The 54,559-nt window shown below is 30.9% G+C and carries 48 protein-coding genes, 6 tRNA genes and 1 pseudogene; 10 read left to right on the forward strand and 45 right to left on the reverse strand.

Annotated elements, in window-relative coordinates:
* From F7B34_RS04830 to crcB, 5 genes and pseudogenes are all read right to left on the reverse strand, one after another.
* Positions 1–151: pseudogene (locus F7B34_RS04830) on the reverse strand (H(2)-dependent methylenetetrahydromethanopterin dehydrogenase-related protein); the annotation flags it as partial.
* Between the two features lie 185 nt (positions 152–336).
* A tRNA-Ala gene (locus F7B34_RS04835) sits at positions 337–410 on the reverse strand.
* A gap of 73 nt (positions 411–483) precedes the next feature.
* The gene (purM, locus tag F7B34_RS04840; protein ID WP_292460709.1) at positions 484–1,536 is read right to left on the reverse strand and encodes a phosphoribosylformylglycinamidine cyclo-ligase; all 1,053 of its coding nucleotides are present in this window, start codon (positions 1,534–1,536) and stop codon (positions 484–486) included.
* A gap of 35 nt (positions 1,537–1,571) precedes the next feature.
* A complete protein-coding gene (locus tag F7B34_RS04845) occupies positions 1,572–2,465 on the reverse strand; it encodes a DUF89 domain-containing protein (protein WP_292460710.1) in 894 nt (297 codons plus the stop codon).
* 51 nt (positions 2,466–2,516) lie between these two features.
* On the reverse strand, positions 2,517–2,888 hold the full coding sequence (crcB, locus tag F7B34_RS04850; RefSeq protein WP_292460711.1) for a fluoride efflux transporter CrcB: 372 nt from the start codon (positions 2,886–2,888) through the stop codon (positions 2,517–2,519).
* 80 nt (positions 2,889–2,968) lie between these two features.
* Here crcB and F7B34_RS04855 point away from each other — a divergent pair.
* A tRNA-Arg gene (locus F7B34_RS04855) sits at positions 2,969–3,043 on the forward strand.
* 71 nt (positions 3,044–3,114) lie between these two features.
* Here F7B34_RS04855 and F7B34_RS04860 read toward each other — a convergent pair.
* Entirely contained in the window at positions 3,115–3,669 is a 555-nt protein-coding gene (locus tag F7B34_RS04860; RefSeq protein ID WP_292460712.1) for an AAA family ATPase, read from the reverse strand.
* Positions 3,670–3,677: 8 nt separating this feature from the next.
* Positions 3,678–3,872, reverse strand: coding sequence for a class III signal peptide-containing protein (locus tag F7B34_RS04865; RefSeq protein WP_292460713.1), 195 nt, complete (start codon positions 3,870–3,872; stop codon positions 3,678–3,680).
* A gap of 89 nt (positions 3,873–3,961) precedes the next feature.
* Here F7B34_RS04865 and F7B34_RS04870 point away from each other — a divergent pair, with 89 nt between their 5' ends.
* Positions 3,962–6,475 carry a DEAD/DEAH box helicase gene (locus F7B34_RS04870; protein ID WP_292460714.1) on the forward strand — a complete coding sequence of 838 codons (2,514 nt, stop codon included), beginning with the start codon at positions 3,962–3,964 and terminating at the stop codon, positions 6,473–6,475.
* Positions 6,476–6,738: 263 nt separating this feature from the next.
* Here F7B34_RS04870 and F7B34_RS04875 read toward each other — a convergent pair.
* From F7B34_RS04875 to F7B34_RS04925, 11 genes are all read right to left on the reverse strand, one after another.
* Positions 6,739–6,811, reverse strand: a tRNA-Gly gene (locus tag F7B34_RS04875).
* Positions 6,812–6,931: 120 nt separating this feature from the next.
* A tRNA-Gly gene (locus F7B34_RS04880) sits at positions 6,932–7,004 on the reverse strand.
* A gap of 88 nt (positions 7,005–7,092) precedes the next feature.
* On the reverse strand, positions 7,093–7,884 hold the full coding sequence (locus F7B34_RS04885) for an MJ0144 family RNA dihydrouridine synthase-like protein (RefSeq protein ID WP_292460715.1): 792 nt from the start codon (positions 7,882–7,884) through the stop codon (positions 7,093–7,095).
* Between the two features lie 70 nt (positions 7,885–7,954).
* Positions 7,955–8,761: a GTP cyclohydrolase III gene (locus F7B34_RS04890; RefSeq protein ID WP_292460716.1), complete on the reverse strand. Its 807-nt coding sequence runs from the start codon at positions 8,759–8,761 to the stop codon at positions 7,955–7,957.
* A 197-nt stretch (positions 8,762–8,958) separates the two neighbouring features.
* On the reverse strand, positions 8,959–9,921 hold the full coding sequence (cofD, locus tag F7B34_RS04895; protein ID WP_292460717.1) for a 2-phospho-L-lactate transferase: 963 nt from the start codon (positions 9,919–9,921) through the stop codon (positions 8,959–8,961).
* A gap of 164 nt (positions 9,922–10,085) precedes the next feature.
* Positions 10,086–11,216: an MJ1255/VC2487 family glycosyltransferase gene (locus F7B34_RS04900; protein ID WP_292460718.1), complete on the reverse strand. Its 1,131-nt coding sequence runs from the start codon at positions 11,214–11,216 to the stop codon at positions 10,086–10,088.
* A 64-nt stretch (positions 11,217–11,280) separates the two neighbouring features.
* Entirely contained in the window at positions 11,281–12,312 is a 1,032-nt protein-coding gene (locus F7B34_RS04905; protein ID WP_292460719.1) for a cell wall-binding repeat-containing protein, read from the reverse strand.
* On the reverse strand, positions 12,309–13,760 hold the full coding sequence (locus F7B34_RS04910; RefSeq protein ID WP_292460720.1) for a winged helix-turn-helix transcriptional regulator: 1,452 nt from the start codon (positions 13,758–13,760) through the stop codon (positions 12,309–12,311). The genes F7B34_RS04905 and F7B34_RS04910 overlap by 4 nt, the downstream gene beginning before the upstream one ends.
* A gap of 86 nt (positions 13,761–13,846) precedes the next feature.
* Positions 13,847–14,857 carry a methionine synthase gene (locus tag F7B34_RS04915; RefSeq protein WP_292460721.1) on the reverse strand — a complete coding sequence of 337 codons (1,011 nt, stop codon included), beginning with the start codon at positions 14,855–14,857 and terminating at the stop codon, positions 13,847–13,849.
* Between the two features lie 15 nt (positions 14,858–14,872).
* Positions 14,873–16,603 carry an adenine deaminase gene (ade, locus tag F7B34_RS04920; RefSeq protein ID WP_292460722.1) on the reverse strand — a complete coding sequence of 577 codons (1,731 nt, stop codon included), beginning with the start codon at positions 16,601–16,603 and terminating at the stop codon, positions 14,873–14,875.
* A gap of 284 nt (positions 16,604–16,887) precedes the next feature.
* The gene (locus tag F7B34_RS04925) at positions 16,888–17,580 is read right to left on the reverse strand and encodes an HDIG domain-containing metalloprotein (RefSeq protein ID WP_292460756.1); all 693 of its coding nucleotides are present in this window, start codon (positions 17,578–17,580) and stop codon (positions 16,888–16,890) included.
* A gap of 162 nt (positions 17,581–17,742) precedes the next feature.
* On the opposite strand from F7B34_RS04925, the gene F7B34_RS04930 reads away from it, so the two are divergent.
* Both F7B34_RS04930 and F7B34_RS04935 read left to right on the forward strand, forming a co-directional pair.
* A complete protein-coding gene (locus tag F7B34_RS04930) occupies positions 17,743–18,114 on the forward strand; it encodes a cysteine-rich small domain-containing protein (RefSeq protein WP_292460723.1) in 372 nt (123 codons plus the stop codon).
* Positions 18,115–18,162: 48 nt separating this feature from the next.
* Complete coding sequence (locus F7B34_RS04935; RefSeq protein ID WP_292460724.1) at positions 18,163–19,197, forward strand: A24 family peptidase C-terminal domain-containing protein; 1,035 nt, start codon at positions 18,163–18,165, stop codon at positions 19,195–19,197.
* 76 nt (positions 19,198–19,273) lie between these two features.
* Here the strand turns inward: F7B34_RS04935 and nuoB are convergent, their stop codons facing one another.
* The 7 genes from nuoB to F7B34_RS04970 all read right to left on the reverse strand — a co-directional run bounded on the left by nuoB (position 19,274) and on the right by F7B34_RS04970 (position 29,647).
* Complete coding sequence (gene nuoB / locus F7B34_RS04940; RefSeq protein WP_292460725.1) at positions 19,274–20,014, reverse strand: NADH-quinone oxidoreductase subunit NuoB; 741 nt, start codon at positions 20,012–20,014, stop codon at positions 19,274–19,276.
* 12 nt (positions 20,015–20,026) lie between these two features.
* Positions 20,027–21,628, reverse strand: coding sequence for a hydrogenase (locus F7B34_RS04945; RefSeq protein WP_292460726.1), 1,602 nt, complete (start codon positions 21,626–21,628; stop codon positions 20,027–20,029).
* A 10-nt stretch (positions 21,629–21,638) separates the two neighbouring features.
* Complete coding sequence (locus F7B34_RS04950; RefSeq protein WP_292460727.1) at positions 21,639–23,057, reverse strand: proton-conducting transporter membrane subunit; 1,419 nt, start codon at positions 23,055–23,057, stop codon at positions 21,639–21,641.
* Positions 23,058–23,115: 58 nt separating this feature from the next.
* The gene (locus tag F7B34_RS04955; RefSeq protein ID WP_292460728.1) at positions 23,116–23,745 is read right to left on the reverse strand and encodes a hypothetical protein; all 630 of its coding nucleotides are present in this window, start codon (positions 23,743–23,745) and stop codon (positions 23,116–23,118) included.
* On the reverse strand, positions 23,745–24,659 hold the full coding sequence (locus F7B34_RS04960) for a respiratory chain complex I subunit 1 family protein (RefSeq protein ID WP_292460729.1): 915 nt from the start codon (positions 24,657–24,659) through the stop codon (positions 23,745–23,747). The genes F7B34_RS04955 and F7B34_RS04960 overlap by 1 nt, the downstream gene beginning before the upstream one ends.
* Position 24,660: 1 nt before the next feature.
* Positions 24,661–26,769, reverse strand: coding sequence for a proton-conducting transporter membrane subunit (locus tag F7B34_RS04965; protein WP_292460730.1), 2,109 nt, complete (start codon positions 26,767–26,769; stop codon positions 24,661–24,663).
* 154 nt (positions 26,770–26,923) lie between these two features.
* Positions 26,924–29,647 carry a valine--tRNA ligase gene (locus F7B34_RS04970; RefSeq protein WP_292460731.1) on the reverse strand — a complete coding sequence of 908 codons (2,724 nt, stop codon included), beginning with the start codon at positions 29,645–29,647 and terminating at the stop codon, positions 26,924–26,926.
* A 180-nt stretch (positions 29,648–29,827) separates the two neighbouring features.
* Between F7B34_RS04970 and F7B34_RS04975 the strand changes: the two genes are divergently transcribed.
* Both F7B34_RS04975 and F7B34_RS04980 read left to right on the forward strand, forming a co-directional pair.
* Positions 29,828–29,915 (forward strand) — tRNA-Leu (locus F7B34_RS04975).
* 170 nt (positions 29,916–30,085) lie between these two features.
* Positions 30,086–30,880 carry an HAD family hydrolase gene (locus F7B34_RS04980; protein WP_292460732.1) on the forward strand — a complete coding sequence of 265 codons (795 nt, stop codon included), beginning with the start codon at positions 30,086–30,088 and terminating at the stop codon, positions 30,878–30,880.
* 28 nt (positions 30,881–30,908) lie between these two features.
* Here the strand turns inward: F7B34_RS04980 and F7B34_RS04985 are convergent, their stop codons facing one another.
* The 4 genes from F7B34_RS04985 to F7B34_RS05000 all read right to left on the reverse strand — a co-directional run bounded on the left by F7B34_RS04985 (position 30,909) and on the right by F7B34_RS05000 (position 35,283).
* On the reverse strand, positions 30,909–32,123 hold the full coding sequence (locus F7B34_RS04985) for a methionine adenosyltransferase (protein ID WP_292460733.1): 1,215 nt from the start codon (positions 32,121–32,123) through the stop codon (positions 30,909–30,911).
* Between the two features lie 224 nt (positions 32,124–32,347).
* Positions 32,348–33,649 (reverse strand): bifunctional hydroxymethylpyrimidine kinase/phosphomethylpyrimidine kinase, encoded by a 1,302-nt coding sequence (locus tag F7B34_RS04990; protein WP_292460734.1) that lies wholly within the window; start codon positions 33,647–33,649, stop codon positions 32,348–32,350.
* 95 nt (positions 33,650–33,744) lie between these two features.
* Complete coding sequence (locus tag F7B34_RS04995) at positions 33,745–34,533, reverse strand: 6-hydroxymethylpterin diphosphokinase MptE-like protein (protein ID WP_292460735.1); 789 nt, start codon at positions 34,531–34,533, stop codon at positions 33,745–33,747.
* A gap of 33 nt (positions 34,534–34,566) precedes the next feature.
* Positions 34,567–35,283 carry an anaerobic ribonucleoside-triphosphate reductase activating protein gene (locus F7B34_RS05000; protein WP_292460736.1) on the reverse strand — a complete coding sequence of 239 codons (717 nt, stop codon included), beginning with the start codon at positions 35,281–35,283 and terminating at the stop codon, positions 34,567–34,569.
* Between the two features lie 182 nt (positions 35,284–35,465).
* Here F7B34_RS05000 and F7B34_RS05005 point away from each other — a divergent pair, with 182 nt between their 5' ends.
* Together F7B34_RS05005 and F7B34_RS05010 are read left to right on the forward strand one after the other, a co-directional pair.
* Positions 35,466–36,299 (forward strand): MBL fold metallo-hydrolase, encoded by an 834-nt coding sequence (locus F7B34_RS05005; RefSeq protein ID WP_292460737.1) that lies wholly within the window; start codon positions 35,466–35,468, stop codon positions 36,297–36,299.
* 35 nt (positions 36,300–36,334) lie between these two features.
* Positions 36,335–37,576 carry an Nre family DNA repair protein gene (locus tag F7B34_RS05010; RefSeq protein ID WP_292460738.1) on the forward strand — a complete coding sequence of 414 codons (1,242 nt, stop codon included), beginning with the start codon at positions 36,335–36,337 and terminating at the stop codon, positions 37,574–37,576.
* 228 nt (positions 37,577–37,804) lie between these two features.
* Here F7B34_RS05010 and F7B34_RS05015 read toward each other — a convergent pair.
* Positions 37,805–37,889: transfer RNA gene (locus F7B34_RS05015), tRNA-Ser, on the reverse strand.
* A gap of 118 nt (positions 37,890–38,007) precedes the next feature.
* Between F7B34_RS05015 and F7B34_RS05020 the strand changes: the two genes are divergently transcribed.
* Positions 38,008–38,511 (forward strand): nicotinamide-nucleotide adenylyltransferase, encoded by a 504-nt coding sequence (locus F7B34_RS05020; RefSeq protein WP_292460739.1) that lies wholly within the window; start codon positions 38,008–38,010, stop codon positions 38,509–38,511.
* Between the two features lie 21 nt (positions 38,512–38,532).
* Here the strand turns inward: F7B34_RS05020 and F7B34_RS05025 are convergent, their stop codons facing one another.
* Positions 38,533–39,063, reverse strand: coding sequence for a helix-turn-helix domain-containing protein (locus F7B34_RS05025; RefSeq protein WP_292460740.1), 531 nt, complete (start codon positions 39,061–39,063; stop codon positions 38,533–38,535).
* Positions 39,064–39,355: 292 nt separating this feature from the next.
* On the opposite strand from F7B34_RS05025, the gene F7B34_RS05030 reads away from it, so the two are divergent.
* The gene (locus F7B34_RS05030) at positions 39,356–39,970 is read left to right on the forward strand and encodes an integrase (RefSeq protein WP_292460741.1); all 615 of its coding nucleotides are present in this window, start codon (positions 39,356–39,358) and stop codon (positions 39,968–39,970) included.
* A gap of 8 nt (positions 39,971–39,978) precedes the next feature.
* Here the strand turns inward: F7B34_RS05030 and F7B34_RS05035 are convergent, their stop codons facing one another.
* The 14 genes from F7B34_RS05035 to F7B34_RS05100 all read right to left on the reverse strand — a co-directional run.
* Positions 39,979–41,136, reverse strand: a complete 1,158-nt coding sequence (locus F7B34_RS05035; protein ID WP_292460742.1) for a TIGR04013 family B12-binding domain/radical SAM domain-containing protein — start codon at positions 41,134–41,136, stop codon at positions 39,979–39,981.
* An 84-nt stretch (positions 41,137–41,220) separates the two neighbouring features.
* Positions 41,221–42,225 (reverse strand): hydrogenase expression/formation protein HypE, encoded by a 1,005-nt coding sequence (hypE, locus tag F7B34_RS05040; protein WP_292460743.1) that lies wholly within the window; start codon positions 42,223–42,225, stop codon positions 41,221–41,223.
* 139 nt (positions 42,226–42,364) lie between these two features.
* Positions 42,365–42,874, reverse strand: a complete 510-nt coding sequence (ilvN, locus tag F7B34_RS05045; protein ID WP_292460744.1) for an acetolactate synthase small subunit — start codon at positions 42,872–42,874, stop codon at positions 42,365–42,367.
* Between the two features lie 119 nt (positions 42,875–42,993).
* Positions 42,994–44,823: an acetolactate synthase large subunit gene (locus F7B34_RS05050; protein WP_292460745.1), complete on the reverse strand. Its 1,830-nt coding sequence runs from the start codon at positions 44,821–44,823 to the stop codon at positions 42,994–42,996.
* A gap of 197 nt (positions 44,824–45,020) precedes the next feature.
* The gene (locus F7B34_RS05055) at positions 45,021–46,928 is read right to left on the reverse strand and encodes a beta-CASP ribonuclease aCPSF1 (RefSeq protein ID WP_292460746.1); all 1,908 of its coding nucleotides are present in this window, start codon (positions 46,926–46,928) and stop codon (positions 45,021–45,023) included.
* A gap of 321 nt (positions 46,929–47,249) precedes the next feature.
* Positions 47,250–47,915, reverse strand: a complete 666-nt coding sequence (psmB, locus tag F7B34_RS05060) for an archaeal proteasome endopeptidase complex subunit beta (protein ID WP_292460747.1) — start codon at positions 47,913–47,915, stop codon at positions 47,250–47,252.
* Positions 47,916–48,062: 147 nt separating this feature from the next.
* Complete coding sequence (gene hisI / locus F7B34_RS05065) at positions 48,063–48,446, reverse strand: phosphoribosyl-AMP cyclohydrolase (RefSeq protein ID WP_292460748.1); 384 nt, start codon at positions 48,444–48,446, stop codon at positions 48,063–48,065.
* A 36-nt stretch (positions 48,447–48,482) separates the two neighbouring features.
* Complete coding sequence (gene hemA, locus F7B34_RS05070; RefSeq protein ID WP_292460749.1) at positions 48,483–49,655, reverse strand: glutamyl-tRNA reductase; 1,173 nt, start codon at positions 49,653–49,655, stop codon at positions 48,483–48,485.
* A 14-nt stretch (positions 49,656–49,669) separates the two neighbouring features.
* Entirely contained in the window at positions 49,670–50,290 is a 621-nt protein-coding gene (locus F7B34_RS05075; protein WP_292460750.1) for a bifunctional precorrin-2 dehydrogenase/sirohydrochlorin ferrochelatase, read from the reverse strand.
* A 115-nt stretch (positions 50,291–50,405) separates the two neighbouring features.
* Complete coding sequence (locus tag F7B34_RS05080) at positions 50,406–51,488, reverse strand: glycosyltransferase family 4 protein (protein WP_292460751.1); 1,083 nt, start codon at positions 51,486–51,488, stop codon at positions 50,406–50,408.
* Positions 51,489–51,571: 83 nt separating this feature from the next.
* Positions 51,572–52,165 carry a DUF655 domain-containing protein gene (locus F7B34_RS05085; RefSeq protein ID WP_292460752.1) on the reverse strand — a complete coding sequence of 198 codons (594 nt, stop codon included), beginning with the start codon at positions 52,163–52,165 and terminating at the stop codon, positions 51,572–51,574.
* Between the two features lie 142 nt (positions 52,166–52,307).
* Entirely contained in the window at positions 52,308–52,631 is a 324-nt protein-coding gene (locus F7B34_RS05090; RefSeq protein ID WP_292460753.1) for an RNA polymerase Rpb4 family protein, read from the reverse strand.
* Between the two features lie 61 nt (positions 52,632–52,692).
* Positions 52,693–52,989, reverse strand: a complete 297-nt coding sequence (locus F7B34_RS05095; protein ID WP_292460754.1) for a 50S ribosomal protein L21e — start codon at positions 52,987–52,989, stop codon at positions 52,693–52,695.
* 196 nt (positions 52,990–53,185) lie between these two features.
* The coding region (locus tag F7B34_RS05100) for a tRNA pseudouridine(54/55) synthase Pus10 (RefSeq protein WP_292460755.1) at positions 53,186–54,559 on the reverse strand (1,374 nt) is incomplete at its 5' end.

Here is a 54,559-nt window from a genome sequence, read left to right on the forward strand (position 1 = left end):
GTTCTGCAAGTACAACATCATGTCCAGCTTCTGCAAACTCCATGGCAATTCTACTTCCACCATAAGGTGCCTCCCCACCATAATTTTTAGGAAGATTTAATTGATTTACATACAGGTTTTGGTTTCCTGCACCATATACTGAGATTTTCATAATATCACCATTATTATTAATGAGGTAATATATAAATAAATCTCCATATTATATAAAGTTTTAAACCTATGTTTATGTCAGTATAAATTATTATTTTTTTATAAAAATATATTTTTATATAATTATTTAATTAAAATATATATATGTATAAATGTTATAGGGGATAAAATTTTTAAATTTATATATGGACTGGGCGGGATTTGAACCCGCGGCCTCCGCATAGCCAATGCGGCGATCTCCCAGTCTGATCTACCAGCCCTATTGATAAAAATTCTAAGTTATTACTAATATATAAAATTTTTGGTTTTATAAAATAAAAAAATAAATTAAATTCATTCCATCATAATTTTTTTGTTTTTATATTCAACAACTACCTTATTATTTATTTTTTTTCCATTTACTTCAATTTCATCCTCTATTTTCCCAATAATATAAGCGGGGATATTGTGGTGATTTGCGATTTCAATGACCTTTTCAGCATCTTCTTTATCAACCACTATACAAAATCCTATGCCCATGTTGAATGTTTTAAACATTTCCTCGTCTGAAACATTTCCGATTCTCTGTATTTCTTTAAATATTGGAAGAGGCTCTGGAAGATTGTTAATTAAATAAACTACATTTTTATTTAACCTTATTAGCTTCCTAAATCCTCCTCCTGTGATATGTGCTAACCCTTTAACATCTATTTTTTTAATCATCTCTAAAACTGGTTTAACATAGATTCTTGTTGGAGTAAGAAGCTCCTCTGCAATAGTTTTTCCATGAGATAGTTCATCGTTAATATCCATTTTTCCAATGTCGAAAAATACCTTTCTTGCAAGGGACAAACCGTTGCTGTGTATCCCACTACTTCTAAGACCTATAATTACATCTCCTTTTTTTACATCATTTCCAGATATTACCTCATCCTTTTTTACAATGGCAAGCACAGTTCCGGCAATATCTATTCCCTTCACCATATCTGGAAGTGTAGCAGTTTCTCCACCGATTAAGTTTATATTGGATTCCTTTAATCCTTTGTTTAATCCTTTACCAATTTGTCTCGCTATGTCTTCATTTATATCCTCAACTGCCATATAATCCACAAGTGCCACAGGTTCTGCCCCTATACATATAGCATCATTTACATTCATAGCTATCATATCTATGGGAACAGTATCAAATTTATTTGCCATTTCTGCAACAATCATTTTACTGCCTACACCGTCGGTGCATAAAACTAAATAATAATCGCCGAATTCTATGGCTCCTGCATAGTGCCCTTTTAATTCCTCCGCTGGTTTTATGCTGTCAGTTCTTTTAAATGTTATTTGAGATACCAATGCCTTTATTATTTTGTCCTCTTTGTAGATATCTACTCCTGCGTCTTTGTACGATACCATTTTTTCACCATAACTAATTAATTTTATTATTATTTTTAATTTTTTATTTTTAATTTTTTATTTTTTAACAGTATATTATCCCCCACCTCAACTCCGACCATTTCGGCGATAGGGAGACATTTTGCTTTAAATATATAATATATTGGCTGTTCGATGTCATATTCAGTTAAACTTTCGAAGTTGCCCATGCCTTTTGCTATAATTATGTCCGCTTCTCTAAATTCTTTCAAGAATTCCTCTGATGATTCTTCTAATCTAACACCTATGGCGTCATTTCCGCTTGTAATTACTTTTGCAATCTTATCAATTCCTGCAATTCTTGCATCATCAAGTGTGGCATCATTTAGTATAGGGGCCCCTTTAACAGAAACTACAACATCGCAGTAGTTTTTTAACTCTTCAATTAGTATTTTATCAAATACCACTTCACCGGCATTATCGCAGATATACAATATTTTATTTGCATCTTTTAAATCATTCAATAACTCTTTACTATGGTCTATTTTTAGTTTCCCACTTAGTGTTTCTTCTATTTTTTTATTAATATCTATATCTGTGCTATATGGTCCAAAATCTATAACATTGCCTGCTATGGTTAATTTAACTTTACATATTATCCTGTTTAATGGATTATAGTCATTACATAGTTTTAACTCATCTTTCAATTTTTCCAAATAATTTAATGCTATTTCGTTTGCAGTATCTTTTAATCTTTTATAAGGGTCAGGATTTCCGCTTATTTTTTTTAGATATCTATGAACAGTAGTTCCCATCCATGCTGCAACTGCATCTTCTCCATAAATTTTCTCTATAACTCCCAAACAGGCTTTTATTAGATTAAACTGTTCTTTCTCATTGTTTGATATTTCTTTTGAGGCATCTACGACCTGTCTTACAATACATGTTGCACATTCTGGTTTAATCTTCAAGAAATCACCTTTTTATATTTATTACTTTTCTATAATGTAATTATATATAACCTATTTAAATAGTATCAATGAAATCAGCTTCCCAAGATAAACCATGCCAATACATCCAAAAACATTTAAAAGTATATTTATTATAAATTTTAAGATATATCCTTCGTCCAGTAGTGAAAAGGTTTCATAACTAAATGTTGAAAATGTAGTTAATGCCCCACAAAATCCAGTAATGATTAAAAGCCGGCATTCTGGTGAAATGTCCAATGTTAATGAAGAATACATAATAAAACCAATTATAAAACTCCCTATTAAATTAACAATGAGCGTACCTGTGGGTAATCCAAATTTAACTGGAATAATACCACTTATTATATATCGTAATATTGCTCCAATAAATCCTCCAACACCTATTATTAAGAGTTCTCTCACATTTTCACCAATAAATATTTATATACCATGAGGACAATGTATAACAAGGATGTAAAATAAATATATATTACCTATGATAAGGGCCCGTAGTTTAGCCTGGATAGAATACGGGGCTTCGGACCCCGTGATCGAGGGTTCAAATCCCTCCGGGCTCGTATTTTTATAATACATTTTTATAACTTATTTTAGGTTCCAACCGAAGCGAGGTTGGGCTTTTATAAAATAATTAATTATCATTTTCCATAGCCATTTTTAATATTTTTTCTAAATTATTTAAATAGGTAGCATAATCTCCCTCATTAATAACAACATAATCAGCCAAAGATATTACCCTTCCAATGGAAAACTCCAATTCTCTTAAATCCCTTTCAACAAATTTAGCCCATTCTGATGCATCATCTTCTCTTTTTCTTGATTTTAACCTGTTAAATCGGGTTTTCGGTGAAGAATGTATTGCAATAATTGTTAATGGATGGAATTTTCTAAAATATTTAACCTCATACATACTTCGTATGCCCTCTATGATAACTATTTCTTCGTTATTATAATTTTCCTCTATATATTGAAGACATGGAACTGCTACTGCCTCGTTTCCATATTTTTTCCTTAATTCTACTGCTGTATTTCCTACATTTTCGGGATTTAATTCCAATCCCTTTTTCATAGTTTCATGACGAACTACGTCCCCCATAGAAATTACTGGTATATTGTATTTTCTTGCTATTTCTATTATTGCACTTTTTCCAGAACCTGGCATTCCTGTAATACCTATCAATTTCATAATATCCCTTAATTTACAGTTTTTAATGCATTCATTGTGGCATCAGATGTTTTATTTATAATTTCTATGTTTGTATTTTTAACATTTATTGCAGATTTTAGCATATAATACCCAAGCAATGCTGCTGCGGTTATGCCTGCAAACATGAGAATAGAAAATTCTAAGCTAATCTGCCCTCTACAAGAGCATATTTTTTTTATCATAAAACCACCAAAGTTATGATAAAGTATATTTTAATTAAATATGATATATGTTATTCTTTTTATATAAATAATTTAATTTTGGTGATATCTTGATTATAATAAGAAAACTAAAAAAGAAAAAACAAAAACAAGAGCTCGAAATAATTGACCTTATATATAACATAAAATATTACGGCACTTTAAGAGGGACGAACACTAAATTAAGTATATATAAATGTAAGGAGGAAAAAGATGGGAACATAAAACCAATTCAGCCTTCAAAAGTGATGAATGTCCTAAAAACTAGTAAAAAGGTTTATTTAAATAATGACGAAGAATCATTAAAATTAGAAGATTTTTTAAAACAGAATAATATCAAATATGATTACATAGAGCTCTGCCCATTCTGTCTAATAAAAGGGAGATACAACGAAATAGATAAAAGCAACAGATACAGATTTTATAACCAATATATATGTTTTGACTGTGCAGTAGAGGAAGTTAAACATGAAGTGAATATTAACGAGGAATTTATAGAAAAACTTTTACGAAGATTTAAAGATGTAAATAAAGTAATAGATTTATTTGTTATGAAAAATCCCCTGGATAACCCTGATTTAACAAAATATGATGTTTTAACGGGTAGTGAAGAGGATAAAATAGAAAACTATAAAATAGACCAGTTGAATATTCCCTATGAATTAAAAGAAATTATAAAAAACAGAGGCATAAAGGAGCTCCTACCAGTTCAAACACTTGCCGTTAAAGGAGGCTTATTGGATGGAAAGGATTTGATAATTACCTCTGCAACATCCTCTGGAAAAACCCTTATTGGGGAATTGGCAGGTATAAAAAATTTAAAGGAAGGTAGGGGGAAATTATTATTTTTGGTTCCGCTTGTAGCATTGGCAAATCAGAAATATATTGAATTTAAAGAACGTTATGAAAAAATGGGGCTAACTGTTAGTTTAAGAGTAGGTATGGGGAGATTGTCAGAGGATAAATCAGAATTCATAAACACGGATATAAATGCCGATATTGTTGTTGGAACCTATGAGGGTATTGATTTTTTGGTTAGGTCTGGAAAATTAAGGGAGGTAGGAACTGTTGTAATTGATGAAGTTCATTCATTGAATATGGAAGAGAGGGGAGCTCGCCTTGACGGACTTATAAGCAGGTTGAGGTATTTAAAAAACATCTTAAAAAGTAATATCCAAATGATATATTTGTCCGCCACGGTGGGAAATCCAGAGGAGCTCGCAAAGAATCTCAATGCAAATGTGGTTATATATAATGGAAGACCTGTTCCCCTTGAAAGACATATTATTTTTGCTAAAAACGATTATAATAAATTAAATTTAATAAAAGAAATCGTTAAAAAAGAGTTTAACACAAAATCAAAATATGGATTTAGAGGTCAGAGCTTAATATTTACCTATTCAAGAAAAAGGGCGGAATATATTTCGAATTTCTTAAATACAAAGGGAATAAAATCGGATTACTACCATGGGGGTATGGAGTATAAAAGAAGGAGAATGGTGGAGGATAATTTTTTAAATCAAAAAATTATGTGCGTAGTTACAACAGCAGCACTTGCAGCAGGTGTGGATTTTCCAGCATCCACAGTAGTTCTTGAAAGTTTAGCCATGGGCGGAGATTGGCTTAATCCATCAGAATTCCAGCAAATGTGCGGTAGAGCAGGTAGAAAAGGCATGCATGATAGGGGAAAGGTCTATATGCTTGTGGAAATTGGTAAAAAATACCATGCTAAAATGGGAAACACCGAGGACGAAGTGGCATTTAAACTACTGAGCTCAGAAGCTGAGGATGTTGTGGTGGAATATACTGAGGATGAAGAACTGGAACAGATACTTGCCAGTGTGGGCTCTATTGAAAGATATTTAAAATCGTTTAATAGCAATACATCAGTTAATAAAAATGAATTAAATAAGGTTCCATTAATGGGGAGAAATCACGATTTAGATTATATTATTGGTAAATTAAACGACTATCATATGATAAAATCCTATAACAACAAAATAGACATTACAAAATATGGCTATACTACGGCAATATCATTCTTATATCCTAAGGATGCCGAGCTCATTCGAACTAATTTAAATAAACCAATTATGGATTTAACTGCTCTAATAAACCCCTTTGAGAATTTATACGTCCCAAATAATATAAAAAATAAGATTTCAAAAATAATTCATACCAATATTCCAACAAGGTTTATAGATGCCTTTGAGATTGTAAAGGAAAATATTTCAAAAATAACCGATAGGGATTTAAGAGATAGGATTCTACCGTGGATGATAGAATTTGAAGGTATGATTGAAGAGGATATAATAAAATATTTCTCAAAATATATATTAAATCTAAGGATAAACAAAAAAACTCCATCGCAGATTTCAAAGATTATCTATGAAAATTTCAATCTACAAACCTATTCGGGGGATATATATTCATACCTTGAAAATACAATAAAAATTCTGGATGCAGTTGAAAGGATAGGAACTATTTATAACAAAAATATATCAAACGAAGCAAGAGAGTTTAAAGAGAATATTTCGAATCCTTATAGACATAAATATATACATAAAAATGAAAAAATAAAATAAAAATTAAACACCACATAATATGCATTTTTATGTAATGTGAATTATCTTCTCTCTTATGAACGGGGTTAAACGAAACCTTTCGGTAATTTGAAAATTTAACGCTCACTTACTTCGTAAGCGAAATGAAGGAATTATAACGGTAGAGGACTTCTTACCAAAATAAGTTAAAATAGATATTTGAAGTATGCAATAAATTACTTTATTTCATTTTTTAGTATTTTTATAATTAAATTTATAAATATACTTACTTAAAATAAAAAAAATGCGCCAGTCGGGATTTGAACCCGAGTTACTGGCTTGGAAGGCCAGAGTGATACCAGGCTACACCACTGGCGCACATATGATATTTGTAAGAATGCGGCCTCCGGGATTCAAACGCAACTTTTAGAAAAAGTTGCATCAAAAATCCAACCTCGCTTCGCTCGTTTTGGAACCTAAGACCATAAGTTGTAAGAATGCGGCCTCCGGGATTTGAACCCGGGTATCGGCCGTGGCAGGGCCGTATGATACCAGGCTACATCAAGGCCGCTTTTTCATTATACGAGCAAACTATACAAAGGGAGTTATACTATATAAATATTTCGGTTGTGATATATTTTGCACATATATAAATATAATTAATATTTAATATTTAAATCATATATCCATTTAATATTTCCCTTCAAAACACATCTTGCCACAGATATAAAATCAGCGTATTTCAACATTTCCTCTGCATCTTTGATTGAATTTATGGAATTATTCCCAATGATAATTTTATCTTCAAAATTATATGTTATTTCTTTTAAATAATCTAAATCAGGATAATTTTTACCTGGATTGAAGCAATCAACATGTAATCCATTAAAATAATGCCTTACATTATTTAAATTATCAATTAATTCCTCAACAGGTATAAAGTTTGCCCTTATCTTTAAAAAAACAGGAATATTTAAGTTTAAATCGTTTATTTTTTCTAAAAAATTTTTTAGAATAATATTATTTTCTTTTTTTAGGAGATTTTGTCCAATGCCTAATTCTGTAATTTCCGGCTGTCGGCAATGGCAGTTTAATTCGATTATATCGGCGTATTTTCCAATAGTTTTTATATTACTTATAGATTTTTCAATGTCTTTGAATCTAATATTTACAGAAACCAATGCGTTGCTTTTTTTTGCCTCATTTATTTCCTTTTTTATTAAATCATCGAATTTATCTAAATTGTATATGAATTCTTTCCTTCCCCTTTTTACAATTTTTTCACTGGCAATTTGAGTGGCTTCGTCTAAATCATAGGCACCAATACTAACAATACCAAACAAATTTTTATATTTTTTGCAGAAACTTCCATCTGTAATCCCGGCCATTGGTGCAAGGGTAACTTTTTTATTTTCACATAATTTTAGTATGTTGTGATTATTAGGGGACATGTTATCAATTTTTTATTATTATTATTTCGATTATTCTAATTATTACTTTGTTAATAAAATGCCTTTTTCCTTAAATTGGACATAAGAAATTTCTTGCAGATTTTTTCTTTATATCATAGTTTTCATGGTTCAATGTGCATACTTGATATTCTGTTTTTCCATCCCTTATAAGTTCTAATCCAATATCTGCCATATTTGAAGCATATTCTGCTGTTTTTCCAATTCCAATACCTGCTTTTAATTCAACTCCTGTGGATTTTTTTATATCGTTAAATATATTTATAAAATCACCTTCGCTCATTCCATTGCATGGACACATGAAATTATCCCCTCCAATAAAAAAACACATTGCACCATATTTTTTAAGTTCCCGCATGAGTTTTAAATGAACTTCCTTAACATTTATATAAGTGTCATAGGCATTTTCTAAATCCGTCAATGTTTTTGTAATATTATTTATATCAACATGAGCTAATTGGACATAGCCATTATCAAAGACAAAATCATTTGCAACATCTAATATTTCCTTTCTATATTCATCTTGGGCACTTCCATGCTCTTGAATCTTTTTCGTTGCAAGTTTTTGGGCTTCGTATGGTGTTTTCGCAGATGCCACAGCCATACTTACTGTGAAGGGGTATCTGTTTTTAATACTGTTTTGAATTCTTTCATGAGTGGTTATATCTATACCATTTGTAATCGCTATAAGATTATCAAATCTAGTATAAAATACAAGACCTTTATGAGCTCCGAATTGTAGGTTCAAATCGCAGTAAAGTCTTGACTGCAAAGCTTGTAAATCACTTTCTCTTCGTGGATTTGGAGTAACTGTCCATGGTCCGTAATTATCAATCTGTATAACTGTAATTTGAATCATAACTATCATCATCTTTTATTATATTTTATAATCTTTTCTTTATTTTGAATATGTTTTAAACATTTCACATTAATAAATTTATTTTTTAATTTTTTTAATTTATGATTTAAATATTTTTATTATCCTAATTCGTTTTTATATATTCTCCTCATAAAGCATATATTTTTATAGAAATATATATTATTTATAAAAATTTATTATTTCTTATCTAATGACTTATAGCCCACAATTATATCCTTTGCCAATTTTATCTTATCGGTTAAACTGTTCATTATGATATTTGTGACTACAACATTGCACTTTATACCATCTATTTTATCTTTATCTGCATTGTCTATTACAAGTGTGTTGATTATGTCCTTGTAGAATTTATAAACTCCTACGGCATCCACAGAATACCCTTTTGCTCTCATCAATACGCCTGCTGGACCACTTACTGCACTATTCCCAACTATTGGAGATACTGCAAAGACCCTCTTATCCTTAATGGCTTTTTTAATGTCTTTTATACTTAATATTGGAGCTATTGATGTTATAGGATTTGAAGGTCCTATTATTACAAAATCACAATTTTCAATGGCATCCAATGCACCATCTACTGCACTTGCATAGTTGGAATTTTCATAAAATACATCCAATACATCTGCATTTCCCTTTCTATTAATCCAAAAATCATGGAATTTTAAAAGAATCTTATTTTTATGTCCCCCTTCATCATCTTCTTTTATCAATATTTTTGTTTCTACATTATCATCAGTCATGGGAAATATATTTGCCTTTATATTAAATATTTCCCTTTCCATATCTACAATTTTTGACAGTGGATAACCTTTGTTAATATAGTGGGTTTTGTGCATCTTCAGAGCTCTGTCTTTATCACCTATTCGTAAGAACTCTTTGAAATCATTGGATTCAAATTTTTTCAATGTTTCATGAGTTGTAAATGTATCTCCCTTTACACCATACCATGTTTCTTCATTTATAAGGTCTGAAAATGTATATAGAACGGTGTCTATATCTGGAGAAAGATATAAATCCCCTAACCATGTATCCTCTGCGGTATTAACAATTACAGTAATATCTTTTTCCGGCATGACTTTTTTTAGCCCTTGTATAAGTTTTGGAGTACCAGTTCCTCCTGATAAAACACATACTTTCATTACAACACCTTTTTATTTAAATTATAATGTATGTATTTTATATATTTATTTTTTTATATAATACTATAATAATACCATAATAACTATATTTTATAAAATGCATTTCTCCTTTTTTATATATTTAAATATCCAAATTAATAACTGAATAAAAATAAAGATATTAATTAAATTTTAAAATTAGAGACTGGTTTATTAAATACGCCCTTAACTGGTTTGTAGTTGTCGATTATTCTTTTTATATTGTCTCTTCCGTTATAATTTCTACATATGTTGCTTAATTTTTCAGCATTTTTAAAATAAATATCATTATCATTTATCTCGTCAATGGCATTACTTAAATCATGCTCCAACGTTTTGTGAGATAATGCTATTCCACATTTTAGGTCGTTTATCTTTCTTGCATTATTTTCCTGCTCTGGATGGTCTAAGTCAGGAATTGTAATTACAGGCTTTCCAAAACTCATAGCCTCCATGAGTGTAGAATGTCCGCCATGACAAACAATAAATGAGCAATTCTTTATCAAATTTCCCATGTTGGTAGTTAGGGGTATGACCTCAACATTTGATGATTTTATTTTGTTGAGTTTTTTTGCAACCTCATAACTGCCACAAACCATTTTCACCTTTATGTTTTTTTCTTCTGCCACATCATTTAATAATTTTAAAATCCTAAATCTGTATTCAAATCCCCCAATTACACTTAATATATAATCTCCCCTCTCATTTTCATAGTCGTCCAATTTGTATCTAATTATTGGTCCAACAAATGACAAATTGTCCAATTTTGTTAAGTTATATTCGCATATGGTATAAGGCATAGGCAAATCTGGAATAATAACTTTTTCAGCAGATTTATTTATTACATTTAACAGTTTCATAACGGGATAAACAATGAATTTCTCCCTATTGTGTATTCTTGTATAATTTTGATTTGTAATAATATAGTAAGGTTTTCTTAGAAATCTCGATGCTACCACCGTGCTGTATTTGCAATCGGATATAATTAAATCAGGGTCATATTTTCTTATTATTTCCATCTCTCTTTTTATGGCCTTTGCAGGATTGTATTTATTATTAAATATGCTTTTTTTAATGTCAAATTTGCCGTTATTTCCAGATAGTTTTATTTCAGGATAGGTTTCAAAAACATCGCAACTGTATCTTTTTATAAAATCCATGCTTTTACCGTATGCTATAAACTTTACATCATGCTCTTTTGAGAGCTCTTCTCCAATTGCCAAACACCTTGTAGTATGTCCAAATCCTTCACCACATACGGAAATTAGTATCTTCATAGTTTTCCCTTTTTCTTTTATATATTTTATTATTATATATTTTATTAGTATATTTTATTTAGGTTCAGATTTTTTTAATGTAGTTTTTCAAGTAGTCATAAGGTATATTGTATTTATCCACAGGAATATTTTTAGACCAGAGCTGTGTTTTTGCCTCATTTAATGATTGACCTAAATTTCCATTTTGTCTGTATATTTCCAATGTTTTTTTAATTACAAGAATATCAACTGCAACTGTAATACTGTTATTTACGGCATTGGAATCAAACTGAAACATAGAATTTTTGCTGTATTGGTTTGTTATATTTATTGAATTTATAGATATATTTAAGTATTTTGACAGTAACAATAAAGAAACATCGTTTTTTTTCATCAATATATAATTATAATTATCGGAGTTAATATTTATCATAGGATATCCGTATGCTTGTATATCTTTATTATAGCAATATTTTACATCAATATTTGGTTTATTTAAAACAATTATTTTATGGGGAATTTCCAATACCTCGGATTTATTGTATTCTCCAATAAATCTCTTGTTATGAATATCGTATATTTTTACAGTATTGTTTTCATAAACCCTAATAACATCATTTGGATTATAAACATTTACGGCGGTATAAACAGGAATATATTCATTAGATGCTATACCAACTACCTCGCTAAAATTATAGCCATTAACAAGAACTTTTGTATTGTTGCTATTCAGCAGTTTCAATATCTTTTCATCAGTTTCTACCCTTGTAGGTCCCCAAATTCTAATCACTTTGCCGTATTTTTTTAGTTTATTTTCAATATTCTTAGAAACCACCAATGGTCCTCCAACAATGATTATTTTTTTTGGATTTATAGATCTTATTATATTCTCCACATTAGGATTCAATTTATTTCCCTCAGTTTGGAGTATAATCCCATTTAATTTATAGGCATATTCCGTAGCGGCTATATAATCTGCCCAATTTTCATTTGTGATTATTATATTATTAACAAGGGAAGGTTTTTCTTCACCAATTTTTAAGGCATTAACACATCCAAAAAATAAAAACATAATCAAAAAAGAAAGAAATAATATATTATGGTTTTTCGTCGTCATTTTAACCACCCATTTAGTTTATCTGAAAGAGTTAATTTATTTATCCTACCAATTTTAATCTTTTTAATTATGCCTCGTCCCTCTAAATCAGACACTATTCTTGAAACCTTAGGTTTTGTTAATCCAGTGAGCTCTACAATTTCCTTTTGAGTAATCTCTTTATATTCCCTTATTAGTTTTATTATCATTTTTTCTTCTTCCGTTAATATATTCATTAATATTTCGCCTTTGGTTTTTTCATATTCATTTATAGTGTTTTTTAAATTAGATATGATTTGTTCATATTCATTTATTGTACTTTTTAGTTTAACTATGGTTTCTTCTTTTTCAGTTATTACACTTTTAGTATATTTATTCAATTCATCGATTTTTTCCATTTCTTTATTGTATAATTCATTTAATTCATTTATTTTTGAATTTAGGGAAGTTATTTCACTTTTATAATATTTTACCTTATTCAATAATTCGTCGTTCATATCCTTGAGTTTTTTAATAGTATTATCTTTATCATTTATTTCCATTTCCAATTTATTTATTTTCGAAGTTAATTCATTTATTTCATTATTTAATTCTTTATTTTTTTCCCTTAGTTTTCGAATATTTTCATCTTTAATATTTATTTCAGATTCTAAGATGTTGACTTTGTTTTTTAAATCATTTAATTTATTGTTTAATTCTTCTTTTTTAAGGCTTAATTCTTCAATGTATTTAGTTTTTGATATATTTTTTCTTTTTTCATATATAATCCCATATATGGAACCTATTGCTAATAATATGAGAATTACAATTAGTATATTGTAATACTTATCATTGGATATGGTGGTGGTTTGATTTTGATATGTGCTCGTTAATATCGTATAGGATACTGTTGCTGTAAAATATCCCTCACTTGCATTTAATTTTTTCTTCCATTTCACATATATATGTTTTCCATCAGTATCTATTACATAGTTTTGAGGCGTTATACTCAAAAGTCCCTCAGCAGGCGATACCACAGCAGCCCCCAACGGCAATACCACAGTCATACTAAAATTTGAATCCACCGCTGGAACGCTCACAGATAATAATTTTTTATACCCTTTATCCCAAACTATATCGCTGTCAAATGATATTTTTAAATAACCTTTTTCTCCTTTTTTTATCGGGTTTTTTAATTTAATAACAATTTCCGTAGAGCCCTCCTTTTGATTTTTTGAGAATGATTCTATGCCCCTGTTAGAATCTACTTTTAAATTATAGACATTTTGTGGAATTATATAAGTTATATTTTTAACATCTTCGGAGTTATTGTTATAAATATCCAAAAATACAGTTTCATGAACTTTATTGCTTTGGTCAATATTACAGGTAATGTTATAGCTTTCAAATTTGATGGCGTTAGCTGTGTTAAAAACCCCAAATAAAAGTAAAAATAATATTACGACCCCTTTAAGTCTATTGTGAATCATTTTTTCACATTTCAAATAATAATATATTAACTAATATTTTTTAGTTATATATTTTATAACTATTTCACATATATATTATTCTTTCTTTATTTTACTTCATTTTCAAACTCCTCAGATGCAATCACCATATTTTTTAATTTATTGTATGCAACATCCAGTGGAAGCAACCTCATCCCGCAGTCAGGGTCTATTATCACATGACTATTTAATTTGTTAATTATATCCCCATTTAATCCCATAAATGAATTATTATTTTTCAATATTTCCAAACCTTCATTAAGCAAATCCTTTATCCCATCAACTGATTCAACTGATTTTAATTTCGTGTTTATACATCCAAAACCAACTTTTTTATCAATGAATTCAAGAATGTCTAAATTTTTTCTATTTGAAGCGAATTCATGGTCTAAAATATCTACATTAAAGGTATTCAACTCTTCAAATATATTTGCCACATTTCCACATACATGCATGGCAACAGGAACCTTTAAATTTTCCGTGATTCTTTTAATGGCCCTTCTTGCAGTATCCAATTCATACATTCCTGTGGATAATATTGGTTCATCTATTTGTATCATAGATACATAATCTTGAATTGCTTCTGCCTCCTTTTTTAAGGCATTTGCTAAATCATATATTAATGATTCATCCTTATTATCTGAATAATAGCTTTCTACTCTTATGGATGATGCAATTGTGCATGGTCCTGTTAATATTCCTTTAATGCTTTTATAGGAATTGCTTTTATTTATTCTATTATTTTTAATTGTATTATTCTTATTATTCTTATTGTTTTTATTTAAAATGGCATTTGCAAATTTTATATCCTTTAATGTAATGGGTTTAGTATGTTCAATTTTATTCACCACTCTTTTTCCCTCAAATCCGTATAGGTTGCTTACAAATATCTCAACCATGTCTCCTCGCACCTGTCCATCACTTAATACATCTATTCCAGCATTTAATTGGTCTATCACTGCCTTTTCTATGGCATATTTGTATCTATCAAACATTCCAAGTTTGTCTTTAATTTTTTCTAAAAAGTTTTCTGGCTCTTTAATTACCACAGGGTAGCTCCCAACAACTGTTTTTATCATATTATCACCAAAATATTAAAACACTAAATCAACAACCTTGCTGTTTTTTACAAGTCCAAAATCTGTTATTTTTAATTCTGGAATTACAGAAAGGGTTAAAAATGACAGGGTTAAAAATAAATTGGTATCATACAGCACATAATTTTCTGTTTTTCTCTCAATAGATTCAATTTTTTTATAAATATACTCTCCATCACACCCCATAAGCCCAGCAATATTTAATTGAACAGATTCTAAGATTTTTCCATTTTCAACAACAACAAACCCTCCATTAATATCCTTCAAATGATTGACTGCAATGGCAATATCCTTTAAATTATTCCCAACAACTACTACATTATGACTATCATGGGCATAAGATGATGCAATTACTCCTTTTTTTAAGAAATGGATTAATCCCTTTCCTATCCTATTGGTTCCTTTATGTCTTTCTATAACATATATTCTATTTAATTCATTTTTATTTAACTTATCTATTGTTTCGGAAACATCCAATATGATTTCGTTGGTAATAATGGAGTCCTTTATTGGTTCTATTACCCTTGCCGATTTTTTTGGTTCTATATTTATATCAATCCCTTTAATTAAAAAATCCTCTTCTGATTTGTATGAGTAATTCATTGAATTATATTTAATATAATTATTATATTTAGTATATTTATTATGATTGGTATAATTGGTATGTTGTAGAGCTCCTTTTTTAAATAAATTATTTTTAAATAAATTATATTCTTCTAAAAATTTCCCTTTTATCATTACATTATTTATTTTAAAATCAGTTAAATCTTCAAAAATAATCAAATCTGCGTTATTTGATGGTTTTATTCCAATATCAAATCCAAAATAATTTGCTGGATTAATGGTTATCATCTGAATAGCTTCAACTGGTGAAACATATTTTGTGGCTTTTTTTAAGGTATTTATTAAATAACCATCTTTTAAATCCTTAATTGATATGTCATCACTTACAAGGGTCATATTTCTAATATCGTTTATATTGTTCCGTATTTTTAGTATATCTATATTTTTTGATGCAGTTCCTTCCCTTATCATTAGTTTAAGTCCCAATCGTATTTTTTCAAGGGCCTCTTCTTCGGTGGTGCATTCGTGGTCCGACATTATGCCTGTTCCAATATATTTATTTAAATCCAATCCTGTTAATTGTGGGGCATGTCCATCTATTAATTTTCCATATTTTTTGGCAATGTTTATTTTTTTTAATACTTCTTCATCCCTGTTTATGACTCCAATATAATTCATTACCTCCCCAAGTCCGAGAATCTTATTTTTATATGTTTCATTTTTAAATAAATCTTCAATATCTTTTGGTGTAATCTTTGCTCCACTGGTTTCGAGCTCTGTTGCAGGCACACAGGAAGGAACCATGCAATAAACATCAAGAATACGAGCATCATTTAACATGAATTCAATGCCTTTAATACCAAGAACATTAACTATTTCATGTGGGTCAATAACTACCTTTGACACGCCGTTTAAAAGGGCATATTTCTCAAACTCCGAAGGAATTACATGGGATGATTCTATATGTATATGAGCATCTATAAATGTTGGAGATACAAATTTTCCATTTAAATTTATTATTTTAGCATTTTTAAATTTATTTAAATCAATATCATTGTAATAATCGACAAAAACTATTTTATCATCTTTTATGCCGATATTTCCCTCTAAAATTTCCCCAGTATATACATTTATAATATTGGCGTTCTTTAATATTAAAGCCATAACTACACCCAACTAAAATATAAAAACTACACATATATTATAGCTAAAATTATATTTAAATGTATTTAAACCATTTTATAGAGGATATATAAATTTTAAATTATTTAACTTATTTCGGCGAGAAGTCCCCCCTTACGGAAGGGATGAAAGCTGAAAATTATTTATATAAATTTTCACAATATTTGTTGCTACCAAAAAGAAAAGGTAGCCTAGGGCTGGGAAGTGCAGTGACGCCTGTGGAGACTACGGGACAGGAAGGAAGCTCCGTCCGTAAGGACAGTAAATCACTCCTCTTCGCTGTTAAATATTTCATTTAATTTATTTTTCAATGCATCCTTTCCCTCTTTTTTTCGTATTTCATATATCTTTAAAGGAGTGAATAGGGAATATATTTCATTTTCGTCAATACCCATATCCCTTGCCCTTGCTTGACATATTCTAATGGCTATATCGTTTAAAGAAGCATCTATATTATCTGCATAATGCAACAACCATCCTTCTATTGAATCTGGCCTCATTGCCCCATATTCTCCATGGTGGGATGCAACTATTTTTATAAGTTCCATTGGAAATCCTTGTTTGTAGAGCTCTGCAACTGCCAAGGTGAGATGCTCCAAATGGAAGTTTTGAATATGGTCGTATTTTTTTGTTTCTTTATCTTCAATATAATTCTGCGGCTTCATAATATCATGGAGTAATCCTCCCGCTATTATCAAATCTTTGTCAATGTTCAAATCGTATATCTCTTCAAGTGCCTCAGCCATTTTTAATGCCATCTTTGTGGTAGCCAAAGTATGTTCAATCAATCCTCCCCTGTATTTATGATGCCATTTTATACTCGCCGGTGAGTCTTCAAGGGTTATTTTTGTATCTTCAATGTCCTCATGGGTTGGAAGGGGATTTTTTATAAAGTTTATTACCTTATCTCTTAAATCTTTATTTTCTATTTTTTCTGCCAAATTTATTAAATCTTTCATAGTATATAGCTTTCTTTTTAGCTTTTTCTCTGTTTTTGATTTATTTTCCATTTATCCACCTTTTATTTATTATAAACTTGTAAAATAAATTGTAAATCATACAATATATTAATATACATACTTTTATAAAATATATAAATATAAAACGCACTGGTGAGATTAATGATAGAGCTTGCAAAAAAACATCTTAAAAAAGTCCTTCGAGTTTGCGGGGCAAATAGAAACTGCCAATATTATCCATGCCATTTTGATGGGCAGGTATGTTTATGGTGTTATTGTCCATTTTATCCATGTGGGGATGAAGAACTTGGAGAAATGATTAAAAGGAAAGATGGAACAGAGATTTGGAGTTGTATGAATTGTGTATGGGTTCATAAGCCAGATGTTGCATGTGAGATATTGAAGGAAATTTTAGAGCTCACCAAAGATAAGGAAATTGAGGAAGCTATAGAGGTGCTAAATAATAGGGATATACTAATGAAAATTAAAGAAAATGTTGAAAAGAAAGTTGGAAAGAATAATAATTTAGAATAAACTAAAATATATTTTTTTATGATTTAATAACTATATTGTAGTGATAACATGATGAGTTTTGATTATTTGGCTATTGCATACATTCTTAATTTTATCCTTTTATGTATTGCAACATATACCGATATTAAAAAAAGAGAAATTCCTCATACTATAGTTATTTTGATGATTTTGATAAATTTACCTATTGGATATTATCTATTTGGTATGGAATCCATTTGGGCATTTTTTGCAACATTGGTTTTATGTTTAATACTTGGAATAGGTATGGGTGGTGGAGATATAAAACTTTTTACGGCATTAGCTCCGCTGTTTGCCTATGGTGAAAATATATTCCATATTCCAAAACCTATATTGCTATTAATTGGTATGAGTGCAGTATTTGCTGCATTATATCCAATGACCAATATATTAAGAACCTATTGGAAAGATATTATTCCGTCATCAACGGGTTTGGCTGTGGTATTTGGGTTTTTAATATATCTATTGAATTATTATAACATTCCCTATGCTTCGCTGTTTCTTTGGGGGTATATAATACTTTCGATATTTATATCTCGAAAAATACCACAATATAAAGATATTATAAAAAAAGCTGGTTATTTAGCACCGATTTATTTAATTGGAATCTATTTAATTGACAGCAGTTATTTTATAAACAACAATATTCTTCTATCATTTATCATATATGTGGGGGAGCTCACCCTTATATCCATAGTGATTTATGCTTTAACTGGTGCTGAAATATTTTCAAAAAAACCCGTCTCTGAGTTAAAAGAAGGAGATATATTAAGAGATATTATTTATATAAAAGATAAAGATGTTAAGGTAGAAAGTGCAAACATTATGAAAAGATTTAAGCAGATGGTAAATGCAGAACTGAGGAAAAATGATAGATACGATAAAATAATTATGACCGATGGGGAAGGTCTTTGTAAGGAAGATGTAGAGCTCCTACAAAAATTACATAAGGAGGGAAAAATACCTAATGAATTAAATTTAATTACAACATACCCATTTGTTCCATTTGTGCTAGTTGGATATGTGGTGGTTTTGATTCTCCATTATGTATGTAATTTATTTTAAATTTAATTTTAAAATAAGGTGAAGGTGAAAATATATTTTACTAAAATTTACCATACCATAATATTATTATACTCCATTATTTAAAAAATTTTACAAATGCATATAGATTTGTAAATGGGTGTGGAGGGCATCCTGGGATATATAAATCCACAGGTAATATTTTATCAACCCCGCCAACCACTTCCTCGTTTTCCCTAAATATTCCTCCCGATATTGCACATGTGCCAACTGCAACAACAAATTTTGGAGAAGGAGTTGCATCGTATGTTTTCATAAGTGCAAGCTCCATATTTTTTGTGATAGGTCCTGTAACTACAAGACCATCCGCATGTCTTGGTGATGCCACAAATTTAATACCAAACCTGGACAAGTCATAAACTGGTGTATTTAAAACATTTATATCGGCATCACAGGCATTACAGCCACCAGCACAAACTTCCCTCATATACACGGATTTTCCAAATAATTTTTTTATAGTTTTTAAACTGCTTGTATCTGGTTCTTTTAAGGTATCTTTTATAATCAAATCTTCCCTTTTTAAGACAAACATCCTATAATCTCTTGTAAATCTTATAAAATTCTGTTTTATGGACTGACATTTACCACAAAATAGGCATTTTCCCATATCCAAAGTTCTTTCATCTGGGTTTATTGCATCTGCTGGACATAAAGATGCCACCTTTTGCACATCTTCATCAGATGCATTAGGATTTAAAATTGGTCTTCCCCTATATGCCTCAGGGAGCTGTATATTATCGCTGGGAAATTCAACCGTTCTATACCCTTGCCTTATCCTATTGCTAAGTATGTTGTTCATATATACACCTCATTAAAGGTCAAAACCACAGTATGATAGATTAAAACTTTTGTTGCACAGTGGAAAGTCATATATCCCTTCATTTCTAACCGCTAATTCAAGTGCTGTCCAATTGTGGAATGATGGGTCTTTTATTTTATATCTTATTATATTTCCATTTTCATCGGTAATTATGCAGTGGGAGAGCTCACCCCTCCAAGCCTCCTCCATAGTTATTATAAAGCTGTTAGGTTTTAATGTAATTTCTTCTAATTTTTTACTATTGCCATTATTATTACTGCTGTTATTATTACTGTTAATTTTTAAATCTGAGACTTTAAGAAGACCCATACAAAACTCTATGGAATCGAGTGTTTCATAAAAGTATGTTTTTGCTCTGGAACTAACAGCCCCGTCTTTTCTAACCACAAGTTCTATACCGCGGTCGTAAATATTTTTAGCCTTTGAAAAACTCTTCCTTACATCATATTCGATTCCTGAAGCCCTGCCTGCTGGACCTACAAGACCTATTAACTTGGCTGTTTCTGTATCTACCATACCTGTGTAGTCAAATCTTCCAAGAACTTCTGGGTTATCGAGCATTAGGTTTCCAACATCAATAACCTCTTTTTTAAGTTTTTCAAACCTTCTAATGAGTTCTACAATATGACTATCACTGAGTTTAAACGGGACTCCAAATGGTTGAACTGAGCTCCTGCCAAATCTATTTCCACATATAAATACAAACATATTGAGGAAGTCCCCTCTGATTCTACCATAGTATGATGCAGTCGGTAGATACCCAACATCCCCTGCAAGACCTCCTAAGGTTCCAATATGGTTTGCGATTCTTTCTATTTCTAACAATAACCTTCTATAATTTAATAAAGGTTCATTCGCCACATAATCACATAACCCTTCAATAGCTTCTGAAAAACAAATACTGTTTCCTATTACAGTATCTCCTGCCACTGATTCAATTAAAGGAGGTAATATCTTTTTTTTACAGGTTATAAGCTGTTTTTCAATGCCCCTGTGCTGATATCCATGCTGTATTTCAAGATTTAAAATAGTTTCACCAATACAGTTAAATCTAAAATGTCCTGGCTCAATAATTCCAGCATGAACAGGCCCAACTGCAACCTGATGTATTTCTTCTCCTTCGACTTCATAGAATGGGTAATTTCCAGGAATTGGCATAGTGTAATCGTTTCCAAATACATCAGGATTTCCAGTATAATTTTTATGATATCTAACAGGTTTAAGCCAAGGGTGATTTTTTGGCACAATTCCAAATTGTTCTGCAATTTCTCTTTCAAACATGTGGAATTTAATATCATACTGTGAAAGGGATTCATAAGAATTACCAACTATGGTGCTTATCACATACAATCCGCCGTCATTTCTTAAAACTGTATATATTTTATAGCTAGTTTTATTTTTATTGTTATTTTCATTATTATTTTTATTGTTGGTTGTATCACCTTTAATTCCATAGCAAGGGACTGCAAAATGCTGAACAACATATCCTGTTTTTGTAAATTTCAAAATTTTATCTTTAAACTCATCAAAAGTTAATAATGGTATATCTTCAATATTTACAGCAACTCCGTTCTCAATTTTTAATAATCCCATTCTATTCACCTCAATGCAGTAAAAAATTCAAAACATATTCTTGATAGGGACTAAACATAAGGATAGTTATTATAAATGAAAGAAACAATAATATCAAACTTGGACCATATAATCCAAAGCTTTCTTTAAGGGGTTTAACAACCTTATACTCTTTAGATTTGCTATAACATATAGATATAATCTTTTTAGAAAATCCTGCAATTACCAATATTAATCCAATTATTAATAACAACCCGACTATATAATGATGTCCTGCAAATGCCCCAAATATTATCAACAACTCGCTTAGGAACAGTCCAAGGGGCGGAAATCCTGTGATACCTATGGCACCAAGTGTAAATGCAAATGCAGTTTTTGGCAATATTTTAAAGAAGTTTGTTATATTTGATATCTCCTTTGTGCCATATTGAAGGAGCATATTTCCAGTAGCTAAGAATAGGGCACATTTGATAAGTGAGTGATTTATCATGTGAAAAATTGACCCTAAAAACGCAATTCCGCCAATTCCTGCCCCCAATGTGATAATGCCCATATTCTCAATACTTGAATATGCAAGCAATCTTTTATAATCTTTCTGGACTGGCATAAATGCGGCTGCAACAAATACTGAAAATAAACCAAGAGTTATCATCATACTGTTTGTGATTTCACCCAATCCAAAATGTCCGGCAACAGTATCAAATTTGTATATTGGTAAAAATGCACAGTTCAGCAGTGCCCCCGAGAGTAGAGCCGATGCTGGACTTGGAGCCTCACCATGAGCATCTGATAACCATATATGCATTGGAGCCAGACCTACCTTTGTTCCATATCCTATAAGTATAAATACAAATCCAATTAAAAACCACATTGGATTTATGGCTCCAGTATATGCCATTAGATTAGAGAATAAAAGCCCCGAAATTTGTTCAGGTTGGCTAATTGATTGTAATATAATGAAAGAACCTAACAATGCGAGTGATATTCCAACGGAGCATGTAATTAGATATTTCCATGTAGCTACAATTGAATCTTTGGTTTTGTGTAGAAATATTAAGGGGGCACTTGAAATTGTTGTGGCTTCAATAGCTATCCATGTAAGTATTATATGGTCAGATATTGCTGTTAAACTCATTGCAGATACAAAGAACAACAACATGGAGCTGTAAATATGTTCTGATTCATAGTGAGAGTTTTTAAGATAATCTATGGAGTAATAGGATACCATTAAAAACAACAATGAAATTAAAGCTAGCACTATTTTTCCAAGGGGTGTAATAAATATATAATTTTTTAACAAAATCATCTGATTGGGTTCAATGCATATGTATGCCGTAATAATACTTTGGATTATTGCCGTTAAAAAGGGGATATATCTTGTGAAATTTCCCCTTATAAAGTATGCAATAATGCCTGCCAATGCTGGTATTATAACTACTAATTCATCCATATTATACGCCTCTATTATTTAGCCTCTATTTATTTAATATAATATATATAGCCATTTTTTATTTTCGATACTCATTTGGACTATATAGTTTGTTAATTTGGTTAATTAATATTGTCATAAGCATTACACAGATGAGAACATCCAGAAGTATTCCAAATTCAACAACATACTGCATGTTTTTCCCAATCATTAAGCCCACAATAGATATTCCATTTTCAAGCATTAAGTACGATGATACCTGAGTGATTGCCTTTTTTCTAGCCATTAAAAGGAACAGTGCGGGAATTATTAATGCCATCCCTCCAATAAACAGTAGTTTTTTTGATATATCGAAATCTAAATATCCCGACCATATATATAGTATCGAGATAACTATTAATCCGAAGAATAGAGACGCTTTATATCCTATCAATGGATTGAGTTCTCGTTTTAAATTTCCCCTTCTTGTGGTATATATAAGAAAACTTGGTATAAAGAAAGACCTTATAACTAAAGTACTTATGGCTATTATTAAACCATATGTTGTTATTTCTCCACCTCCAAGAACTATTGTTAGAGTTGATACTAAAAAACTTTGAAGGGCTATAATTTTAACCAGGGAGAATAATCTATGGGTATATAATGCAAATAATACCGTTCCAATTATAAGTGCAATAATTAATTTTTGATAATATAATATTTCAATCATTATTTCACCCCTATGGAGAATATTAAAGCAAGTGTGGCAATGGCAAATGATGATATTAGAAATGTTGTATTTCTTGGAAGTTTATATCTAACACTAATTGATTCAAGAAGTCCTAATGCAGATGCTACTATAAACAATCCAACTATGAATATTAAATAATTCAGAGCTCCTATATTGTAGTCTACTGGAAATATTAATCTTGAAAGTACCCCTCCAAAAAACAGGAATTTTAGAAATGATCCAAATTCCATCAACCCTAAATCAGGACCACTGTTATCGAGAATCATTACTTCGTGAATCATGGTTAATTCAAGGTGTGTATCTGGGTCATCTATTGGTTTTCTTGCGTTTTCCACAATTAATATCATAAATATAACGATTATGGACATTATAGCAAATATTCCTGCCTGATGCCATAAAATCTGAGCTCCAATATTTCCTAAAAATCCCATTAAACTCGGAACTCCTGTAAGTTTTACCGCCAATATAAATGTCATAAATAAAGAACCCTCTGCCAAGAATGACATAAATGCCTCTCTACTGGCACCCATTCCTTCAAATGATGAGGCTGTGTTTAGTGAGCTTAGTAATAAAAAAAACCTACTTAATGCAAATAGATATACCACTACAATAAAGTCATAGTTAAATGAAATTACTGGTTTTTCTCCTGCAATTGGAAAGAATAAAAGTGCCAGTAAGTAGGTAATTATTATAATTAGTGGTGCAAATCTGAATATCCATGTGGTGCTTTTGCTATACACCAACTCCTTTTTTAAGAATCTTATCAAGTCGTAGTATTTGATAAATAATGAAGGTCCTTTTTTACCCACAGATACTGCCTTTATTTTATCAATTACAGCTGGAAACAGCGGAGCAAGTGAAACGGTGAGAATATAGTATATTATAGATTCCATCCTACCACCTTATCAAATAAATGTATGCTAAAAGGACCGATATTAATACTATTACATAACCCATATAGTAGTTAAAGTTTCCATCTTTAAGGTATCTTAGCAACAACAATCCATATGAAATCGGTTTCACAAGTAATAATTCAAACACTGCTTCAGCCAAGTCTTTACTCTCTGAGTGATATTTGGCTTTACTTGGAAATATTCCCTCAACAGGTTTTTCATGGAGTTTTATAATTACAAATGGTTTGAAGAATTCCACTATGGGACTGGCGTAGGATGATGCAGTATATTGCATTTTTGCAGTTGGAGCACTATAACCACAATCCCATGTATATCCATCAACAGTTTTAGTTCTATATATTAAAGCTCTTATTACTACCAATATTGAAATAAGTGCTATTAATATTAAGTAAATTTCCGTTAGCTTTGGAAATACCGATAGTTGAGAACATGTTATTTCTACAAGATTTAAATTCTGTGCTATTTTTGTAATTGAATATACAAAGAATGTTGGAAGAATACCTATAATCACACAGATTAAAGCCAATATTATTTGAGGAATTCTCATGGAATATGGGGATTCTTTGGCATTGGCAGATGCCTTAGTTTTAGGTTCTCCCAAGAAAGATATTCCCAATACCTTGGTAAAACATGCCGTCGCAAGACCTCCTATAAGTGCCAGTGCAATGATGCCAAATGTGGATGCCGTTAATAGTCCAATCGAACTGTTAAGTCCGTTGAAACCACCCATATATATTAAGAGCTCACTTACAAACCCATTAAATGGAGGTATTCCAGATATTGCAAGAGAACCTATAAGGAAAGCCAAGCTTGTTGTAGGCATTCTTTTCATTAAACCTCCCATCTCTTCCAAAGAGTGTGTTCCTGTGGATTTTATCACAGCGCCAGCGCCCATAAATAGCAATGATTTAAATAGGGCGTGATTTAGAACGTGGAGGAGAGCTCCTGCAAATCCCAATAAGGCTATGGTTTCATTGTTATAATATTTTCCAATTAATCCAATACCCAATCCTATTAATATAATTCCTATGTTTTCGACACTATGGTATGCAAGTAGTCTTTTAATGTCGTGTTGGGCAAGGGCATAAACCACTCCAAGAATTCCAGATAATATGCCCAATATTAATATCAAATATCCAATGTAAATATTATTTATTCCAAGAAGCAATAAAAGCATGATAATTCCATAAATACCCATTTTAATCATGACACCAGACATTACTGCTGAAACATGACTTGGTGCCACAGGATGTGCATACGGTAACCATGAGTGAAATGGAAATACCCCAGCTTTTGATGCAAAACCTATAAATCCAAGGAGAAATACTGCCATTTTTACGATATCAGGCATACTGGAAAAATGGTCAAAACTAATAGAGCCTGTGCTCATATATGCCAAGGCAAATGATGCGAATATGAACATTCCTCCTGCATGAGTATATATCAAATAAATATAACCTGATTTTTTAACTTCCTCTTTGAATCCGTCAAACATAACTAGTAAGAATGATGAAATGGACATTAATTCCCAAAATAATAAGAAAATAATACTGTTGTTTGATATTGTAACTCCAACCATTGAAGCTACAAGAACTGCAAAGTTTAAATACTGAAATCCTATTGCCAATTTTCTTTTTTTGTCATCCATATATCCATAGCTGTAAATTGCAGCCATTATTGAAACCAATAGCACGACAGCTGAAAAAAACATTGAGATTGGATCTATTTTAAAACTCAATGGAATTAAATACCCCATTAGATATGTAAGTTCATAGGTTTTGTTATTTAATATAATAGTTATGGCGTATATACACCCCAATAGAGAACCTACTGAGATGGTTAATATAGATATTATTCTTGATAAATTAAACCATTTCGAAAATAAAACACCCAATAAACCGCCCAACATAATAATAGCCATACTTAGAATTATGGTGCTATGTGGTAGTATATCTCCATATTCAACTCCACTTGTCATGCCTATACCTGAGTTTGCCATTGCAGGAGATATAAAAATTAATACCACAGATAAACACAAAAAATACATTAATTTTTTCTTTATATCTAATTTTGCTCTATTATATATCATAACAATCACTTTTTTTAGTTATAAGTTTGAATGGATTAGATATCGTTATATTATGTAATATATAAGTGTTTTGGAAGTTAAAATATGTTTATAATATTTAAACAAAAGTTTATACGTTTAACTAAATTCAAATAATAAATAAAAATTAAAAATATTATTTGATTATGGCGATTCCATCAACTAATCCATCTATATCCATAGTTTCTACAATTTTCCCTTTATTTAACAGGGCTCTCTTAACGCTCTTAATATGTTCCTTTGTCAATAACCCAAATTCTGTTTCAAGTCCCTCATTTAGTATTTTTTCAATGGTTTCTTCATCTGCATCTTTTATGAAGTCCATGACTTTTTTGGAGTCCTTTTTGAACTCTGGACCTATTTTTGATTTGTTTGGAATAACTTCAACAATTTTCTGCTCCAATTCTGGCTTTCCGTTTATTATATTCAATTCCTTTATATTCAGAGCTCCCTTTATATCACCAACTACCTTCAATATTCCTTCGTATTCATTTTCATCTAAAACATAGATTTCAACATTTTTGAGCTCAGCATTTAAAGGCATACCTTTATTGGATTTGTATCTTCTTATGGAAGCTACGGTGTTTTTGGCAATTTCTCCAATGTATTCATTTTCTTCATTTATTAAGTTTTCATCAATTACACACCACGATGTGTGGAGATTATCTACTTTATAAATATCTCCAACAATATCTGCGAAATGTGGTGCAAATGGAGCCATAAGTTTTAGTGTATTTGTAATTACAGTGTATAGTGTATATTGTGCGTTGAATTTGCTTATTTTTGCCTCTCCTGTGTCTTCTTTATTATACAATCTATATTTTACCATTTCAATATAGTTGTCGCAGAATTCATGCCATACAAATTTTTGAATATCCGCTATTGTGTTGAATTTGTAGTTTTCCAAATCTTCGCTCACTTTTTTGATTAATTTGTTTAATTTACTTAATATCCACAAATCCACAGGGTTGTTTAGATTTACGCAGTTGCATGAATTAGGAACATCACCTTCTTCGCCACCTAAATTTAATTTCACCTTTGAATCATTTATAATATTTTTAATGGCATCAATTGTTTCATCGTCTAAATTCATCTTTGCGAATCTTGAAGCATTCCAGAACTTTCTTAAAAACCTGTATCCATAATCAACTTCCTTCCATGCAAATGGAACATCGTTTCCAAGGGTGCTGTTAGCCGCCCACAACCTTAAAGCATCTGAACCGTAGTTTTTTGTTATCTCAAATGGTTCTACAATGTTTCCCCTACTTTTACTCATTTTATATCCATCTTCACCAAACACCATTCCGTTTATAACTATTTCATCCCATGGCTTTTTATCAGTCAATGCTATGGATTTTATAATTGTGTAGAATGCCCATGTTCTTATAATATCGTGCCCCTGCGGTCTGAGTTGAACTGGGTAGTGGGATTTGAAAAACTCCTCATCATCCATCCATCCTGCTATTACCATTGGAGTGATAGATGAATCCATCCAGGTATCCAATACATCTGTTTCAGGAATTAAATTTTTATTTCCGCATTTGCAAGTGTATGGACATTCTTTTGTTGGGTCAATTGGAAGGTCTTCCTCCTTAGCCACGATTATTTCTCCACAATCTGGACAATACCATACTGGAATAGGTGTGGCAAATAACCTCTGCCTACTTATGCACCAATCCCAATCCATGTCGTCAATCCACTGCAATAATCTTGTTTTCATATGTTCAGGTATCCATTTAATTTCATTTGTTGCCTGCTTAACTTTTGGCAATAGTTTTTTAACATTTACAAACCACTGGTCGCCAACAATGATTTCAATAGGTGTTTTACATCTCCAACATACCCCTACATTCTGCTTCAATGGTTCTTGTTTTATTAAATATCCTTCGTTTTTAAGGTCTTCAATTATCTGCTTTCTTGCATCTTCTGTTTTCATACCTGCATATTTTCCACAAATTTCGGAGAGCTCACCCTTTTCATTAATGGCCTTTTTAACTTCAAGACCATGTCTATTTACCCAGACAACATCTGTCTTATCTCCGAAGGTACATACCATTACAACCCCAGTTCCAAATTCCTTTTCAACATCCTTATCAGGATATACCTTAACCTCCTGATTAAATAACGGAACTTTTACAGTTTTTCCAACAACATCCTTATACCTCTCATCCTCTGGATGCACCACAATACCAACACATGCTGCTAATAATTCTGGTCTTGATGTTGCTATTTCCAAATATTTGTTTTCATCTTCACTGTATGGGAATTTTATGTAGTTCAGTTTGGAAGTTCTTTCCTTATAATCTACCTCTGCAAAGGCAATTGCAGTTTGACATCTTGGACACCAATTTACGGGGTGTTTTCCTCTATATATTAAACCCTTTTTATACATTCTTACAAATGCAGTTTGAGATTTTTTAACATAATCTGGGTTCATTGTTATATACTCCCTATCCCAATCTATTGAAATACCAAGGGATTTAACCTGCTCTCTCATTTTTTTTATATTTTCCTCTGTGAGTTCTATACATAGTTTTCTAAATTCATGTCTATCAATGTCTGATTTTGTAATGCCGTAGATTTCTTCAACCTTAACTTCTGTTGGGAGCCCGTGGCAATCCCATCCCTGCGGAAATAACACATCGTAGTTGTTCATTCTTTTGAATCTTGCTATAATATCCATATATGTCCAGTTTAAAGCATGTCCCAAATGCATCCTTCCAGTTGGATATGGCGGTGGCGTATCTATAATGTATGGCGGTCGTTTTTCATCGTTTTTGAATTTATAAATTTTGTTTTTTTCCCATTTCTTTTGAATCTCTTTTTCTAATTCGATAGAATATTCCTTAGGCATTTCCATTTTTTCCCTCTTATATCCATACGGTGCTATAAAATAAAATATTTCAAAAAGATTATATTTTCTATATTATATAAAAATAAAATATATTTTTAACTTTATTGCTATATACTATACTAAATAATAATAATAACCGAAAAGTATATATATATGTTTTTAATATGTAATGATGCAAGTAATTGAGCAGGGGTTGCCAAGCCTGGCCAACGGCGCTGGACTTAAGATCCAGTCCCATAGGGGTTCGGGGGTTCAAATCCCCTCCCCTGCACCATTTTTATATTAGGCAATTATATTTATTAATTTATATATTATTTTTAGGTTCAAAACGGATTTTTTATTTAAGTTAATATTTATTAATTAAAATATATTAATTAATATTTTTATTAACAGAAAATTTTTAAATACAATATCTATAATATTTATTATCAATAAGGGGATATTATGAAAATAGCTTTGGTGTTTGACTGTTCGGGAACACTTGTGCGTGTTAAACGAATTATTAAGGAGGTGGATTCTCAGAAATTTTTATGCGATAATCAAACAGTGGATATTGTAGATGAAAAAAAGGGGAGAGCATTAATTATTATAAAGGAAAATATTAATTTAATGGAATTAAATCCTGAAATTCCCATAGCAGATTTACTTAGTAGAACAGAATGGGGAATATCATACTGTAATCCTCCAATAATTAAAGAAAATATTTTAAAAGACAGAAAAACTAAACTAAAAGAACTACAAGACCCAGTAAGCATATTGGATAGATTTGAGATAGGGACGGACTACGGGTATGCAGTAATTGTTGATACTATAAAAGGTAAAATAGAATATACCATAACCACGGGGGGCTGTATCTTTCCAGAAGTGCCTGAAACTATTAAAAAATTAAAGGAAATGAAAATAAAGGTTTTTGTAGCATCTGGGGATAGCAAGCATGCCGTTGAAAAGTTAAGTGAATTGATTGGAGTAAATAAAAAATATATTATGCCTGAGGCACACCAAAATCTCAAAAAGGAATTGATAGTGAATTTAAAAAAAGAAGGTTATAAAGTAATTATGGTAGGTGATGCCTCCAACGATGTTCCGGCAATGCTTGAAAGTGATTTATCTGTGATTACCCTTCAAAATGGAAATGTTTCAAAAAAGGCATTGGATGTTGCGGATATAAAGATAGAAAACATTAGGGAAATTATAAATGTAGTTGAAGAGTTCAAAAAAATAGAACAGAATAAAAAATAAAAAATAATAAAATAGAATAGTATATTAATTAGAATGTTTTTATTTCTCCTTCTATTATTTTGTCTCTAACCTCTGTAATGTTGTTCAACCATTTTTCTGCTATTTCTTTTGCTTTTGGTTCGATATCTTTTAAATCGTAGCCATCTTCTATAATAATTTCAATATCTAGAATTTTTGGCTCGTTTATTGGTTTTCCTATCTGGCTAAGTATTCTTACATAGCACTCTTTTACCCCATCGAGCTCAGCAACATCATTTGCAATTAAGTTTGCTAATATGTTGTATATCTTCCCAATATGGTTTATGGGATTCTTACCACTTGTAGCTTCCATACTCATAGGTCTAAATGGCGTAATTAATCCATTTGCCCTGTTTCCTCTTCCAACGGAACCATCATCTCCCATTTCTGCTGATGTTCCTGTTACTGTTAAGAATATACAGTCATCGGTGTCTGCTGTATTTATGCATACTTCAACTTCATAGCCATTGGCAAGTTTTTTTGCCAGTTCTTCAACTTTTGCCTTTGCCTTTTCTTTTACTTCATTGTATTCTTCAACTGAATTTACATATTTATCCACAACTGCCATGGCAATTGTTAATGTAATTTTTTTACCTTCTCTCAACCCCATAACTTTTATATCCTCTCCAACAGCAGGAAGCTCCTTCTTCAACTCATCACTGTTCAAAAGTTTTTCAGTTTCAAAAACGAGTTTTTCCGTAATACTGAATGGAGCATGACCTACCCCAAATGATGTATCGTTTGCCAGTGGGATGTCTGTTTTTTGTCTTTCAAACACCTCCACTAAATCCACGGAGCCCTGCCCGATTCTGCAATCTACAACAACATCCTTTTCTAAATTAACATTTCTCAAAACTTTTTTCAAATAATCCCTTGCTGCATTTACTGCAACGGTTCCAACTGGAAGTTTTACTGTTTCGCCTTTCTCCCTGTCAAATACTTCCATGGTAGCCCTACCTGACAAAAGAATATATATTGGGCTCACCATATGACCTCCTCCTAATTTCGGGTAGGCATAACCACCAACGAGCTCTACCTGGTCTGTATTGTGGTGAAGTATTGTTCCCATCTTTTCCTTGTACATTTTACATAATGCCGCACTTACACTTTCTGCTATACCATCACAGATACTATCTGGATGTCCCAATCCTTTTCTTTCTACAATTTCTGTTGGTCTTTCTTCTATTGGTGTAATATCCAATTTTTTAACTACTATATTTGCCAATTACATCACCTAAAATATTAATAAATTAAATTTTATATACACTACCTTAAAATTAAGCCATAAAATATAATAAAAAATATATTATTTAACTCTTGCGGGCGAGAAGTCTCCTTCCGAAAAGGAGGAGTAATTCACTAATTTCTATTATTCTATTATCCTATTAGTATATTCCTCTTTTTCTACCTTTTTTATCCTACCTATGCTTTATGTGCTCTTTATATCTGTTATATGTTTTTATTATATATTTTTATAAGCATTTCTACCTTTTTGATTACATCCACTGAATCATGACCAAGCACTCGTATCATCGGCTCCTTTCCATCTCCGCCTCTATCGTATATTATATCCGGAGCTCCTCCAAACTTTTCACATGCAAATTTTGTCCCCCATTCCATTGAAGATACATTTTCTGGTTCGTCTTTTCTGTTGAAGGATGACACGGTGAAACCGCAATCTTCATTTTCAAGGATATTGACAAGTTTTTTAGAATATCTTATATTCATACAGCTTCTTATTTTAGGGTCAAAAGAGTTTGCCGCAAGTATTATTTTTGATATATGCTCCGAAGCTCCAAACTCTATATCTCCAACAACATAAAATCTTTCAGAGCTCATGCCATTATTTGCAATTCCTCCAAGTTTGTTTTTTATAATCCTCCCGGTTAATGCCGCAATATCTTTATAGCTCTTTGGAAGAACAAGCCCTTCTGCAATATTTGAGCCAACTTCTGGGATAAAATCTTCAAAATCCATCTTTTTTAACAAATAAATGGCATAATTAAGGTTTTTTATAACTCTTTCTTTATTTATATAGGTTGGATTTGAGTTATAGCCGTATTTTGTTTTATTGGCATAAATTACAGAAGACAATACCACATTCTTTGCCTCCTTAATGGCATGGACAATATCATATCCCTTTGCCATAAAGGAAGCAATTGCGGAAGAAAAAACACATCCTGTCCCATGAACCTCTTTATTTATCTTTTTTCCTTTAAATATTCTTAATTCTTTGTTGTTATATAAAAGCCTGTCATCTGTTCCAGTGATTAATATATAACTATTGTTATTTTTTAGTTTTTCATACTCATCAAAATTCTTTATTATGCTATATTCTTCATTATTTGGTGTAATTATATGGGATTTTTCAAATAATTTGAAATATTTTGCAATTAATTCGTTATCTATAAAATCGTATCCTGTGGTAGATTTTAGAACTGGGTCACAAATAATTTTAAAATCGTATTCTTTTTGGTATTTTAGTATTAAATTTAGGGCATCATTATTCAATACGCCAGTTTTTACAATAGATACTTCAAAATCTTCAAAAATAGCATTTAGCTGATTTTCTATTTCTTCCTTTGGCAAATCAATTTTATTATATAATTTTAAATTGTTCTGTGGGATTATGGCAGTAATTGCCGTTAATGGATTACAACCTAGCACTTTAATTGTTTTTGCATCTGCAACAATGCCTGCTCCTCCTGTTGGGTCATATCCGCCTATTGATAGCACATTAAACTGTTTCAAAAAATCACCGTATTATGTCATATTATTATATCATATTGTATTTATGTCATATTTCCTACTGTATTCAAGTAATAGTTAGTATAAATGTTGTATTATTATAATTCATCAATAAAAACTATTTCACTATTCCCATTTTCTTTAAGCCAATTGATTAATTTTTCAGCATACTGCAACTTTTTTATTTTAATATCATCTGCCTTTTCAATATCATTTTTTAAATAAGGTCTGGAATATTTGGTAGTGTATTCTCCAAAGTCCATGCCACATAATATTATCCTTTTAGCTCCAAAATGCTCTGCAAAAAAACAGCATCTATCCCCGTCTGTGAATCCACCATAATTTATAAGATAGGGAATATCCTTTGGAACCTGGGAGCTCCCAATAATATTTTTTAATCTACATACATGGTTTTTTATATTGTCCATGTTATCGCCATGGGCATGAACCACAACAACAGAACCTCTTTCGTTGCTTTCAAATATTGAGTTTAAATCACCATCTAAATCTGAAACGATTATATCTGGAACAATATTTTCTTCCAATAGTGCCTTTGTAGCACCATCTGCTGATATTATTATGTAATTTTTGTTTTTGTATTTATTGCCATTTTCTTTATTATTATTTTTTTTATCGTTTTCATTAATATAATTACTTTCAATTAATTCCTTTACAATTTTAGCATGCTTTTTTAAAGATGGTCCAGCTCCAAAAACATAAACATCTTTGTTTTTTATCAATTCATCCATATTATTTAATGGAATATTATTTTTTATATCTCTTATTATATCACTTAGCATTAAGGCACTTTTTAAATCATCCTCTTTACTAAATCCAAAATCCTCCATAATTTCATTGTATAATGGCTCCCATTCTCTTAATTCCATAGTATCATCTTTTTTTATTTGATTATTAAGTTATTATTTGATTATATGAATTATCTCGTCCTTTGATTTTACAACAACATTTTTAACATATTCTTTTGCAATCTTCCCGAGCTCTACAAGTTCATTTGTTGTGGGTTCTCTCATCTTTTTATATTCCTCTTTCCAAGCATGTTCTCTGTCAAACTGCTGAATTGTGTATAAATCACAGTCCTTTACAGTTTTGGCTATTTCTGTTATATCCCTCTCATCCATTATATCAGGTATAAATGTTGTTCTACATTCAATAAAAACATTATTTTTTTTACAGTAGTTTAGGAGCTCCGGTGTATTTTTTTTTATCTCTTCCCCGTCATAGTCTGTAATACTTTTGTATTTTTCAAAGGCACATTTTACATCAAGGGCAATATAGTCTATTAGTTTATTATCTATTAAATCCTTTACAACTTCAATATTTGTCCCATTTGTGTCCAGTTTTACTGAGAAACCTTCTTTTTTTGCAATAATGCAGAGTTCTTTTAAATCATTGGGTTGAAGTGTTGGCTCCCCTCCGCTTATTACTATTGCCTCTGCAAACATTAAATCTATATTTTTAAATACCTCCTCGGGAGTCATCTCATAGATGTTTTCCATCATATGTTTATAGTTATGACAGTACCCACATTTCATATTACAACCACTCATAAAAACAACAGCAGAGCATTTTTTTGGATAATCTATTGTTGATACATCTATAATTCCAAAAAGTTTCATATTATCACATTTATTTTTTTGTTTATTCCTTTTAATTTTTTTAATTTATTTATCTCATCTTAATAATTATCTTCAAATTTTTTATTATAAAATATACACTTGCTTATTTATTTTGCACCTATGGGATAAATATATATTGTAGATTAAAGTTATTATATTTACAATATATAAGCGGTGGTTAAATGGAGATAAAAATTCTTGTTGATGATATAGCATACAAAAGATACTTTGCTCAGCATGGATTGTCAATAATCGTAAAAACAGAGGATAAAAAAATACTATTTGATGTAGGTCAAAATCCCTATGTTTTAAATAAGAACTTAGAGCTCATGGGTGAAGATGATAATTTTGACTGTATAGTTATAAGTCATGGACATTACGACCATACCGATGGATTGACATATTTTATGGATAAATATAAAAACAAAAAGTCTGACATGGACATTCCTATATATATTCATCCAGACGCTTTTCTTGATAGATATTCTAAAAATAAAAGATACATAGGAATCGATAAGAATATAAAAGAATTTTTAAAGAATTATGGACATTTGAAATTGGTAAATGAACCGTATTTTGAAGATAATATGATAATATCTGGAAAGGTTGAAAGAAATAATCCATACGAACCAGAAATATTTTATAAATTAATGAATAACTGTAATGAATATAATAACAGTAATAACAGCAATAGCAATTTTAAAATCGACAGTGTAAATGATGACATGTTTATAATAGTTGATGATGTGGTAATTACCGGATGCTCTCACAGTGGAATTATAAATGTAATAGAATATGCCAAAAAGATAAACAAAAATAAAATCAGGGGAGTTATTGGGGGTTTCCATTTGGTTGTGTCTTCAAGTGAATATATAAACACAGTTTATGAATACCTAAATAACAGCGATTTAGAATTTATAATGCCCATACACTGCACAGGGTTCAATGCCATGAAGGTTTTAAGTGAGCTCGACAATTTTATTTATGGTCATGTTGGAAAAGTAATGGAATTATAATTGAAAATAATTAGACTTGTAGAATATGTGAAATTATGGCATTTAAATCAAGAATATGTTCCATATGCAAGGGAAGGAAATTATTATGTGGTAAATCAAAATGTCCCACACTTGAAAAACTTAGGGCATTTAATGATATTAAACAAAAATTCGATAAAAAATTAAATAAAAACGAAATATTTGGAGCTTCACCACCCTCAATATTCGTAGGGGAATTCAACTACCCAAATGTAAGAATGGCTCCCCTTGTTCCACCAATAGGTGGAGATACATCATTCTTAGACAGCCCATTGAAATGGGAAAATAAATCCATAAAGGCAATTATAAAATACCGCTCCATGCTTGTAATGGGTGAAACCAAACATATCAATGTGGATATATGCAAAAATAGCAAACTATCCAAGATATTGGAGTTAATACAAGAGCTCGCCATGGCAGTAAAACCGGTTGATAGCGAAATTACATTAAAACGCAAACCATCATTTGATATTGTCCCAAGCGGGTTTGCCCCTCCAATATCTCCAAAAGGTGATTTATTAAAATTTAGCATAGCAGAAAATCCTAAAATACCTTCAAAAAGTGATTATATTGTAAATGATGAATTAAAGGCAGTAGATTCGATAATATCTTTATACAATTATGGATTTGATGAATACTACATAGTAAAGCTTCTGTCAGCAGGTCTTTTGGGCATAAATAAAAAACTGGTTCCTACTCGGTGGAGCATTACAGGAGTTCAGGACACCATTGGGAGATATTTAACAAAAAAGATAATTGATTATCCTCCAATAAATGACTATGAGGTTTATTACAATGAATTTCTTGGAAATAGATATGCAATATTGTTGATACCTGATTATTATGCATATGAGCTCATGGAAGTTTGGGAAAAGGGAGCTCTCTTTGGATGCGATAATCCACCAGTTTTGGGAGATTATGAAGATTTAAAAACAAATGGATATGCAAAAGAAACCACTGGTGCATTTTATGCCTCTCGTTTAAGTGTTCTCGAATATTTAAATGAAAGGAAGAGACAAAGTAAAATTGTTGTATTTAGAGAAATTACCTCAGATTATTATGCACCGGTGGGTGTGTGGCAGGTAAGGACAGGTATCAAAAAAAGTTTTGATAAAGGAGTCTTTAAATTTAACACATTGGAAGAAGCTCTAAGTAAAATTGATGAGTTATTAAATAATCCTCTTGAAAGATATAGGTTAAAAAGTAGGATATTAACAAAAGACAGGCAAATGCGTATTGATGAGTTTATATATTTATAAGATTTTAAATTAAATTTTCGTTATTTTTAAATGAGCTCACATATAGGAGCTCCTATTTTATATCTATTAAAAATTTTACAAGGGTATAAAAATGTTATAAAAATATAATCCCATTTGGCATCAACCACTTTTAGTAGTCCTTTAAATTTTCCATAGGTATTTTATATAAAAGAGCCATAATTTAAATTAGGACTTAAAAATAACGCTAAATAAAACATTAAAGCATGACGCGGAGGCCGAGATTTGAACTCGGGTTGGGCAAAGCCCAACGGGATTAGCAGTCCCGCGCCGTACCAGGCTGGGCCACCTCCGCATATTAACATAAATCCTAAAAGTGTATTATAATATATATACTTTTCTATTTTTCATATTATTAAATCTCTACTATTAAATCTAAAAATAGAATATAAAATTTATATATGGGTGAAATATTGAGAGCATTTATGATAGGAAGATGGCAGCCATTTCATAATGGACATTTAACAATAGTGAAAAAAATTGCCAATGAAGTAGATGAGCTCATAATTGGTGTTGGTAGTGCTCAAAAAAGTCATACACTCAACAACCCATTTACCGCAGGGGAAAGAACAATGATGATTATCAAAGCACTTAAAAAATTTGGGTTCCCTTATTATGTAATTCCAATTAATGATATAGACTTTAATGCGGTGTGGGTATCCTATGTTGAGGCTTTAACTCCACCCTTTGATGTTGTATATACAGGCAATGCATTGGTGAAGGAGCTCTTTGAAGAGAGGGATTATGTGGTTAAAAAACCGAAATTATATAACCGAAAAGAATACTCCGGAACTGAAATAAGAAGAAGGATATTGAATGATGAAGAATGGAAACATTTAGTTCCAGAAGAGGTTGTTGATGTTATCAATGAAATAGATGGAGAAAATAGAATAAAACGTTTAAGTAAAACGGATTAATATTTAAAATAATAAAATATTTTATTTTCTTTGATTTTTGGTGTATTTGATTATTTCTTTTAATTTTTTGTAGGCAGTTTCAAGGTCGTTATTATTCACATATACCTTTAATTCCATAAATTGAGTTTCAATATATGGATGATATAAATCGTTTTTAATAAGGTATTCTTTATATTCATACATTAATGAGGTGAGCTCCTCCTTTTTCATTTCAATTTTTATTTTATTTATTTCATCCTTTACATTAGTAAATATTGTGCTCTTTGGTAAATTTAACATACTTGCTATTTTGTTTATCGAATACCCTTCTCTATACAATTCCAGTATTTCTTTTTTTATATCTTCATCTATCTTTTTACTCCTGCCCCTTTTGTCGTTTTCCACCTCTACAATTATGTGGTTCTTTCTCATAAATTCAATTTTATATGTCATCTTCGGGCTGTTGTATATGCTGTTCGGCAGTTTAACTACGACCATGCCATTTTTTGCCTTTTCCACAAGTTCATTTATTTCATCCCATCTTAAAAAATGGTGAAATTTTAATTCAATCATTAAAATTACCTTTGATTATTATTTTTATGTTTATTATCCATTGTTTATTTTTACTATTATCACTTTTAACATCTTCTAAAATTTAAACATACGTTTATTATTATAAATAAATTTATAGTTATCATATTATTATATATTTAACTATAACTATATTTTTTAATGTTTATATATTAATACAATTTCTAAAAAAATAACTGTTTTGGTTCAGAAATTTTTTACCAATTGTTGCCTTATGTATCGTAAGGCAACATTTTATATATGAGCTCCATAATATACCTATACTGGTGATAATATGGTGGAATTTAAATTAAATAAAAGAAATGATAGGTCGTGGGATAAAGGTCTGGATTTTGATAACACATATCGTCTATTTGAAAGAGACATTGCGAAAATAAGGGAAAAACTAAACAATGGAATAGTTTATAAAAAAGACATTAAACGCCTTGCTTATTTAACCATTGCCCTATTTCAACTTAGAAACGGATGCAGGATTGGAGAGGCAATTGAGGGCATGATTTTAATATGTAAAAATAACAATTTAAATTGGGACAAGCCCATTGAAGTTAGAGTTAAGGTGGAGAAAACAAAAAAAACAGTATCATATAGGGACATGGTTCTTCCATCTATAATTAAAAGGGAAGATATTGAATTAATAAGGGATGTAGTTTTAAATTTGGAAAATGCCAAAAGACCAAGAATGAGAATATACACTTGGTTAAAAAATCACTATGGAATAAATACACATTCTTTAAGGTATGCATTTATTACTAAATATGCAGTAATGAACACATCACCACAGTTAATAGCAAAAATGACTGGTCATGTGAATTTAAACCATATTATTACATATACACAAGAGAAGGTGGCAAAACAAATGTTATATGATTTGGAAAAGCATATAAAATAAATTAAATATTAAATATAATTCCAAGAACCGCTTACTAAACCCTTTTGAGATAACTGCCCAAGAGCTCTCAAAGTCTTCCTATCCAACACAGTAGGTTTTTGATTTTCAAAGTATGTGCCCGGTAATGGCATAAAGTAATGGGCATGAGCTCTCCCATTCTTTTTTATAATGTAGTGTAGGAGCTCCATGCTATCTTTTCTATGAAACTCATTTTCATTTGGAAATCCAAATATGAAATCAACCTTTGGTATTAGATTGTAATCCCTGCATAAATCAACGGCGTTTAACACATCATCCACAGTATGCCCTCGCCTTATGTATCTCAGCATCTCATCACTACCGCTCTGAGCTCCGAAATGTAAAAACTTATTATCGCAGTATTTCACAATTAATTCAACGGTTTCTTTTGTAATAAATTCTGGTCTGACTTCTGATGGAAATGTTCCAAAAAATAATTTTCCTTTCCCTTCACTTAATTTTTTTAATAATTTTTCTAATTTTTCAATATTTGGTTTTGTTCCAGTCTTTGAGCCGTAGCAAAGAGCATTTGGACTTATTACTCGGGTATCTGTGTTCGGATTTGTAAGTTTTAAAATGCTTTCAATGCTTCTATGCCTAACCTTACCGCCGAATATTTGAGGAGTTTGACAAAATCTGCATTTATATGGGCATCCTCTTGTTATTTCAACTGGTGTTAAAGGCTCGATTTTTTCGAATTTATCTAAATTATCAACTGGTTCCCCCATGATGATTTTTTCGTTTAGTTCCTTATGATTTGGTTTATTTTCCTTTATTCCATTTGTCTCTATTCCTTCCCCCAGTTTGTTTATCAATTTAGGTAGGGTAATTTCCCCCTCTCCAACAATCACATAATCAAATCCCATTTTTATAGTATCGTTGGGAGCTCCTGTTGGGTGAGCTCCCCCTGCAATTAAAATAGGTTTATTTGATTTAGTTAATTTTTTTAGTTTATTTATTTCTTTTATTTCCTGTTCTACATTATCTCGATTAAGGGTCATAAATGAATATATTAATATATCTAAATTATTATTTTTAATATTGTTAATTATTTCTTCAAAATTTTTAAATAATTTTCCACCAATCAGTGGATATAATCGTGATATGCTGTATTTATTTTTTGAATTTAATCTAAATCCAATATTCATAAAAACACCATTTTATGCAAAAAATAAAAGAAAAAAGATTTTTATAATATTTTATATTATTATGTTAAAAAATAAAAATTTAAATTAACAAACTCTCGGAATAGGGTCGCCAATAGGAGTATCTACAATCCTTTTACCAACTATTGTTTCCATGATTACCTTGTTGTGTTCAGATACAACCTCACCAATTATTTGGGCATTTTTACCCAGCGGGTGAGCTCTTAAAACTTCCAATGCTTTTTCGGCATCTTCTTTTTTAACTGCCATTACAACCTTGCCTTCATTTGCCACAGTCATGGGGTCAATACCAAGTGCATCAGCTATTGACTGAACTTCGTCGCTAATAGGGATTTTTTCCTCATAAATGTTTATCCCCAAACCGCTTTTTTCAGCCATCTCATTTAATGAATCGGCAAGCCCTCCCCTAGTTGGGTCCTTCATAGCATGAACCTCTATACCTGCATCGAGAACCTTTTTTATAAGTTTATTCAGCGGTGCAACATCGGATTTTAAATTAGTTTCAAATTCAAACCCTTCTCTTGATAGGAGTATAGCCATACCATGTTCCCCAATATTTCCAGAGACAATGATTACATCCCCTTCTTTCATTCCTGAGTCTCTAATTGCTTTTCCTTTATCCACAATACCAATTCCAGCGGAGGATATTATTATATCATCAACATTTGACACCTTCGTATCTCCTGTGATTATCGGAGCTCCGGCTTCTTTACAAGTTTCGTTTATTGACTTCATTATTTTATCCAATTTTTCTATGTCAAAACCTTCTGGAAGCACTATTGATAAGGACAGTGCAAGGGGTTCTGCACCCATAACTGATAAATCGTTTATTGTTCCGCAGACAGAGAGTTTTCCTATATCTCCACCTGGAAAGAATATTGGATTAATAGTATGCCCATCTACTGTAAAGACAATCTCTTTATCACCCAGTGGAATTGTGGCACCATCGTCTAAATCTTTTAATCCTATTCCGCCATTTACTGAGGTATTTTCTAAATTATTTAATATGGTATTCTTAATTAAATCCTGCATAACTTTTCCGCCAGCACCATGCATTCTTGTTATTTTCATAAAAAACCATCTCCTTTTTGAAAATAAATCCTATATAACCTTTATTTAGAAAATAATAATTAAAAAAATAAAATTAAAATTTATATAACTGTATAATAATGTTTAATTTTATATTTAATAATTTAATAATCTGCTCCTATTATGATTTTTTTGATTTTAATATTTTAGGACCTCTCATAAGTGCAGTTAATCCAGTTCTTGCCATTTCTTTAATACCCAATGGTTTAACCAAATCAATAAATGCATTAATCTTATCTACATCCCCAGTAATTTCTACGGTTAATGATTCAGAGCTTAAATCTACAATTTTTCCCCTAAATATATTTGCATATTGTATTACTTGTGATTTACTGCTTTCAGTTGGTGCATAAACTTTAATAAGGCATAATTCTCTTTCTACACATTTTTTGTCATCTAAATCACTTACTTTAATGACTTCTACAAGTTTATTAAGCTGTTTTACAACCTGTTCAAGAACTTTGTCATCCCCCTTAACTACAATAGTCATCCTAGCTATATTTGGGGAGTCTGTGGCACCAACTGTGATGCTTGAAATATTATACCATCTTCTTGTAAAAAGTCCGGCAATTCTTTGAAGCACCCCGGGATTATTTAAAACTAAAACTGAAATGATGTGAGTATGTTCCATAAAACCACCATTCTTTCTGTTAATATTATGTGGAAAGGGATATTGTAATATTATCATATATAATAAAGAAATAGAAATAAGAATATGAATATATGAATGCGTATAATTTATATAGAGTATTAATTAGATGTATCTGCTGTTTCAGGCTCTGCCTGTTCATTTAATTTTATATTTTTAGAGGTAGTTTCCTCCTTTTTAGCTAAAAATCTTCTCTTTATTTCATCGAAGCATATTACCTTTTCATTAGGGTGTTCCCTGACAGGTTCAATAATATTTGTTAATTTACCTCCTGGCGGAACCATGGATAATGCCTCAGCAGGGTCGATAATGAAATCAAGCAAATAAGGCTCATCGCTAACTATTGCCTCCCTAAGTGCCTCTTTTATTTCACCAGGTTTTGATATTCTAAGGGCCTTTATGCCAAAGCTCTCTGCAAGTTTTACAAAGTCAGGCGTGTCTCCAAAATTAACACTGCACTGTCTTTTTCCGTAGTATAAGTTCTGCCACTGATAAACCATTCCAAGGGTTCTGTTATCAAACAAACATATAACAACAGGTATCTGATAATCTGCAATTGTTCCGAGCTCTTGGCAGTTCATCATGAATCCACCATCACCGCTAACACAGATTACCTTGGAATCTGGTTTCGCTATTTTAGCACCAATTGCCGCAGGGAATCCAAAGCCCATTGTCCCTAAGCCACCAGATGATAAAAATGACCTTGGAGCGCATGATTTAAAGTAGTGTGCCATCCACATCTGGTTTTGCCCAACATCTGTGGTTATAATTGAATTTTTATTGAGATTTAAATCGTTTATAACATCCATTAGTTCTTTTACTATTCTTTGAGGTTTAATGGGTGTATCATCGTAATCCATCTTAGGAATACTTGATTTTTTTAGGGATGCTACATATTCTATCCATTTTTTATTTGGTAGAATATCCTTTTTAAGAAAATGAATCAATATATCTTTTAAAACGATTTTTGCATCTCCAACAATTGGGACTTCAACTTTAACATTTTTTCCAATTTCCGCAGGGTCTATATCAATGTGTATAATTTTTGCATGTGGTGCAAAGCTTTTTATGTCTCCAGTTATCCTATCTGAGAATCTACATCCTATTGCTATTAAAACATCGCTTTCGGATACGCAGTAATTTGCAGCTTTTGTTCCATGCATGCCAACCATTCCAAGTGCCAATGGATGCTCCTCTGGAAAACTACCCTTTCCCATTAATGTTGTGCATACTGGAATGTTTGTGAGCTCTGCAAATTTCATGAGTTCAACTGTGGCATTTGCAATATTTACTCCACCACCTGCAATTATTACAGGTCTTTTAGCCATTAATATCAAATTAACAGCTTTTTTAATCTGTCTTGGATGACCTATTGTGGTAGGTTTATACCCTACTAAGTTTATTTTAGAAGGTATTGGATGTTTATCCAAATCCAACTCCATTTCCTGAATATCTTTTGGTAAATCGATATGCACAGGTCCAGGTCTTCCTGTTTTTGCTATTTCAAACGCTGCCCTAAATGTTTCAGGGATTTCCTCAGTTTTGCGAATTTGGAAATTATGTTTTACTATTGGCATAAAAAGTCCAAGTGCGTCAATTTCTTGAAATGCGTCATTTCCTATTAATTTTGTGGGAACCTGTCCTGTAAGAGCCACAATAGGGGAGGAATCTGCATATGCCGTAGCTACACCAGTTACAAGATTGGTTGCACCAGGTCCTGAGGTTCCAATACATACTCCAACCTCTCCACTAGCCCTTGCATATCCATCTGCTGCATGAGCTGCTGCCTGTTCATGTCTCGTTAGTATGTGTATGAAATCGCTGTCATATAGTGCATCATAAAAAGGTAATAATGCTCCGCCAGGATACCCAAAGAGAATATTAACTTTTTCTGCTTCAAGTGCTTTTATCATTGCTTCTGCTCCTTTCATAAAAAACCACCAAAAAATATTAACAAAATCTTTTAGATTTTGGTTTAATTCGTTTGAAAAGATAATTTTGAGTAGTATAATAAATTAAATTAATATTATATAAATTTTTGTCTAATGAAATTTTAATAAAAAATAATAAAAAAGGAAAATTAAAGTTAATCCTTTATTTCGCAATTAAAAACTCATTTTTATATAATTTATTTTATTCTAATGGCATCTAAATTCATAGGGGCTCTTGTTTCTTTCTTGAATAATTTATATGCTGTGCTTGCCAAATCTACACATTTTGAAGCTTCACCATGAACAGTGAGTATTCTTTCAGGCGTAGGTTTGAGTTTTCTTAAATATTTTATAAGCTGTTTTCTGTCGCTATGTCCTGAGAATCCTTCCAGTGTATAGACGCTTAAATTTACCTTTATAGCTTTTGATTTTCCATTTCTGTTCATTATAGGGATTTCACGCCATCCCCTTTGAATCTTTCTTCCAAGGGTGCCTTCTGCCTGATAACCTACAAATACTATGGCATTTTTCTCGTCATCTGCAAGGGATTTGAAGTATTCTACACTTGGACCTCCGCTAAGCATACCTGATGTAGTTAATATTACACAAGGTTCATCACTATCAATTATATTTCTCCTGTTGTTTGTGTTTTTTACCTTTCTAAATACCTCCGATAAAAATGGATTGTCTCCTTCGTGGAAAATTCTGTTTCTTATGTTTTTTGAAAGATATTCGGGATATGCCGTATGAATTGCAGTAGCCTCCCAAATCATACCATCCAAATAAACTGGGGCATTGAATATGCCTTGATTGTACCCTTCCTCCAAAACAAGCATGAGCTCCTGGGCCCTCCCTATACCAAACACTGGAATTATTACCTTACCTTTTCTTTTTATGGTCTCTGCAACAACATTCAAAAACTCTTTTTCCGTTTCTGCCCTATCCGGAAGCACATCATCGTATCCACCGTATGTAGATTCTATTATGATGGTTTCTAATCGTGGAAACTGGCATACTGCTGGCTCCAACAGTCTGGATGCCTCGAATTTTATATCTCCAGTATATGCAACATTATATAATCCATCTCCTATATGGCAGTGAGCTATTGCAGAACCTAATATATGTCCTGCATTGTGCATTGTTAATTTTATGGCAGGTGCAATATCCGTAGTTACTCCATAATCTATTGGTATGGTGTGTTTCACACATTTTTTAATATCTTTTGATGAATAGGGTATCACCTTACCTTCTTTTTCTGCAATATCTAAATAATCCTTCTGCAATAGAGTCATCAAATCCCTCGTAGGTCTTGAACAATAAACAGGACCGTCATAGCCATACCTAAAAAGCCCCGGAACAAATCCACAATGGTCTAAATGAGCATGAGTAATTACCACTGCGTCGATTTCCTCTATTGAAAATTCTGGGGCATCAAAATGTGGAAATGCCTTATCTCCTTCAACTGCAACATTTATTCCACAATCTATTAAAATCCTACTTTCAGGGGTTTGAAGATAATTACAGGTTCTTCCAACTTCACGAGCCCCCCCTAAAAAAGACATCCTTATCCAACAATCTTCTCTTAATTTAACATCTCGATGTATTCTTCGACCTATCTTTCTTAGAATTTCTTTTACATCAGTCCTTTCCCTATAAAGAGTAGCTCTTATTGCCTTAATAGTTTCAGATGCTATTGGTGGAGTTCTTACAGGTTTAGGTGCCCATTTTATTGATTTTTTTATTTCTTCCAGTGTGCTACCTTCTTTTCCAATTACCAATCCAGGTTTTTTTGATTCTATTATTACCTCGCCTGTATTTGCATCAAATATACAGTTGGTTATTTCAGCATCCTCTGGAACGATTTCTAAAATTTTATTCTTCGCAATATCCGGTTCCATTAAAACAGATGGGTCAGGTCTTATGGATATCCTTTTTCTGAAGATTCTTGCAAGTTCTTTAACAAAAGAATTGGAAAATATCTCGGGATTCTTTGCATATATTACTACCTCAGGACCTTCAAACTGCACATCTGTAATTGCTGCGTTTCCAGGTGAGTTTTTTATTACATACTGTTTTATCTCGTTTAAAATGTCTTCTGCTGACAAAATAGACCCTCCTATTAAAATTATAAATTAAATTCTGTTAAATTAAAATTAATAAAAATATTTTAACACTTAAAACCAAGCTTTTACATTTTTATACGAATACTTAAAGCATGGTTTAAATATCTCATTTAAAAATCTTTCCGATTTACTCACTTCGTTCGTAAATAATAATAAAAAAATAATAATTTCATAATGCCTATAAAATTATTTATATTTAGTTTTGGGTTATAAAAACCAAAAGGTTTTATAAAAAATTTAATTTTTATATATAGAAAATAATTAATTTAGAAATAAGTTTTTTTATTTATTTCTATCTCATATTTATTTTCTTCTTTTACTTTTTATTTTTTCCACCATGTCTTCGATTTCTTCATTCGGATAGATTTTTACTCCATTTTTATCAATTACTGCGAGAGAAACACCATTTCCAGAATATGCATCTCTCTCCATGGCGGATACGAGTGCTTTAACTGCAAGTTCTTTTCCTTTGTTTAATGTCATATCTTTTTTATACTCTGCCTCTAAAACACCGAGGGCAGTAGGAGACCCAGAACCGGTGGCAGTAAATGAAGTTTCTTCATTTAATCCTCCAACAGGGTCAAGTGAAAATAATTCTGGACCGTGGAGGTTATCGTATCCACCAATTACCAATTGAGTTAAAAAAGGAAAATGTCTATTTCCATGCAATATGTTACTCAGCAATGTTGCGCAGGAATGTGGAGGCATGTAGTTTCCAGTTCTCATCTTGTATATTTTGGTTTCTGCGGAGATTAGTCTAACAAGTGATTGGGCATCTCCAACACTTCCTGCTATGGTCATTGCTATGTAGTCATCTATCTTATATAACTTTTTCGCTTCTTTGTCTGCTATAAGATTCCCCATTGTAGCTCTTTTATCAGTTGCCAATACTACACCGTCTTTGCATATCATTCCTATTGTGGTAGTCCCCTTCATGTATTCTTTATAGTGGTCGTTGGTTGCTATCATATAAAATCCTCCTAAATTTAATAGTTATAAGATTATTAAAAAAGTAATTATTTATTATTTATTTTTATCTTTTATATACTTTTAACATTTATTTTACTTATTATTTAAATTTTTATTTTAATTTTATTTTATTTTATCATTATATTATTAATCATACTTATCTCCAACAATGTCTATTTTGTTATTTTCTAAATCAATTTTATAGTGGAAACAGGTGTAATATCCCTCATGACATGCCCAGCCTGTCTGTTCAACAACAAACAATAAAGCATCTCCATCACAATCCTTATAAATTTCTTTAACTTTTTGCACATTTCCACTTTCTTCCCCTTTTTTCCAAAGTTTTTGCCTGCTGGTTGAGTAGTAGTGCATATATCCTGTTTCAAGGGTCTTTTTTAAAGATTCTTCATCCATAAATGCCGTCATTAAAACATTTTTTTCTTCATCTGTGGCTATGGCAATCAATAGTCTTTTTCCATCTATATTTCTAAATTTTAGGTTTAAATTTTCAATTATTGGATCTATGTTCATAATAACACCTTAATGTATATTATTTTAATTATTTTTTTATTTTTTATATTTTTTCGATAATACATTAACTATTTTTTTAAGGGTTTCTTTATCGACACAATCGCCATGGACAAATTTAACGAAATCATGGATTATCCTTTTTGCAAAAACCTCTGAAAATTTTTCTAAAACTTTTTCCGGCTCTTTTCCGTTTTCCATCATTTTCAGTGCTTTTTCAACCTCCTTTTTCCTTATATGTTCAATATAATTATCGTAATCTTTTATGATGTCCTCAACATTAAGTTTCTTCAACTGCTTTAAAAGAATCCTGAGCTCATCCTCAATAATAGTTTCAACAATAGGTATTTCATTTTTTCTCTTTTTTAGGTTCTCATCAGATACTAATCTTAAATCGTCAATGGTGTATAATATAATATTTGGGAGCTCCCTAACATTATCATCTACATCCCTAGGGTTTGCAATATCTACAATTATCTTTTTTCCTTCAATGTCTTTAAGATTTGATTTATCCAATATGTGGTGTGGAGAAGCCGTGGCACAGATAATTATATCGCTGAAGTTCAATGCCTCTTTAAGTTTGTCGAAATGAACTGCCATTCCTTTTAACTCGTTTGCAAGTCGTTCTGCTCTTTCATAAGTCCTGTTTGCAACCACTATTGCCTTTGTATTTTTTTCAATCAATGCCTTTGCCACAAGCGTTCCTATTTCACCTGCTCCTATAACCAGTATATTTTTATTTTTCAGACCCACGGTTTTTTCAACGAGCTCGACAGCAGCACTGCCTATGGACACCCCCCCTTTGTTTATTTTTGTTTCTCGTCTAGCTCTCTGACCCACATGTATAGCCTTTAAAAATATGGTATCTAAGTATCTTGTAGTTTTTCCATGTTTTTTTGCATTGTAATGACTTTTTTTAATCTGGCCGATAATTTGGTCTTCACCAACAATCATGGATTCAAGTCCTGATGCTGTTCTTAAAAGGTGAAGTATAGCATCGCCGTCTTTTAAAATATCAAATCCTTTAAAATCATCATTTAAATTATTCAAATCTATATTGGAACAGGAGTTATCGAAATATATTTCGATTCTATTGCAGGTTTGAAGCAAAATACAGTTGTCATATTTTTTGTAGAATTCCTCTTCATCAAACCTTAATTTTTCGAGCTCTGAAACAGGATACTTTTTATAATCTGCCATAAATAACAGCATAATTACACCAATTTCTATTTGTATTTATCAATTAATTCTAAAAATTCTCTTTTAAAATCTTCATTTTTAAACACTTCTTCAAGAATCTTTTTTCTATCCTTCTGTAAAGAAATATTGTTTTTCAAAAAATCCCTTAAATTGTTTTGAATAAGTATTTCATATTCGTGATTCTTTAAATAGTTTTCAACAAGTTTTCTTATATTTTTTGCTATCAATGGACTTTTTCCTTCTGTATATACTGTAAAATATACTCCATCTACATTACAGTAGGCAGGTATTATTATATTAATATCCTTTTCAAAAGTAGACGAGCTGATGAATTTGTTTAATTTTTTTGAAATATTGACTATTCGTTTATTGTTTTTCTCATCAATTGCAGTAATAATAAAATCATATTTTTGAATAGTATCTTTTAAATCATCATCCAACATATTGTTTATATCGCAAATTATAAATTCAACATTTCTATAATTATTTTCATATTTATTGATTTCCCCTCGACCAATATATTTTGTGTATATGGTTATTTTATCAGGATTTGCATGTAAAATTTTATTAAATCTTCTCTTCCCAACATCTCCAAATCCAAAAATACAGACTTTAAATCCTTTTAAATCAACGAATAGTGGTATCATATTATCTTTTTTCATTAATTTTTATTATTATTTTTAATTATTTTTATTAATCTTTTAAATTACATATTTTTAATTATTTTTTTATTTTTTTATTCATGGTTATTTTACTTCATTGCTATTTATTCAGCAGTTCCTTATAAATTCCATCTATCCTTTTTGCAGTTTCTTTCCATGAAAATCTTTTTGAAAATTTTTTCCCGTTTTCACCCATTTTTTTCCTTAAATCCTTATCATCAATTAAAATGTTTATTTTTTCCCTCAACATATTTGGATTTTTTGGTTCAACTAAAAAACCGTTGTAATTGTCCTTGATTAATTCAGAAATTCCTCCAACATTTGTTCCAATCGTGGCTTTTCCCGATGCCATGGCTTCAAGCAATACCATTCCAAGACCTTCTGAAATAGAAGGAAGCACTAAAAAACTGCATTTTTTAATATATTCAGAAACTTCTTTCTGGTTCTTTTTTCCAAGAAGTTCAATATTAGATATATTTTCTTTATCAATTCTGTTTTTAACAGCGTCGAATAAAACACCATCCCCAATGAGTTTAAAATTAAAGTCAATATCTTTAACTGCATCAATTAAAATATCAATGCCTTTTTGTGGAACAAAGGAACCAACAAAAAGTCCATAATTTTCATCCTTATTGATGTCATAAAATAAATCAAAATCCACGCCGTTATAAACCACTTCTGTTTTATTTCGATAGGATTTTGGCAGTTGATTTTTTAAAAATTCGCTCACGCAGATGATTTTATCGCAGTTTTTAATGGCATAATTGAAAAATAGTTTTCCCACAGGATTTTTTGATAGTTTTAATACATCGCTTCCGTGAAGTGTTAGTATGTGGGGGATGTTATATTTGTTTCTTAATAGAGCCCCTACAACACCCTGGGGAAATGCGTAATGGCTATGAATCATATCAATATCCATATCATTTAATAACTCTTTTCCAATTTCATATCCTCTGTGAGCATAACTTATTCCCCGAAGTTTTGGAATGTAAGGAACCTCATGTATATGAATATTGGTAAAACTATTATAATTGTTATTATTATCATCCATCTCTTTTGATTTATAATTTAAAATATGAAATTCATAATCTCCAAGATTATTTAAGTTATTTATTATATTTTCAACATGAAAGGTGATTCCCCCTATATACGGATGAAATATTGTAGGCATAAGTATTTTCATATTATCCCCATTATTGAAATAAAAAAATAAAAATAAAAATATGTCTTGACATAAAATATACTATAATACCATATTGATAAATATTAGTGTTCTATATGTTGGTGTTCTTTCCATTTAACAAATAAATAGTATTTTTGTGGTTCTTTTAACTCTTCTTCTATCCTTTTTGCAATGGCATCCAGTAAATTTCTATGCACTCTCTTTTCAACATCTTCAAAACTTTCAAATGGTTTTACCTCCCTTTCCTCAATTATTTTCCACATGGTAGTTTTACCAATACCTGGAAGGAGTTGAAGAGAATGCATTTTGTTTGTTATTGGTTCGCATTCATTTATAAATTGGATGAATCGTTTTTCATTCCTTTTAATTGCTTCTTTTATAACATAGAATAACTCTGTTTTTGCCGTAGGTGTTAATTCTTCATATTTTAACATTCTTGAAATATATTCTACCTTATCTCTCTTACCTTTTCCAATATAAACCCTCTCCGCCAATTCAACAGTTTTGCCATCTTTTAACACCAACTCCATTAATACAAATTGTTTTTCACCAAAAGCCTGTGCAATAGGCTTTCGTTGATGAAGTGGTCTTTTGTCCTTTGGATACCCATATTCAAGAAAATCTAAAACATAGGCGTAGCTCTCAAACTTTCTCTTTTTAGATGTATGTCCTCTCATATTATGCACCCTGTAAATTAAAAAAATTGTGGAATTAAAAATTTAAATTGTCTTTAATTATATAATGTATATATTAATAGAATAAAAACATATTGATTTAAAACAGATATGAAAAAAGTTTTATTTAATAAAAAAAATTTTATTATTTGTATTGGCTTACAACATCCAATATTTCTTCCGAATTCTTTGGAATATCGGATTTGTAGAATATTAACTTTAAATCTTCCGTATCTTCTGGAAGTATATCTGCTATTTTAATTGCTGTTTTTTCATCCAACCCGAGCTCTACCAAATCTTTAACGAGATTTTCTACATCTTCGACACTCAATCGTGCAAATTTTTCTAAATAATCCAATGCACAGCCGTGCTCATAGGATAACTCGTCAATATTTGCTTTATTCTTAATCATCTCTTTAGCATGAGATATTGAGGTATACCTCTCAGAGATTATTTCTTTTCCTATCATAATAATACCCATCTTAAAAAAGTTTTATTTTAAAAATAATTAATAAATATTAATAAAATAATTATGCCTTACATTCTCTAAGGTGCTGTGGTCTAACTATTATATCTTTGTATTTATTTCCATCTTTTACTCTAACAATGAACGCACTCCCTCTCTGACCAACAACTGTTCCTGTTTTTCCGTGGAATTTTGGGTGAGGCATACCTTTCTGAACTGATGGGTCGATTATAACATGAACTATTTCTCCTTCTTTGTATTCTTTCAGAGCTCTTGTGATTGGAAATAATCCTTTTTCTCTCGGGTGTTTTTTAAGTTTGTATCTTGTTTTACTTCTAAATCCTTCACTTTTTTGTGCCATGTTTATTCCTCCTGTTATGTTTAATGTGTTTAGTATATAAGCCGTTTAGAGTATATAAATATAAGGTATAATGTATAAACATATTTTTTACATATAAATATGTAATATTCTATAAATAATTTCACTATAATATTTATTTTAGCTATAAAAAGTTATTGTTTTTATGTTTATATTTTTATATATTTTATATGAGATATTAGTTTTCTCCATTTTCCATATCATGAACATCCAATACATCCAGCGTTTTACAGATGCATTTTTTATTTAAAATCTCTGAAACCGATGGAGAGGTTCTTCCCTCATCTCCACTTATAAGCTCCTTTATATATAACCCACCATCGCAGTATAATGTGAGCTCGAAAGTTTTGGAATCTATCCTATTGGCACGTGCTTTATATACCTTACGAACCCTTACCAAGTCTGCTCTTCTGTGGGATACTCTTATAGGCGTTCTCTGATTTATGGTTAAATTTTCAAGTTTCACCACCAATTTTGAAATTTCGTCATCATTTACATCTTCTTCACATTCTACAATAGCGAGATAGGTTTTTTTGTGGGGCTCATTTTTGAAGAAAACAACATCTTTTCTAACGCCGTAATCTAAATTAAGAATTTCTACCTTTCCACTTTTATTTACTTCCTCTTTAAGTTTTTCTAAATCAGCCTTTCTTATTTTCGGTTCTTTTATTTGGAGAACAAAAGGTCTTCCGTTTCCGAGCATTCTAACATCTATATCTTCTCTTCCCGCACCGTGAAATGCCTCATCCCTTCCTTTAAATGCTTTCATAAAAGGTTCTGCTATTATCTCTTCAACAGAGGTGGGGTACTGTTTTCCCGTGTAATTACATTTTTCACACCCTTTTCCCCTACAATACCTACAAGGCCAGTGCGTTTGTGGAATGCCCCTCAAGAGTTTTCTATATCTTCCTTTTATAAATATGGGGTTTATTTGTAGTTTTATCTTCCTATTATATGGATTTATCATAATCACAATATCGGGGCTGTTTTTATCCACAATCTTTCCAGTTTTTTCAACGAGCATTTTACCCATAACCCTATTAAATTCTTGCCTTATACTTTCCATATATGGTGTTTCAAGTTCTTTTTCAAGTTCTTTTATATTCTTTGGAAGCATGGTTCCAACTAAGAATGTTTCATATTCGTAATCCTTTAATAAATCTATTACTTTTTCTGAAATGATTTCTAAATTTTCCTTACTAAAGATATTTTTACACCAAGGGCATAAATCTACTTTTTTTTCTTCTTTATTTATCTCTTCTGGCATATCTATTAATTTTATTTCAGTTAATCCGCTTTTATATCTATATTTTAACTGTTCCTTTATTTTTTTTATTTCTGATTCTATTTTTAGTTTTATTTCCGAACATTCTTCTGTTTCTTCTCGGTCTTCTGATTCAGCTAATTCATTATATTTTTCCATTAGAGTTAGTAATTTTGATTCCAATTCAATTGCTTTTACAATTTTTAGCGATTTTCCTCTTTCATAATTTGATGTATGCAGTAGCTTTGCATAAAGTCTTCCAAAACATCTATGGCACAAGGGGTATTT

It is taken from the genome of Methanothermococcus sp. (genome assembly GCF_015523155.1).
Lineage (GTDB): Archaea > AGJL01 > Methanococci > Methanococcales > Methanococcaceae > Methanofervidicoccus.

Bases quoted from the DNA above. Each gene is read 5' to 3' on its own strand.
- F7B34_RS04890 (WP_292460716.1), bottom strand. From the start codon at position 8,761: ATGATTCAAATTACAGTTATACAGATTGATAATTACGGACCATGGACA.
- hypE (WP_292460743.1), bottom strand. From the start codon at position 42,225: ATGAAAATAACAAGAATGCATGGTGCTGGCGGAAAAGTTATGCAGGAT.
- F7B34_RS05035 (WP_292460742.1), bottom strand. From the start codon at position 41,136: ATGAATATTGGATTTAGATTAAATTCAAAAAATAAATACAGCATATCA.
- purM (WP_292460709.1), bottom strand. From the start codon at position 1,536: ATGGTATCGTACAAAGACGCAGGAGTAGATATCTACAAAGAGGACAAA.
- F7B34_RS04865 (WP_292460713.1), bottom strand. From the start codon at position 3,872: ATGATAAAAAAAATATGCTCTTGTAGAGGGCAGATTAGCTTAGAATTT.
- F7B34_RS05030 (WP_292460741.1), top strand. From the start codon at position 39,356: ATGGTGGAATTTAAATTAAATAAAAGAAATGATAGGTCGTGGGATAAA.
- F7B34_RS05095 (WP_292460754.1), bottom strand. From the start codon at position 52,989: ATGGCACAAAAAAGTGAAGGATTTAGAAGTAAAACAAGATACAAACTT.
- ilvN (WP_292460744.1), bottom strand. From the start codon at position 42,874: ATGGAACATACTCACATCATTTCAGTTTTAGTTTTAAATAATCCCGGG.
- F7B34_RS04935 (WP_292460724.1), top strand. From the start codon at position 18,163: ATGATGAGTTTTGATTATTTGGCTATTGCATACATTCTTAATTTTATC.
- F7B34_RS05000 (WP_292460736.1), bottom strand. From the start codon at position 35,283: ATGAAACTTTTTGGAATTATAGATGTATCAACAATAGATTATCCAAAA.
- nuoB (WP_292460725.1), bottom strand. From the start codon at position 20,014: ATGAACAACATACTTAGCAATAGGATAAGGCAAGGGTATAGAACGGTT.
- F7B34_RS04995 (WP_292460735.1), bottom strand. From the start codon at position 34,533: ATGGAATTAAGAGAATGGGAGCCATTATACAATGAAATTATGGAGGAT.
- F7B34_RS05050 (WP_292460745.1), bottom strand. From the start codon at position 44,823: ATGAAAGGAGCAGAAGCAATGATAAAAGCACTTGAAGCAGAAAAAGTT.
- F7B34_RS04900 (WP_292460718.1), bottom strand. From the start codon at position 11,216: ATGAAGATACTAATTTCCGTATGTGGTGAAGGATTTGGACATACTACA.
- F7B34_RS04930 (WP_292460723.1), top strand. From the start codon at position 17,743: ATGATAGAGCTTGCAAAAAAACATCTTAAAAAAGTCCTTCGAGTTTGC.
- hemA (WP_292460749.1), bottom strand. From the start codon at position 49,655: ATGCTGTTATTTATGGCAGATTATAAAAAGTATCCTGTTTCAGAGCTC.
- F7B34_RS04980 (WP_292460732.1), top strand. From the start codon at position 30,086: ATGAAAATAGCTTTGGTGTTTGACTGTTCGGGAACACTTGTGCGTGTT.
- F7B34_RS05075 (WP_292460750.1), bottom strand. From the start codon at position 50,290: ATGATACCACTATTCGTTGATTTAAAAGGATTTAAAGTCTGTATTTTT.
- F7B34_RS04955 (WP_292460728.1), bottom strand. From the start codon at position 23,745: ATGATTGAAATATTATATTATCAAAAATTAATTATTGCACTTATAATT.
- F7B34_RS05010 (WP_292460738.1), top strand. From the start codon at position 36,335: ATGGCATTTAAATCAAGAATATGTTCCATATGCAAGGGAAGGAAATTA.
- F7B34_RS04925 (WP_292460756.1), bottom strand. From the start codon at position 17,580: ATGAAAGATTTAATAAATTTGGCAGAAAAAATAGAAAATAAAGATTTA.
- hisI (WP_292460748.1), bottom strand. From the start codon at position 48,446: ATGAACATAGATCCAATAATTGAAAATTTAAACCTAAAATTTAGAAAT.
- F7B34_RS05080 (WP_292460751.1), bottom strand. From the start codon at position 51,488: ATGAAAATACTTATGCCTACAATATTTCATCCGTATATAGGGGGAATC.
- F7B34_RS04960 (WP_292460729.1), bottom strand. From the start codon at position 24,659: ATGGAATCTATAATATACTATATTCTCACCGTTTCACTTGCTCCGCTG.
- F7B34_RS04910 (WP_292460720.1), bottom strand. From the start codon at position 13,760: ATGATTCACAATAGACTTAAAGGGGTCGTAATATTATTTTTACTTTTA.
- F7B34_RS04965 (WP_292460730.1), bottom strand. From the start codon at position 26,769: ATGATATATAATAGAGCAAAATTAGATATAAAGAAAAAATTAATGTAT.
- F7B34_RS05025 (WP_292460740.1), bottom strand. From the start codon at position 39,063: ATGATTGAATTAAAATTTCACCATTTTTTAAGATGGGATGAAATAAAT.
- F7B34_RS04860 (WP_292460712.1), bottom strand. From the start codon at position 3,669: ATGAAATTGATAGGTATTACAGGAATGCCAGGTTCTGGAAAAAGTGCA.
- psmB (WP_292460747.1), bottom strand. From the start codon at position 47,915: ATGATAGCAACCAACGACCACTATAAAGAATACATGAAGGGGACTACC.
- F7B34_RS04885 (WP_292460715.1), bottom strand. From the start codon at position 7,884: ATGTCCCCTAATAATCACAACATACTAAAATTATGTGAAAATAAAAAA.
- F7B34_RS05005 (WP_292460737.1), top strand. From the start codon at position 35,466: ATGGAGATAAAAATTCTTGTTGATGATATAGCATACAAAAGATACTTT.
- F7B34_RS04950 (WP_292460727.1), bottom strand. From the start codon at position 23,057: ATGGATGAATTAGTAGTTATAATACCAGCATTGGCAGGCATTATTGCA.
- F7B34_RS04915 (WP_292460721.1), bottom strand. From the start codon at position 14,857: ATGATAAAAACAGTTGTTGGGAGCTACCCTGTGGTAATTAAAGAGCCA.
- cofD (WP_292460717.1), bottom strand. From the start codon at position 9,921: ATGAAAGTATGTGTTTTATCAGGAGGAACTGGTACTCCAAAACTTATA.
- F7B34_RS04970 (WP_292460731.1), bottom strand. From the start codon at position 29,647: ATGGAAATGCCTAAGGAATATTCTATCGAATTAGAAAAAGAGATTCAA.
- F7B34_RS05085 (WP_292460752.1), bottom strand. From the start codon at position 52,165: ATGAGAGGACATACATCTAAAAAGAGAAAGTTTGAGAGCTACGCCTAT.
- ade (WP_292460722.1), bottom strand. From the start codon at position 16,603: ATGGCTTTAATATTAAAGAACGCCAATATTATAAATGTATATACTGGG.
- F7B34_RS05090 (WP_292460753.1), bottom strand. From the start codon at position 52,631: ATGATAGGAAAAGAAATAATCTCTGAGAGGTATACCTCAATATCTCAT.
- F7B34_RS04945 (WP_292460726.1), bottom strand. From the start codon at position 21,628: ATGGGATTATTAAAAATTGAGAACGGAGTTGCTGTAAATATTGAAGAT.
- F7B34_RS04905 (WP_292460719.1), bottom strand. From the start codon at position 12,312: ATGACGACGAAAAACCATAATATATTATTTCTTTCTTTTTTGATTATG.